Raw genomic sequence first — 53,612 nt, 5'->3', positions numbered from 1 at the left:
GGCGCCGCGGGGGGGGGGGGCGGGGGCGGGGGCGCCCCCCCCCCCCCGGGGGGGGGGGGGGGCGGGCCCCCCCCCCCCCCCCCACAACCGTCCCAGCACCCTGATCCGGCAGATACCGCTCTCGATCCGACGGGGGAGACCCGCATGCCCGCAGCGCCCGGTGCGCCCAGCGCACTCGACCGGCTGTCCGACGCCCGGCTCTATCTGTGCACGGACGCCCGGAAGCGGCAGGGGGATCTCCCCGAGTTCCTGGACGCCGTCCTCACCTCCGGTGTGGACATCGTGCAGCTGCGTGACAAGGGCATGGAGGCGGCCGAGGAGCTGGACCACCTCCAGGTCTTCGCCGACGCCTGCCGTCGCCACGGCAAGCTGCTCGCCGTTAACGACCGGGCCGACGTGGCGCACGCCATCGGCGCCGACGTGCTGCATCTGGGCCAGGGCGATCTGCCCGTCTCCGCCGCCCGCGCCATCCTCGGTACGGACCTGCTGATCGGCCGCTCCACCCACTCCGAGGCCGAGGCGATGGCGGCGGCCGGCGAGCCCGGCGTGGACTACTTCTGCACGGGACCCTGCTGGCCCACTCCCACCAAGCCGGGCCGGTCCGCGCCGGGCCTCGGCCTCGTGCGGTATGCCGCGTCGCTGGCCACCCGGCGCCCGTGGTTCGCGATCGGCGGCATCGACGCGGGCAATCTCGACGAGGTGCTGGACGCCGGGGCCCGCCGGGTCGTGGTCGTACGGGCCCTGACGGAGGCGGACGATCCGGCCATGGCGGCGGCCGGCCTCGCGAAGCGCGTACGCGACCGGATCGCCTGACCGCACGGCACCAAGGATGGGCAGGGATGGTGTGAAACAGACAAAGTTCCCTGCTCTGGTTGGGTGATCGCCGCACCCTCGATAACCTTTCGGTATGGCCCTCGGTGCAGCTTCGATCAGGACGGATCACGCCCGTACGGTGCGTGATCTGCTGGCGACCGGCAAGTTGTCGTATTCGTTCGAATTCTGGGCGCCCAAGACGGAGAAGGGCGAACGGAACCTCTGGAACGCGCTGCGCCGCATCGAGGCCGTCGCCCCGAACTTCGTCTCGGTGACCTACGGCGCGGGCGGCTCCACCCGCGCCGGCACGGTCAAGGCGACCCAGCGCATCGCCGCCGACACCACGCTCGTCCCGGTCGCCCACCTCACCGCCGTGGACCACTCGGTCGCCGAGCTGCGCAACATGATCGGTCAGTACGCGGACGCGGGGATCAGGAACATCCTCGCCGTGCGCGGGGATCCGCCCGGCGACCCGAGGGGCGAGTGGGTCAAGCACCCCGAGGGCGTGGAGTACGCGGCCGACCTCGTCCGGCTGATCAAGGAATCCGGCGACTTCTGCGTCGGCGTCGCGGCCTTCCCCGAGATGCATCCGCGCTCCACCGACTGGGAGAGCGACATCCGGCACTTCGTGGCCAAGTGCCGCGCGGGCGCCGACTACGCGATCACCCAGATGTTCTTCGATCCCGACGACTATCTGCGGCTGCGCGACAAGGTGTCGGCCGCCGGCTGTGACACGCCGATCATCCCGGAGATCATGCCGATCACGAACGTCCGGCAGCTTGAGCGCTTCTCGCAGCTCAGCAACGCCGTTCTGCCACCGGCGCTGAAAGAGCGGATCCTCTCCGTCAAGGACGATCCCGCCGCTGTACGCTCCATCGGTATCGAGTACGCGACGGAGTTCTGCGCGACGCTGCGCGCGGAGGGTGTCCCCGGACTCCACTTCATTACACTCAACAACTCCACGGCGACGCTCGAAATTTACGAGAATCTCGGACTGCACGAGCAGTCCTGACCGGTCGTACCCGCCCCGCCCCGGGGCGGTGACCGCAGGAGAGGGGCGGGCATGGGCTGGACGGTCCTCTACATCGCGTTCGGCGTCGTCGCGCTGTGGCTGCTGGGGGAAGTACTGCTCCAGTACAAGGCGCGACTCCGTTGGCGACTTCTCGCCTTCACGGGTTTCGTCGGCGTGGTGCTGGGTGTCCTGCTCGCCTCCGTCCCGGTCATCGCGGTCGGCGCGATCGCGTTCGCGGTCGGCCAGACGTATGTGACGCTGTCGTTCCGGCGCGGCTTCTCCACCGGCTGGGCGATCGGCGGCAGCCCGGGGGCGAGCCGGCGCCGCAGGGCGGGCGGCGGTGAGGCCGGGACACGCGAACCGAGCCTGGAAGTCTCGGACTTGGAGTACCAGCCGGTCTCCGCCGGTCCGGAAGGCCCCGAGGGTCCCGCCGGTTCAGCCGGACCCGTCCCCGACGAGCCCCCGTACGCCGCGTCCGTCTACGAGCCGGAGCCGATGCCCGACGAGACCGGGCAGTACGGCGTGTACAGCGACGCCGCCTACCAGGCGACCCAGTACGGCAACTACGACCCGTACGCCGGGTACGCCGCGACCTCCGGCCAGGACGGGTACGCGGCGACCGACGGCTACGGCGCCGGGGACCCCTACGCGAGCCAGAGTCAGGACGTGTACGGGGGCCAACAGGACGCGTACGCCGGGCAGAACGGCCAGAGCGGGTCGTACGACTACGGCACGGACCAGCAGCAGTACGCCGCGTACACCGACCCGTACAGCGGCGCGACCACCGGCGGCGAGTCCTACGGCTCGTACGACGACAGTTACGGCGGCCGGCAGAGCTACGCGGACCCGTACGGCGACCCCTACGGCGACCCGAACGCGCAGACCGGCGCCCCCGGCGGCCAGCAGGCGTACGGCGCGGACACGCCGCCCGGCGGGGTCTGGGTCCCGCAGCAGCGCGAGGGCGAGAACATCCCGCCGATGCCGCAGCAGGAGCCGGGTCAGTACGGCTACGACCCCAACCACGACGAGCAGCGCTACCGCTACTGACCGTTCCTGACGGCCACTTCTGAACGATCGTTCCCAACGGCTGTTCCCGACGGCCATTCCTGACGACCGCTCAACTCCCGCGACATCTTCGGGAGTTCAGCGGGAGCCGCGGAAGTCCGCCCCCTCGACGATCAGCCCGGCGACGAGCGCTCCGGACATCCCCGCGTGCGCCAGCCCACCGCCGGGATGCGCCTCGCCGCCGACGAGATACAGACCGGGCAGCCGGGTGGTGTTCGCCGGGCGCAGCAGCCGTCCTTCGGCGCCCGCCAGCGACGGCGCGGGCACCGAACCGCCCAGCGCCCCGGTCCTGGCCGCCGTGTCGGCCGGCGTACGGATCTCACGCCAGCGCAGCCGCTCCCGCAGATCGGGCACGGCCGCGCCGGCCACCTCCACCAGCACATCGGCGTACCGCTCCCGCAGCCCGGCGTCCGTCCAGTCCACCGGACCGTTCGGCGCGACGGTCGCCGTGACGGTGACCGCCTCGTGCCCGTCGTCCGGACGCGTCGTCGGATCGTCGGGCCGCAGCACCGTGACCGTGGGCCGCTCCGCCGTCCGCCCCGCGAACACGGCGGCGGCCTCGTCACCGCGGCCGGGGGAGTGGATCACCGTACGGTGCGCCGTACCGTCCGGCCTGCCGCCACGCAGGGCCAGCAGCACCGTGAACCTGCCGGGCACCGACGGCGCGCCGACCCCCGCGCCACCGCCCCTGGGCCGTACGTCGTCGTCCCGCCACAGCTCCTCGCCCACCAGGGCGGCCGGCGCGGTGCCCGCCACCACATGGTCCGCATCGACGACCGTGGAGGCGCCGACGGACGGTCCGGGCGACAGCTCGACACCGGCCGCGCGTCCGTCCTTCTCCACGATCCGGACCACGTCGGCGTGGAAGACGAACTCCACCCGGCGCTCCAGGCACCGCTCGTACACCGCGTGCGCCAGCGCCCGCATCCCGCCCCGTACGTACCAGCTGCCGAAGGTCTGCTCCATGTACGGCAGCAGCGCGGCGCCCGCCGGAGTGCGCCGGGGATCGAGCCCGTACGACAGGGCGTACCCCTCGAACAGCGCGGCGAGCCGGGCATCGCCCAGCTCCCACGCCCCCACCTCGGCGACGGTGCCCGCCAGCCGGGGCCCGCGCAGCAACCGCCGCTGCCGGACGGCGGGATACGGATCGCGTCCCAGCACCTGCCAGTCCGCGCGCAGCGGCTCCTCCAACAGAGGGCGCCTCGACCGGTCCCAGGCGTCCCGCGCCCGGCCGAGGAAGTCGCCCCACCGCTCGCCCGCGCCCGCGCCGAGTGCGGCGTCCAGGGCCGCGACGACACCGGCGCGCGACGCGTTCGGCAGGGACACGGCGGTGCCGTCCGGGAAGACATGCCTGCTCGCCGGGTCGACCTGGGTCATCCGCACGCACTCCTCGAGCGGTTTCCTGCCGGTCTTGACGAACAAATCCCGGTAGACGGCGGGCAGATGCAGCAGCGCGGGCCCGGTGTCGTACGCGAACCCGTCGCGCTCGAACCGGCCGACGGCGCCGCCGTATGTCGCCGAGCGCTCGTACACCGTCACCCGGTGCCCCGCCACCGCCAGCCGGGCAGCCGCCGCCATCGCGCCCATCCCGGCGCCGATCACCGCAATTCGTGCCATGGAAGTGGACCTTAGCGGCCGGTTTTCCCGCCGCGGCGCCCGGGGAGGCCCGGTCGCCCCGCCCCTGCTCCTGCCCCGCCCCCGCCCCCGCGCCCGCCCCGTCAGTCGGGCCAGGTCGCGGCGACCCGCCGCCGCGCCCGTCTCTCCGCCTTGCGCCGACGGAAGTTCCGGATCTTCGAGGCCAGGAAGAGGATGATCACGATGCCGAGCAGCAGGAGACCGCCCGCGACGATCGCGGCGGCGAGCGGGTGGAAGATCGCGAAGGTGATGATCCCGGCGACGCCCAGGTCCTCCGCGGTGCTCACGGCGATGTTGCTGAAGGGCTCCGGGGAGGTGTTGACCGCCATCCTCGTGCCGGCCTTCACCAGATGGCTCATCAGGGCGGTCGAGCCGCCGACCGCGCCCGCCGCGATCTCCGGGAGCGAACCGCTCTGCCCGGCGAGCAGCGCCGCGACCACCGCGCCCGACACCGGTCTGATCACCGTGTGCGCGGTGTCCCAGATCGAGTCGACGTACGGGATCTTGTCCGCCACCGCCTCGCACACGAAGAGCACACCGACGACGACCAGCACGTCGGTGCGCTGAAGCGACTCGGGGACCTCGTCGGTCAGCCCGGTCGCGCCGAAGACGCCGAACAGCAGGATCACCGCATAGGCGTTGATGCCGCTGGCCCAGCCGCTGGTGAAGACAAGGGGGAGTACGGACACGGATGAGAGCGTAGCCAGGGTGTGGGCCGGACGGGTGAGCTCCGGAACGGGGCTCTGAGTATCCGTACTCAGTACGTGAGATGAGTAGAGACGCGGATGGGCCCTCACCTGCGGAGACGGAAGAGTGAGGGGCACGGGAGGGGCGCGACGCCGAAACCGCCGGCACGGGGCGGCGGAGCGGCGTGGCACCCCGACCGCTGGGTCCTGTCCGGTGGATCTTCGTGGAGCAGCCCGGGGCGTGCGGAGTCCCGGGGCTCACGAAGATCCGCCGGACAGGGCTTACGGGGTGGGCCGTGCGCCGCTCCGGCCGGGCCTGGAGTGAGGAAGCCCGGTCGGAGCGGCGCATTTCCCTGTGCCGCCGCGGGGCGTGCTGTCAGCCGCCGCTGACCCGGCCGTGCAGCAGCAGCGACAGCGCCGAGTGCACGTCGTCGATCGACCGCTCCGGCTGGAACGCCTGCCAGTCCAGCGCCGCCACCAAGACCATCCCCACCAGCGCGGCGGCCGTCAGCGGAATGTCGATCTCGCGGCTCAGCTCACCCCCGTCGATCCCCTCCTGGAGCACCTTCTCCACGACGGCGACGGCCTGTTGACGCACCACCAGCAGCGTGGACTGCCACGCGCGGTTCGTGCGCCAGAGTTCGGCCACGTACAGCTGGGTGAAGGCCGGATAGCGGTCGATGAAGGCGAGCCCCGCCCGGATCATGGCGTCCAGCGCCTGCACGCTGGTCCCGTCGCGCTTCGCCGTGTCGTCGGCCGCGGCCTGGAGGGAGGCGGTCAGCAGGCCGACACCGTGCCGCAGAAGCTCCTCGAACAGCTCGGTCTTGCTCTTGAAGTTGTAGTAGACCGTGCCTTTCGCGACTCCGGCGCGCTCGGCGATCTCGTCCACGGTCGTCGCCGAGAAGCCCTGTTCGGCGATGAGCGTCACCGCGGCCTCGTAGAGCTTCTGTCGGGTGGCCTGCCGGCGGGTGCTGCTCCTGTCCATGGGCCCGATTCTCACAGGTGTTGGCGTACGCGTCCGACGCACAGGCGCAATCCGACTCACAGGCTCAACTCGGGATGGAGCCGGTCCACCGTCCACACCTGCTTACGGCGCGCGGAGAGGGCCGTAAGCGCCAGCGCGCCCGCCGTGAACGCCGTGAGCACGGCGCAGCCCTGCCGGACCGGCCCGAGCCCGCCGCCCGTGATGAGGACGCGCAGCGACTCCACCACGTAACTCATCGGCAGGAAGGGGTGGACGGCGTTGAAGAAGCCGGGGCTGGTCTGCACGGGGTAGGTGCCGCCCGCCGAGGTCAGCTGGAGCATCAGCACCGCGAGGACGAGGATGCGCCCCGCCGCCCCGAAGCGTGCGTTCAGCCACTGCACGATCGCCGCGAAGCAGCAGGTGACCAGGGCCAGGAAGCCGACCGTGCCGGCGGCACGGGTCATCTGGAGGCCGAGTCCCCAGTGCAGTACGGACATCAGCGCGCCGACCTGGATCAGGCCGATGCCCACCACGGGGAGCCAGCCCGCGACGGCGATCCGCCACGCGGCGGAACCGGCGGCGAGAGCGCGCCTGTTGAGCGGCTGGATCAGCATGTACGCCACCATCGCGCCCACCCACAGGGAGAGCGGGATGAAGTAAGGGGCGAAACCGGTGCCGTAGTTGGGCGCCTCGTGGGTGGCACGGGAGGCGAGCTGGACAGGGTCGGCCATCACCTCCGTACGGAGGTCGCGGTCGTTCTTCCCGTAGTCCGGGATCTTGCCGACGCCGTCGCCCAGACCGGCGGCGAGGTCGGCGGAGCCGTCGGCGAGCTTGAAGAGACCGCCGTCCAGGCTGGTCGCTCCCGCTCCGAGCTTCTTCACCCCGGCGTCCAGATCGGTGGAGCCCCGCTTGGCGGTGGTGAGTCCGGTGTGCAGCTCGCCGGCGCCCTTGGCGACCTTCTTCGCACCGGAGTTGAGCTGGTTGATCTTGGAGACGGCCGTTTTGAGGTCGTCCTTCAGGTGAGGGGCCCGCTTCGCGAGGGCGTCCGCCTGCTCCTGGAGCTTCGCGAGGCGCCCGTCGAGCTTCTTCAGATCGCCGCTGTTGTCCTTGACGAGGGCGTTGACGTCGTCGGCGACCTCGGCCGCGTCCGCCGCCGCCGTGGCGGCGCGCTCCAGCGGCGGGCAGGCGGCCGGGTCGGGTTCGTCGCTCTCCTCGCAGCGGGTCCGGTAGATGTCCGCCAGATCGGTGGACGCCTCGTGGGCGGCCGTCGCGGCGAGCGGCGCGCCCTTCACCAGGGTGTCGAGGTTGCCGCGCATCGCCCCGGAGGAGTCGGCGACCAGACGGGCCGTGTCGGCGATCGTCTCGCCGTTGTCCTTCAGATACGGGCTGACGCTCCCCGCCGCCCCGTTGACCTTGTCGGCGAGCGCCTGGGTGCCGGCCGAGACCTGCCGCGAGCCCTTCGCCAGCTCTCCCGCGCCCTTGTCGAGCTTCTTGACGCCGCCCGCCAGCTCGCCGCTGCCCGCCTTGGCGTCCTTCAGACCGGCCGCGAGGTCCTCGGAGCCCTCCTTGGCCGTGCTGACGCCGCCCTTGAGCTTGTCGGCGCCCTTGGCCGCCTTCTCCGTCGCGTCGTGGATGCCGGAGAAGGAGATGAAGATCCGGTCGAGGAACGAGCGCGAGGCCTTGGTCGACGCCGCCGTCCGCACCTCGCTGAAAACGGTCCGGGAGAGCTGGCCGACGATGTAGTTGTTGGCGTCGTTCGTCCGGACCTGGAGCGCGGACGTCTCGGGGGCGTCGCCGGAACTGGAGGCGATCCGCCGGCTGAAGTCGGCGGGCATGGTCAGCGACAGGTAGTACGTGCCGTCCGCCACGCCCGCACGGGCCTGTTCGCCGCTCACCTCGTGCCAGTCGAAGACCTCGCTCTCACGGAGGCCGCGGGTGATGTCGTCCCCGGCGGCGACTTTCTCGCCGGAGGCGGTGGCGCCCTTGTCGTCGTTGACCAGCGCGACGGGGATGCGGTCGAGCCTGCCGTACGGGTCCCAGAAGGACCACAGGTACAGCGCGCCGTAGAGCAGGGGCAGCAGGGTGATCGCGACGAGCGCGGCGCGCGGGAGCCGCCCCCTGCCGAACCGCTTCAATTCAAGCGCGGCCAGTCTCGGCGAACGCATCGGCCGTCCCCTCCTCATCGTCCTGGTCGGCGTCTGTGTCCTGTGCGGCGTCGTCCTTGTCGGCGGCGCCGGCCGGGCGGACGGTGGTGATGTCCGCGGGGGCCTGGCCGCAGACGGCGACGACGGTCGTGCCGCCGGCCGCGACGGACCTCAACAGGTCCCAGGCGACGGCCCGTTCGGTGTCGGAGAGCTTGAGGTCGAGATCGTCGACGGCGAGCAGCCGCGGCCGGCCGAGGAGCGCCAGGGCCACGGAGAGGCGCAGCGCCTCCAGCCGTTCCAGGTCCCGTACGGCGGTGCGACCGCCCTTGGGCAGGTCCGCCAGGTCGAGCCGTACGGCCGCCAGCGCGTCGTCCGTACGCCCTAGTGCCTCGGCGGCCCGCTCGGCTCGGGGCCGTAGCGCCGCACGGAGCGAGCCTCCCAAGGAGGTGCCGAACCTACGCCGGAGCAGGGCCCGTTCACGCAGGTGCTCGGCGACGGTGAGAGCCGGGTCCAGCTCGCTGACGCCGGCCACGGGGCCCAGCGCGCTGACGCGGCGCACGGCGGCCATCGAACGCGGTACCGGCAGGCCGCCGATCTCCGCGTGTCCGGCGGTGGGCCGCATCCGTCCGGTGAGCGTGAGCAGGAGGCAGGTGCGGCCCGTACCGGACGCGCCCTCCACGGCGAGGATCCCGCCGGGTGGCACGTCGAGGTGGACATCCCGGAAGACCCAGCCGCGCGGCCCCTTCAGCCCCAGCCCCTCGGTGACGACGGCCGCCCCGTCGATCGGCCCGGCTCTCATACGCCCTCCCCAGAGCTTCTGCACTGACCAGTCAGTGCAAAAGCTACTCCGAACCGACGTGCGAGGCAAAAGCGCAGGTCAGGGCAGATTGTCAGTGGTGTGCCCCACGATGGACACATACGGCCACAGAGCCGTCACAGAGACGACCAGGAGGTTCGTCATGGCCAGTTCCTACGCCGCAGCCGCACGCCGGCGAAGCACAGGCGGCCCTGCCCCCTCACTGACCGGCGCCGCGACCGATGTCCACCCCGTCCTGAGGCGCGCGACCGCGCCGCCCGCCGCCCTCGATCTGCTCGCCAAGGCCCGTTCCGGGCTGGACGAGGCCGCCACTCTCGAAACACCCAACGAGCGCTACGCCACGGCGCATCTGGCCGCCCTGCGCACCGCCGCGGCCGTGCTCGCCGCCCGGGGCCGGCCCGAGCCCGCGACGAGCCCGCGCCGCAAGCGGATAAGGAGCGCCTGGGAGGTGCTGCCCGAGATCGTGCCCGAGCTGTCGGAATGGAGCGCGCTGTTCGCGTCCGGAGCCACCCGCAGGGCACGGGCCGAGGCGGGCATACAGGGCGCGGCGAGCAGCCGCGACGCCGACGACCTGCTGCGCGACGTGGCCATGTTCCTGCGCCTCGTGGAGCGGCTGCTCGTGCTCGAACCGGTGCTGCCCCAGCCCAGGACCGAAGGGCCGGAGGAGGGCGGCGCCGCTGGGTGACGGGGACGGCCGACGGAGGCAATAGGCTGTGCGGTACCTGCACCGTCCACGCCCCGCGACCAGGGGCGGCACCGCGCCGAGGAGTCAACTGCCGTGTCGGACCCTTCCCCTGCCTTCGGTGGAGAGACGCCGTCGCGCCCCCGTAGCTCCCTGCGCACCGCGGTGGTGTGGGAGGTGCTCAAGCGCGCCCTCGACACCCGGGCAGCCGCCGTGGGTACGGCGGGGCTCGACGTGCTCGACACCGGCGGCGGCACGGGCAACTTCGCCGTGCCCGTCGCCCGCCTCGGCCATCGGGTGACCGTCGTCGACCCGAGCCCCAACGCGCTGTTCGCGCTGGAGCGCCGGGCCGCCGAGGCGGGCGTCGCCGACCGCGTCAACGGCGTCCAGGGCGACATCCACGGCCTGTTCGACGTGGTGGAGCGGGGCGGGTACGACGCGGTGCTCTGCCACGGTGTCCTGGAGTACGTCGACGACCCCGCTGAGGGAGTCCGCAACGCGGTCGAGGCGCTGCGCCCCTCCGGTGCGCTCAGCCTCCTCGCGGCCGGTCTCGGCGGCGCCGTCCTCGCCAGGGCGCTCGCGGGGCACTTCACCGAGGCCCGGCAGGCGCTCACGGACGTCGCCGGCCGCTGGGGCGAAGGCGACCCGGTGCCGAGGCGGTTCACCGTCGAACTGCTCACCGAGCTGGTCGACAAGGCCGGTGTCGACGTGGGCGCGGTCCACGGCGTACGGGTCTTCTCCGACCTGGTTCCAGGTGTTCTGGTGGACACTCAGCCGGGTGCGCTGGAGGCCCTTCTGAAGCTGGAGGCGGTCGCCGCGGAACTGCCGTCCTTCCACTCGGTCGCGAGCCAGCTGCACGTCCTGGGCGAGAAGCGGGCCTGACAGTGAACGGTCCCGGGCACTGATCGACGGGCTGATCAGCAACGCAGCTGTGCATGGAGTGCGCCACAGGCCCCCCGGCAACGCGTTCGGCGCCGTATGATCGGGGTACGCCTTCCGGCATGACGGGTCGACGGTTGGGGAATCAACGCCTCAACGGCCGAGTCGGCATGGCGGCCCGGATTGGCGAAATGGCGTAGAGGGCGGGTATCACGGGGGCGATTCCCTGCCTATCCTGAAGGGGCCGCATACCGGTCGCCCCCCGCGACCGACGACTAGGAGGACTCCGTGCCGCTCTCGGAGCACGAGCAGCGAATGCTCGAGCAAATGGAGCGAGCGCTGTACGCCGAAGATCCCAAGTTCGCGACAGCGCTTGAGGGAACTGGGCTGCGTACGTACACCCGGCGACGGGTCTACCAGGCGGTCGCTGGCTTTCTGGTGGGTATCGCGCTCCTCATGACCGGTATGGTCGCGAAGCAGATCTGGATCGGCGTGGTGGGTTTCCTCGTCATGCTGGGCTGCGCGGTTCTCGCGGTCACCGGCTGGCGCAAGGCCCCGAAACCGGGTGAGCAACAGGCATCCGGTGAGGCCACGGCCGACCGCCGACAACCTCGGCAGCGCCGCTCGTTCATGAACCGGATCGAGCAGCGGTGGCAGCGCCGCCGTGACGAGCAGGGTCAGTAGCGCGTAGTACTACGGCCCACAGGCTCCCAAGCTTGAAGTGGTGCGGCCGGCCAGGAACACGGCCGGTACAGATGAGGGGCGAACGCTTGAAGCGTTCGCCCCTCACCTGTGTCTCCGGCTCCGTCTCCGTGCCCGCCTGTGCCCGTACGTCCCGGACCCGCCCGGACCGCCCGGACATACGGCGGGGGCGGGGGTGGACGGGCCCGAAAGCCGCCCGTCCACCCCCGCCCCCGGACCGTTGCCGGCCCCGTGCGCTCAGCCCCGCTGCCGGGACGGCCTGCGGATCAGCGCAGCCCACCGGCGGCCCAGCTCCAGCCGGTGCACGCCCCAGCGGTCCATGACCGCGGCCCAGCGCTCGGACAGCGCCCACATCACCCGAATGGAGGAGCGCGGCAGGAGAAGCGCGCGCTGCCGGGTCCAGCGGGACACCGACTCGCCCAGGCCCACCCGTACCCGCCGGACATCGTCGGCGAGACCCGTGACGGGCCGTGGCTCCGGCGCGTACAGCACCTGCTCCACCGCGCGCGCCAGCCGGTGCACGCCGTCGGCGGCCTCGCCCTCCAGCCCCCCCAGCCGCACGATCCGGGCCGCCGTCCTGCGCGGGGTCTGCGAATCGTCGGGCCGGATGCCGTGGTCCCAGGCCGTGTCGATGATCTCCCGCCAGGCGCCCAGCACCCGGGCCGTGGCATCGGCGTCCGTACGGCCTCCGGAACCGAGCCGCCGCGCCCGGACCCGGGTCCGCCACAGCAGCGGCAGGAGCGGCACCAGCAGCACGGCCAGAACGCCCAGTGTGATGCCGGCGATCGTCCCCGCCGATGTCCCCGAGTCCGTCGGAGGCGCCGCCCCCGCCGGCGCGGTCGTCCCGCAGTCGCCGATCCTGGCCGCCTGGGGCGGGCAGGAGTCCGAGGCCGACGGCGACGCGTTCGGCTCGGAGGACGTGCTGGCCTCGGGCTGGGCCGGATCGCTCGCGTCGCCCGAGGGAGCCTCCGGGATGGTGTAGTCCGGTGCGCTGCCCCGGCTCGGCGTCGGCTCGAAACGGGTCCAGCCGACACCCTCGAAGTACAGCTCGGGCCACGCGTGCGCGTCCCGGAGCCCCACGGACATCGAGCCGTCCGACTGCGGTGTGCCCGGGGTGAAGCCCACCGCCACCCGCGCCGGGATACCCAGCGTGCGGGCCATCGCCGCCATCGAGAACGAGAAGTGGACGCAGAAGCCCTGCTTGTCCCTGAGGAACCGGGTGATGGCCGTGACACCCGTGCCGGAGGTGACGGTCGTGTCGTAGGTGAAGCCGCCGTCCACGGCGAACCAGTCCTGGAGCCGGACCGCCTTCTCGTAGTCGTTGGCCGCGCCCTCGGTCACCTCGCGGGCGGTGGTCTCCACCACGTCGGGCAGACCCTCCGGCACCTTCGTGTACTCCCGCACCAGTGAGGCCGCGGGCCGCGGCGCCGCCGCGAGCTGCTCACGCGTCGGCTCCACCAGCAGACTGCTGACCTGGTACCGCGCGCCCTGCGTCGTCTCGCCCCGGTCGCCGACCAGGGTCCGGCCGCTCGGTTCGAAACGCCAGCGCCCCTCGATGTCCACCTCGGACGCCGGATAGGGCATCGGAAGGTAGTTCTGCCGGTACCAACCGGCGGCCGAGATGCTCGTCCTGATCTCGGTGGTGCTGACATCGCCGCTCAGACCGGGCGGGCCGGGAAGCCTGTCCGGCACGTCCTCGACGCTGCGCTGGGAGAACCGCCACGACGTCCCGTCGAAGTCGTCCAGGGCCATGATGCGCAAGTACAGGTCCTGGGTGGTCTCCGCGTTCGTCTGATACCTCAACGCCTCCCGGTCCTCGGGCTGGTTGAGGTTGTCCTGGAGCGACACCAGCGGATTGACGGCGGAGATCGTGCCACCGCCGAGGCCGGAACCCGCCCCGGCCCCCGTACCGCCCAGCAGCCCGCCGTTCAGCGACGGCAGCGCGGCAGGCACGACGAGCGCTATTCCCAGCGCCATGACACCGATACGGTGCCCCGTACGGATCGGGGCCGAGGCCGCGCCCCCGGTCTCCATCCCGGCGGCCGTACGGCCCGGCGCGCGCGGAGCACCACCGAAGACCCGGCCCCACTGCGAGAGCCGGTCCCGGCCCTCGGCCAGCAGCAACAGCAGATAACCGCCGGCCGCGAGCAGGAACCACAGCCAGGAGGCGTCGCCGCCGGAGAGACCGGCGGCGACCGAGTACAGCGCGAGCAGCGGCAGTCCGGCCGGCGCCGCGCTGCGGAACGTCACGGCGAGCACGTCCACGGCGAGACCGATCACCAGCACACCGCCGACCAGCATCAGTCTGATGCCGTCGCTCGTCGGCGCCGGGATCGCGTACCGCCCGACGTCCTCGCCGCCCGCGTTCAGCAACTCGCCGAAGCGGACGAAGACCTCAGGACCGGGCAGCAGCCCGGCCACGGCGTACTCGGATGCGAACACCACCGTGAGCATCAGCAGCCCGACGACCGTCTGGATCGCCACGGTCAGCGTCCTGGCCAGCGGCACCCGCCGGCCGAGCGCGCCCACCCCGACCAGGACCGCCAGCATGAACGCCGCCTGGGCGAACCAGCCCTTGTCCTTGACCAGCGGCAGCAGCGCCCCCGCCGACATCAGCGTGGCGGCGAACGCGCACAGCGCCAGCCTCGCCCGACCGCTCATGACCAACCTCCGGTGAAGCCCGCCGAGCCCTGTGCCGCACCCGACTCGGTGCGCTGTCGTGCCGCCTGCTGCCACAGATCGGGGAGCGCGGCCCCGGCCGGCACCGCCAGGGCGGTCCAGCCGGACTCGCGCAGCTGCCGCAGCCGCTCCTGGAACCCGGCCGGCGGTACGCCGCCGTCCTGGAGCCAGCCGGAGCTGTCCAGGACGAAGGCCACCGCGGCGCCGCTGCGGTGCCGCATCCGGCCGGCGACGGCCGTCTGCTCCTCGTCGAGATCACCGAAGAAGGCGATCAGCAGCCCCTCGGTCCCGCCGCGCAGCACGTCGTACGCGCGCGACAGGCCCGCTCCGTCGGAGTGGTCCACGACGGCGAGCGTGTCCATCATCAGTCCGGCCGCGTCGGCGGACTCCTGTGTCGAACCGGCGAATCCGTCCGCGCCCTCACCGGGCACGGAAGTTCCGCTGTCCGTCAACAGCCTTACCGCGAAGCCCCGTTCCAACATGTGCACCAGCGCGGACGCCGCGCCCGACACCGCCCACTCGAAGGCCGAGTCGGGGCCGGCGCCCTGATAGGCGAGCCGCCGGGTGTCCAGCAGCACCGTGCATCTGGCCCGCTGCGGCTGCTCCTCGCGGCGCACCATCAGCTCGCCGTAGCGCGCCGTGGAGCGCCAGTGCACCCGGCGCAGATCGTCGCCGTGCCGGTAACCGCGCGGGATGACGTCGTCCTCACCGGCCAGCGACAGCGAGCGCTGCCGCCCGTCGCCGTACCCCGACGTCGCCCCCGCCAGCCGGACCGGTGGCAGCGGCTCGGTGCGCGGGATGACGGTCAGGGTGTCCTGGGCGCTGAAGGACCGCGTCAGCTCGCACATCCCGAACGGGTCGCTCAGCCGCAGCTGGAGCGGTCCGAGCGGATAGCGCCCGCGCAGGTCCGAGCGCACCCGGTAGGAGACCTCGCGGCGCCCGCCCGCCTCCACCCGGTCCAGGACGAACCGGGGACGCGGCCCCAGCACGTACGGCACATGGTCCTGGAGCATCAGCAGACCGGTGGGCAGCCGCGACACGTTGTCCATCCGCAGATGGACGCGGGCCTCGGTGCCCGCCGGCACCCGGGACGGCGAGAGCCGCCTGCTGCCCGCGACCCGGTAGCGCGTGCGGTAGAGCGCGCCCACACAGACCAGCGGCAGGACGGCCAGGAGCATGCCCACCCGGAGCAGATCCGACTGACCGAGGACATAGGCGCAGACCGCCGCCGCGACGCCCGCGGCGAAGAAGGACCGGCCGCGCGTGGTGAGGCCGCCCAGCGCCGCCCGCAGCCCGCCCTTGTCCTCGGTGCCCGAGGAGGCTGCGCCGGGCTCCATCACAGCCGCCGGACGCCCGGCTGCTGCCGGTCGTAGAGCGGTGCGGCGGCCACCGGAGCCTGCCGGCCGCCGTCGGCCGTCGGCACCGGGACACGCTGGAGGATCTCCTGCACCACCTGCTCGGCGGTCCGGCGGTTGAGCTGTGCCTGCGCGGTCGGCAGCAGCCGGTGCGCGAGCACCGGGACCGCCAGCGCCTGCACGTCGTCCGGCAGCGCGTACTCCCGGCCGCTCAGGGCGGCGGACGCCTTCGCCGCGCGCAGCAGATGCAGCGTCGCGCGCGGTGAGGCGCCCAGTCTGAGATCCGGGTGATTACGGGTGGACCCGACCAGCTCCACCGCGTAACGCCGTACGGAGTCGGCCACATGCACATTGCGCACCGCGTCGATCAGCTTCACGATGTCGTGCGCGTGGGCCACCGGCTGGAGGTCGTCCAGCGGCGAGATCCCGCCGTGCACGTCCAGCATCTCCAACTCGGCCTCCGCACTGGGATATCCGATGGACACCCTGGCCATGAAGCGGTCGCGCTGTGCCTCGGGCAGCGGATAGGTGCCCTCCATCTCGACCGGGTTCTGCGTCGCCACCACCATGAAGGGGCTGGGCAGTTCGTACGTCTGCCCGTCGATGGTGACCTGCCGCTCCTCCATCGATTCCAGCAGCGCCGACTGGGTCTTGGGGGACGCGCGGTTGATCTCGTCGCCGATCACGATCTGCGCGAAGATCGCTCCCGGCTTGAACTCGAAGTCACGCCGCTGCTGGTCGTAGATGGAGACCCCGGTGATGTCCGAGGGCAACAGGTCGGGCGTGAACTGGATACGCCGCACCGAGCAGTCGATGGAGCGTGCAAGCGTCTTCGCCAGCATCGTCTTGCCGACGCCGGGGACATCTTCGATGAGCAGATGTCCCTCGGCGAGCAGCACTGTCAGCGAAAGCCGTACGACCTCAGGCTTGCCCTCGATCACACCCTCCACCGATGCGCGCACACGCTCCGCTGTGGTGGTCAGATCTGTGAGGCTCGCTCGATCGTCATAGGTCGTCACCCGGCCCTCCTCGGCCCGTTCATACGGGCCGAGGCTCTTCTCAACGGCCCGGCCCACCCCGAAATACGGACGCCGCGTCCGGAAGGTTCCGGAACGCCGCGCTCACTCACGCATTCTTGTAGCCGTTACCGCTTCGTGTCACTCGCCTGTGGATAAGTGGGTGGGAATTGCCGGAGTTGCCGTGATTCTCGTGCCGCGACGGTCAGCCCGTCGGGTCGATTTCCCGCAGCAGGCCGGTCGACACGTCGAAGACGAAACCGCGTACGTCGTCGGTGTGCGGGAGGAACGGTGAGGTCCGCACCCGCTGCATCGACTGCCGCACGTCCTGGTCCACGTCGCTGAACGACTCGACGGCCCAGGACGGACGCTGCCCGACCTCCATTTCCAGTTCGTGCCTGAAGTCCTCGGTGAGGGATTCCAGGCCACAGCCGGTGTGATGGATGAGTACGACACTGCGGGTCTGGAGCGCCCGCTGGCTGATGGTGAGTGAGCGGATGACGTCGTCGGTGACGACACCGCCCGCGTTGCGGATCGTATGACAGTCACCGAGGTCCAGGCCCAGCGCGTCGTGCAGGTCGAGGCGGGCGTCCATGCAGGCGACCACGGCGACGCGCAGCACGGGGCGGGCGTCCATCCCCGGGTCGTTGAAGTCGTCGGCGTAGCGCCGGTTGGCGTCCACGAGTCGATCGGTGACCGTACCGTCGGAGCGGGCCGCACCGGCGGGGGCCTGGGCGGACTCGGCGGGAAGATGCGCGGAAGTCGACATACCTGTAGACGGTAATGGTCGCCCGCCCCGGGAGTGCGCTGTGCGACAGGACAAACATCGTCAACGAGGCCCCATGTGAGGTAAGCCACACGGGTGAAGCTCGCCGGGCGAAAGCCTGGTGGACGCCGTTCTCGCTTGCGCGTGATCGTGTGGTCGCCCCCGTCGAGATCTTCACAGGATCCGCGCCGGCGGTCCGCCCGCAGCCCGCCGGGCGACGCGCTGACCGGTTGATTGACCGAGGGGACCTGTGGACTAAAGTGACGCGAAGTTCACGGACATCCCGAATCACTTACCGGAACACTCCCCGAATTCCCCCGCGTGTGCGGCGTACGTGCGGCTCGGCATCCTCACGCTCGGCGGTACGTGACATCCACGCCGGACCTGAGAGGGCGCATGAGCGAGCGCAGCCAGCGAACCACCCGCGAGGCCCGGGTATGACCGCCACCCGGCACGTTCCGGTGATGCTCGACCGTTGCCTCCGTCTGCTCGCCCCCGCCCTCGCCGAACCGGGCGCCGTCGTCGTCGACTGCACCCTCGGTCTCGGCGGCCACAGCGAGGCGCTGCTGAGCACCTTCCCCGCCGCGCGGCTGGTCGCGCTCGACCGGGACAAGGAGGCGCTGCGGCTCTCCGGCGAACGGCTGGCCCCCTTCGGCGACCGCGCCACCCTCGTGCACGCCGTCTACGACGAACTCCCCGACGTGCTCGACCGGCTGAACATCCCACGCGTCCAGGGAGTCCTGTTCGACCTCGGCGTCTCGTCCATGCAACTCGACGAGGCGGAGCGGGGGTTCGCGTACGCCCAGGACGCCCCCCTCGACATGCGCATGGACCAGTCGGCCGGGACGAGCGCCGCCGAGGTCCTCAACACCTACCCGCCGGGCGAACTGGTGCGGATCCTGCGGGCGTACGGCGAGGAGAAGCAGGCCAAGCGCATCGTCTCGGCGATCGTCAGGGAACGCGCCGTCGAGCCCTTCACCAACAGCGCCCGGCTGGTCGAACTGATCCGTGACGCGCTGCCGCAGGCCGCCAAGCGCACCGGCGGCAACCCCGCCAAGCGCACCTTCCAGGCCCTGCGCATCGAGGTCAACGGCGAACTGGCCTCGGTGGAGGCGGCGATCCCGGCCGCCGTGGCGTCCCTCGCCGTCGGCGGCCGTATCGCCGTACTCGCCTACCACTCCCTCGAAGACCGCCTGGTCAAGCAGGTCTTCGCGGCCGGCGCCGCCAACACCGCGCCGCCCGGCCTGCCCGTCGTGCCCGAGCAGTACCAGCCGAGGCTCAAACTCCTGACGCGCGGCGCCGAACTGCCCACCGAGGACGAGGTCGCCGAGAACCGGCGGGCCGCCCCCGCCCGGCTGCGCGGCGCCGAGCGGATCCGGGAGGACGTGCGGTGAGCGGACCGGCCAGGCAGTTGAGGGGGCGCGCCGCGCGGCTCGCCCGGCTGATGCCGACGACCGGGCCGAGCACCGCGGCCCGTACGCCCTTCGTCCTGCTGGTCGTCATCCTCCTCGGCGGCGGGCTGATCACCCTGCTCCTGCTGAACTCCTCACTCAACACCGGCTCGTTCAAGCTCAGTGAGCTGAAGAAGCAGACCACCGACCTGACCGACGAGCAGCAGGCACTCCAGCAGGACGTGGACAACCTCTCCGCCCCCGACGCGCTCCAGCGACGGGCCCGCGAACTGGGCATGGTGCCCGGCGGCAGCCCCGCCTTCCTGAATCCGGACGGCAGGATCAGCGGAGTCCCGTCCGAGGCCGGCGCCCTTCCGAACGCCGCACCGTCCGCCCTGGAGGCGGTCCCGCCCGTCGCCCCGAGCCTGCCCGCCTCGCTCGCACCGTCCGTGACACCGTCGGCATCGCCCGCGGGCACCCCGGCGGCCCCGTCCCCCTCCTCAGGAGGACCGACGACGGCGCCGCCCGCCACCCCCTCCGCCACGGCGGCCTCACGCGGCACGCCCTCCACCGCGCCCCGGCCCGGACCGACATCCGGCACACCCACCCCGACGACCCCCGGCAGGTGACGCAGTGCCCCCCGAGCAACCACCGCGCCGCCGGGTCCCCGGCCCCGCGCGCTCCGGGAGCGGTGGCCGCTCCCGGCCCGAGCCGCGCGCCGGGGAGCGCTCCTCGCAGCGCCCCGCGCCACGGCCCTCCGGACGCCCGCGCCGCCCCGCCCAGGGCCGCCCGCGCTCCGGCGCCCGCGCCCCGCAGCGCATCCGGCTCGGCAACCACCGGCCCCGGCTCCGCCTGGTCAGCCTCGGACTGACCCTCGTCATGCTGGTCTTCGTCGTCCGGCTGCTCCAGGTCCAGGCGGTCGACGCGAGCGCGTACACCGCCAAGGCGGAGAAGAACCGCTTCACGAGCGTCACCCTGGCCGCCGAGCGCGGCGAGATCACCGACCGCGCCGGTGTCGCTCTCGCGACCAGCGTCGACGCACACGACATCACCGCCGACCCCAAGATGTTCACCCCCGAGGACAGCAACGTCGCCGACGCCCCCCAGCGGGCCGCCGCGCTCCTCGCCCCGATCCTCGACAAGAAGCCCGAGACGCTCGCCAAACAGCTCTCGGCCCCCAAGTCCCGCTTCACGGTCCTCGCGCACCGTCAGACCCCCCAGGTCTGGAACCAGATCAGCGACCTGAAGTCCGTCCTCGCCGAGAAGGCGGACAAGGCGCGCGCCGCGCACGTCGCCAAGGGCGGCAAGAGCGACGAGGCGCCGGCCAGCGTCCTCGCCGGAGTCTTCCAGGAGCCCAGCAGCAAGCGCGTGTACCCCAACGGCGACCTCGCCGCCGGGATACTGGGATACGTCAACGCCGCCGGTCACGGAGGCGGCGGCGTGGAGTCGATGCTCGACAAGAAACTGGCGGGCGAGGACGGCGAGATCACCTACGCCCACTCCGGCGGCCGTCGCGTCCCCACGGCGGGCTCCAAGGAGACCCCCGCCGTCCCCGGCACGGACATCGAGCTGACCATCGACCGGGACATCCAGTGGGCCGCCCAGCGGGCCATCTCCGACCAGGTCACCGAGTCCAAGGCCGACCGCGGCTACGTGATAGTGCAGAACACCCGGACGGGCGAAGTGCTCGCCATGGCCAACGCCCCCGGCTTCGACCCCAACGACCTGTCGCAGGCCGACGGCACCGGCATGGGCAACGCCGCCCTCCAGGACGCGTTCGAACCGGGCTCCACCAGCAAGGTCATGTCCATGGCCGCCGTCCTGGAGGAGGAGGCCGCCGTCCCCGGCACCCATGTCACCGTGCCCAACCGGCTGCACCGCGGCGACCGCCTCTTCAAGGACGACATCGACCACCCCACCTGGTATCTGACGCTCAACGGCGTCCTCGCCAAGTCCAGCAACATCGGCACCATCCTGGCCACCGGACAGCTCGGCAGGACACAGCCCCAGGCCAACCAGGTCCTCCACTCCTACCTGCGTAAATTCGGCATCGGCAGCCCCACGGGCCTCGACTATCCCGGCGAGACCCAGGGCATCCTGGCCGATCCGAAGGACTGGTCGACCTCGCAGCAGTTCACGATCCCCTTCGGCCAGGGACTGTCGGTCAACGCCATGCAGGCGGCGTCGGTCTACTCGACCATCGCCAACGGAGGCGTACGGATCGAGCCCACCCTGGTCCGCGGCACCGAGGGCCCCGACGGCCGCTTCACCCCGGCGCCCGCCCCCAAGAAGACGCGCGTCGTCAGCGAGAAGACCGCGAAAACGCTCTCGACCATGCTCGAATCGGTCGTCGGCGACGAGGCGGGCACCGGCACCAAGGCCCGGATCCCCGGCTACCGCGTCGCCGGCAAGACGGGAACGGCCAACCGCGTCGATCCCGAGACCGGCCGCTACAAGGGCTACACCGCGTCCTTCGCGGGCTTCGCGCCCGCCGACGACCCGCAGATCACCGTCTACTGCGCCATCCAGAACCCGACCAGGGGCAGTTACTTCGGCGGCCAGATCTGCGGCCCCATCTACAAGGAGGTCATGGAGTTCGCTCTCAAGAGCCTCCAGGTCCCACCGACCGGCAGGAAGTCCGATCCGCTGCCGGTCGAGTTCAAGCCCGGCGAGTGACCCAGGGAACACCCCAGTGACAACGATCACCCCCGACTCGGGGAACCAGGACGGCCCGTCCGTCACCCCATCGGACGGCCCCGGCAGCGGGCGTCCCTCACGTGGCCCACGGCCCGCTGAGCCCGGTACGCTCACCGCCGTGCCCCACGCAGATCAGTACGGAACCACCACAAAGGACGCGCCCGTGAATCACCCCGGAGCGCCCCGCCCGAACCATGTCCGGCCGGCCTCACTCGTGGACCTGGCCACCCGGCTGGGTGCCGAGCCCCCGGCCGACGGAGCGGCGACCGGCATCACGCACGACTCACGGGCGGTACGCCCCGGGGACGTGTACGCCGCCCTGCCCGGCGCCCGCTTCCACGGCGCCGACTTCGCCGCCCAGGCCGCCGACCTCGGCGCGGCGGCGATCCTGACCGACCCGGCGGGCGCCGAACGCGCCGCCGCGACCGGACTGCCGGTCCTGGTGACACCCGACCCACGGGGCAGCATGGGTGAACTGGCCGCCGAGATCTACGGCCACCCCGGCACCGACCTGCTCCAGATCGGCATCACCGGCACCTCGGGCAAGACCACCACGGCGTATCTCGTGGAGGGCGGCCTGCGCGGCGCCGGACACCACACCGGGCTCATCGGCACCGTCGAGATGCGCATCGGCGACGAACGCATCAAGTCCGAGCGCACCACCCCCGAGGCCACCGACCTCCAGGCGCTCCTCGCCGTCATGCGCGAGCGTGGCGTCGACTCCGTCGCGATGGAGGTTTCCAGCCACGCACTGGTGCTCGGCCGGGTCGACGGCTGTGTCTTCGACATCGCCGTCTTCAACAACCTCAGCCCGGAGCACATGGAGTTCCACTCCGGCATGGAGGACTACTTCCAGGCCAAGGCGCGGCTGTTCACCCCCGAGCGCAGCCGGCTCGGCGTGGTGAACTTCGACGACGAGTACGGCCGCCGGCTCGTCGACGAGGCGGGCGTGCCCATCACCACCTTCTCCGCCGAGGGCCACCCCGACGCCGACTGGCGGGCGGAGAACGTCGAGGTGGGCTCGCAGGGCAGCACGCTGACCGTCGTCAGCCCCAAGGGCGAGCGGATCCGCGCCGAGGCCCCGCTGCCGGGCCCCTTCAACGTCGCGAACACCCTGGCCGCCATCGTCACCCTCGCCGTGGCCGGAATCGACCCTCAGGTCGCCGCCGACGGCATCGCGGCCGTCCCCGGCGTCCCCGGCCGGCTGGAGCGCGTCGACGCCGGCCAGCCGTATCTCGCCGTCGTCGACTACGCCCACAAGACGGACGCCGTCGAATCGGTCCTGCGCTCCCTGCGCAAGGTCACCCGGGGCAAGGTGCATGTCGTCCTGGGCTGCGGCGGCGACCGCGACCGGTCCAAGCGCCCCTCGATGGGCGCCGCCGCCGCCCGGCTCGCCGACACCGCCGTACTGACCTCGGACAACCCGCGCTCCGAGGACCCGCTCGCCATCCTCGCCGCGATGCTCGCGGGCGCCGCCGAGGTGCCCATCCACGAGCGCGGCGACGTCCTGGTCGACGCCGACCGGGCGGCGGCCATCGCCTCCGTGGTCTCCCGCGCGGGCGCGGGCGACACCGTCCTGATCGCCGGCAAGGGCCACGAACAGGGTCAGGACATCGCCGGGGTGGTACGCGCCTTCGACGACCGCCAGGTGCTGCGCGAGGCCATCGAGCGCTCCTGTCGCCGGACGGCCGGGCACACGGACTCGACCGCGGCCACCGACGCGACCGCGGCCACCGACCCGGCCACGAACACCGCCCCGACCGGGCCCACCGGCCCGGCGGCGAACACCGGCGCGACCGAGAGCCCCGGTCAGGGATGAGGGAACCGTCCGGCAGGCGGACGACGGAGGCGGGGGCCGCGGGCCCCCGCCCGGCCGCCCCGTCGCCGGCCGTCCCGCCCCTCTCCCACCCACCCGTCGCCCCGCCGGCGCCCGGCACGGCGCCATCCCTCACCCGCCCTCCAATCGCAGGACGGTCCCAGTGATCACCCTCTCCCTCGCCGAGATCGCCACCATCGTCGGCGGGCAGTCGTACGACATACCGGATCCGGCCGTCCAGGTCACCGGCCCCGTCGTCATCGACTCCCGCCAGGTGGCGGACGGCAGCCTCTTCGCCGCGTTCGCCGGCGAGCACGTCGACGGCCACGACTACGCCCGCAAGGCCGTCGAGGCGGGCGCCGCGGCCGTACTGGCCGCCCGGCCCGTCGGCGTCCCCGCCATCGTCGTCGAGGACGTCGTCCAGGCCCTCGGCGCCCTCGCACGCGCCGTCGTGGAGCGCACCGGCGCCACGACCGTCGCCCTCACCGGATCCTCGGGCAAGACCAGCACCAAGGACCTCATCGCCCAACTCCTGCGGCGCGCGGGCCCGACCGTCTGGCCCGACGGCAATCTCAACAACGAGATCGGACTCCCGCTCACCGCCCTGCGCGTCACCGACGACACCCGTTTCCTCGTCCTGGAGATGGGCGCGCGCTACATCGGTGACATCCGCTACCTCACCGGCCTCGTCCCCCCGAGGATCGGCCTCGTACTGAACGTCGGCACCGCCCACATCGGCGAGTTCGGCGGACGCGACAAGATCGCCCAGGCCAAGGGCGAGATGGTCGAGTCCCTGCCGTCCGCCGAGGACGGCGGCGTCGCCGTCCTGAACGCCGACGACCCCCTCGTACGCGCCATGGCCACCCGTACCAAGGCGCGGCTGGTGCTGTTCGGCGAGTCCGACGAAGCAGACGTACGGGCAGAGAACGTCCACGTCGACCCCCTCGGCAGACCCTCGTTCCGCCTTCGAACACCCACCGGGTGCAGGGACCTGACGCTGCGGCTGTACGGTGAGCACCACGTGTCGAACGCGCTCGCCGCGACCGCCGTCGCCCATGAGTTGGGCATGTCCGTCGACGAGATCGCCCTGGCGCTCTCCGAGGCGGAAACCCTCTCCCGCTGGCGTATGGAGGTCACCGAGCGCGCGGACGGCGTGACGATCGTCAACGACGCCTACAACGCGAACCCCGACTCCATGCGAGCAGCGCTCCGCGCGCTGGTCGCCATGGGCGGTGCCGCCAGGGAAACCGGCGGACGCACGTGGGCGGTGCTCGGCCCGATGGCCGAACTCGGTGACGAGGCGCTCGCCGAGCACGACGCGGTCGGACGGCTCGCCGTCCGGCTCAACGTCAGCAAGCTCGTCGCAGTCGGGGGCATGGAAGCGTCCTGGCTGCGACTGGGCGCCTACAACGAGGGTTCGTGGGGTGAGGAGTCGGTGCACGTGTCCGACGCGCAGGCGGCGGTCGATCTGTTGCGCAGTGAACTGCGTTCGGGAGACGTCGTGCTGGTGAAGGCTTCGAGGTCGGCCGGACTGGAGCGGGTCGCCCAGGCACTGCTCCAGGACGCAGTCGAGGGCGAGGTCTCCGGCCGATGAGGCAGATCCTCTTCGCGGGAGCCATCGGGCTCTTCCTGACCCTGATCGGCACGCCGCTGCTGATCAAGCTGCTGGCCCGCAAGGGCTACGGCCAGTTCATCCGGGACGACGGCCCGCGCAGCCACGGCAGCAAGCAGGGCACGCCCACCATGGGTGGCATCGCCTTCATCCTCGCCACCCTGATCGCCTACGCCCTGGCGAAGGTGATCACCGGCGAGGACCCGAGGTTCTCGGGTGTGCTCGTTCTCTTCCTGATGACGGGCATGGGCCTCGTCGGGTTCCTCGACGACTACATCAAGATCGTCAAGCAGCGTTCGCTGGGCCTGCGGGCCAAGGCGAAGATGGCCGGACAGCTGATCGTCGGCATCACCTTCGCGGTGCTCTCGCTCCAATTCGCCGACCTGCGCGGCAACACCCCGGCCTCCACCAAGCTGTCCTTCGTCACGGACTTCGGCTGGTCCATCGGACCGGTGCTGTTCGTGGTCTGGGCGCTGTTCATGATTCTCGCCATGTCCAACGGCGTGAATCTGACGGACGGTCTGGACGGCCTGGCCACCGGCGCGTCGGTGATGGTCTTCGGCGCGTACACCTTCATCGGTCTCTGGCAGTTCCAGGAGTCCTGCGCCAACGCGCTGACCCTGACCAACCCCGAGGCCTGTTTCGAGGTACGAGATCCGCTCGACCTCGCCGTCGTCGCCTCCGCCCTCATGGGCTCCTGCTTCGGCTTCCTGTGGTGGAACACCTCACCCGCCAAGATCTTCATGGGCGACACCGGCTCACTCGCCCTCGGCGGCGCCCTCGCGGGCCTCGCCATCTGCTCCCGTACGGAACTCCTGATCGCCCTCCTCGGCGGCCTCTTCGCCCTCATCACCATGTCCGTGGTGATCCAGGTCGGTTCGTTCCGGCTGACCGGCAAGCGCGTCTTCAGAATGGCCCCGCTCCAGCATCACTTCGAACTAAAGGGGTGGTCCGAAGTCCTTGTCGTGGTCCGCTTCTGGATCATCCAGGGCATGTGCGTGATCGTCGGACTCGGACTCTTCTACGCGGGCTGGGCGGCCGACAAGTGAGCGGCCGTCAGCCGGCCGGACCCCCGGACGGTGTCCGGGAGCGGTGGCACGGCAAGCGGGTCACCGTCGCGGGTCTCGGGGTCTCCGGGATCCCGGCGGCCCGCGCCCTGCGGGACCTCGGCGCCGTCGTCACGGTCGTCAACGACGGCGACGACGAGCGCGCCCGGACGCAGGCCGCCGAACTGGCCGACGCCGGCGTCACCGTACGGCTCGGCGACGGCGCGACCCTCCCCGAGGGAACCGAACTCGTCGTCACCACGCCCGGCTGGCAGCCCGACAAGCCCCTCTTCCTGGCCGCCGCCGAAGCGGGCGTACCGATCTGGGGGGACGTCGAACTGGCCTGGCAGCTCAGGGGCCCGGACGCCGCTCCCTGGCTGGCCGTCACCGGCACCAACGGCAAGACCACGACCGTGCGGATGCTCGCCGCGATCCTCCGGGCGGCGGGCCTGCGCACCGAGGCCGTCGGCAACATCGGCGTCTCGCTGCTCGACGCCGTGCTGCCCGACGAGAACGGCCGGGAGAAGTACGACGTCCTGGCCGTCGAACTCTCCAGCTACCAGCTGCACTGGGCGCCGAGCCTGCGTGCCCACTCCGCCGCCGTGCTCAACATCGCGCCCGACCACCTCGACTGGCACGGCTCCATGCAGGCGTACACCGCCGACAAGGGCCGGATCTACGAGGGCAACACCGTCGCCTGCGTCTACAACGTCGCCGACAAGGTGACCGAGGACCTGGTGCGCGAGGCCGACGTCGAGGAGGGCTGCCGCGCGATCGGCTTCACCCTCGGCACCCCCGGCCCCTCCCAACTCGGCGTCGTGGAGGGCCTCCTGGTCGACCGCGCCTTCGTCGAGAACCGGAGCGCACAGGCCCAGGAACTCGCCGAGATCTCCGACGTCGACCCGCCCGCCCCGCACAACATCGCCAACGCCCTCGCGGCGGCGGCCCTCGCCCGCGCCTACGGCGTCGCGCCCGCCGCCGTACGCGACGGACTGCGCGCCTTCCGGCCCGACCCGCACCGCATCGAACACATCGCGGACATCGCGGGCGTCAGCTACGTCGACGACTCCAAGGCCACCAACACCCATGCCACGGAAGCCTCGCTGGCGGCCTACGACCCGATCGTCTGGATCGCCGGCGGCCTCGCCAAGGGCGCGTCCTTCGACGAGCTGGTGGAGCGGTCCGCGAAGCGGCTGCGCGGCGTGGTCCTCATCGGCCGGGACCGGGCCCTGATCGCCGAAGCCCTCGCGCGACACGCGCCCGAAGTACCGGTCGTGGACCTCGAACAGACGGACACTGGGGCGATGTCCGCCGCGGTCCGTGCGGCGGCGCGCCTCGCCGAGACCGGGGACACCGTCCTGCTGGCCCCGGCCTGTGCCTCGATGGACATGTTCGTCAACTACAACAAGCGGGGCGAGGCGTTCGCGGAGGCGGTCCGCGCACTCGCCGCCGAGCACGCCTGACCGACCGGCGAGAAGCCCAGCGCGCGCGAGCCGCGACAGCCCCACCGGCCGGCCCGGCCGCGCACGACTGGAGGGGACAGCGAAGATGCCGGCCGACGACACCGCGGGCACGGACCCGAGCCGTTCGGTACGCGGACGGTTTCCCGCCGCCGTACCGCCCTTCGCCGCACCATCCCTCGCCCTGCCGGGAGGGGCCACCGGCCCCGTCACCGGGCCCGCGGGGGTGCCCGGCCTCCTCGGCCCCGCCCTGCGCGGCCGGAACCCCGGAGCGGCCGTACGACGCGCTCCCGCCGTCCGTGGCGGGTCCGCCGGCTCCGGTGTCCGGTCGCCCCGCCCGCCGCGCGGCAACAGGGCGCGACGGATGTACGAGCGGGCCCGCCGTGCCTGGGACCGGCCGCTCACCGCGTACTACCTGATCTTCGGCGCCGGTCTGCTGCTCACCGTGCTCGGACTGGTGATGGTCTACAGCGCCTCGATGATCAAGGCGCTGGAGCTCTCGCTGCCCGGCTCGTATTTCTTCCGCAAACAGTTCCTGGCCGCCGTCATCGGCGCCGGACTGATGCTGATCGCCTCCCGGATGCCCGGCAAACTGCACCGCGCGCTCTCCTACCCGCTGCTCGTGGGCGCCGTCTTCCTGATGGTCCTCGTGCAGGTCCCGGGGATAGGGCATTCGGTCAACGGCAACCAGAACTGGATCTATCTCGGCGGCCCCTTCCAGCTCCAGCCCAGCGAGTTCGGCAAGCTGGCGCTGATCCTGTGGGGTGCCGATCTGCTCGCCCGCAAACAGGACAAGCGACTGCTGACGCAGTGGAAGCATCTGCTGGTGCCGCTCGTCCCGGTCGCCTTCATGCTGCTGGGGCTGATCATGCTCGGCGGCGACATGGGCACCGCCATCATCCTCACCGCGATCCTCTTCGGACTGCTGTGGCTGGCGGGGGCGCCCACCCGGCTCTTCGGCGGCGTACTCGCCGTCGCCCTCACCCTCGGTTTCATTCTCATCAAGACCAGCCCCAACCGGATGTCCAGGCTCGCCTGCATCGGCGCCACGGACCCCGGCCCCCAGGACCAGTGCTGGCAGGCCGTGCACGGCATCTACGCGCTGGCCTCCGGCGGATGGTTCGGTTCCGGACTCGGCGCCAGTGTGGAAAAATGGGGTCAACTCCCCGAACCTCACACCGACTTCATTTTCGCCATCACCGGGGAGGAACTGGGGCTGGCGGGGACGCTGTCGGTGCTCGCCCTGTTCGCGGCTCTAGGCTATGCGGGTATCCGCGTGGCCGGACGCACGGAGGACCCCTTCGTGAGGTACGCCGCGGGAGGCGTGACCACGTGGATCACGGCGCAGGCCGTGGTCAACGTCGGCGCGGTGCTCGGCCTGCTGCCGATCGCCGGAGTCCCGCTCCCGCTGTTCTCCTACGGAGGCTCAGCCCTGCTGCCGACCATGTTCGCCGTCGGGCTGCTGATCGCGTTCGCGCGAGAGGATCCCGCCGCGAGAGCGGCACTGGCCATGCGAAGGCCCGGCGTGAGATGGAAGACGATGAGACGGCGCGTCAAAAAGCGTCCGTCCGGAGAGCGGTGAATTTCGGTGCATGTCGTACTCGCCGGTGGGGGGACCGCCGGCCACATCGAGCCCGCGCTCGCCCTCGCGGACGCCCTGCGGAGGCAGGACCCCACCGTGGGGATCACGGCCCTCGGCACGGAGCGCGGACTCGAGACCAGGCTGGTACCCGAGCGGGGGTACGAACTGGCCCTCATCCCCGCCGTCCCGCTGCCGCGCAAACCCACCCCTGAACTGATCACCGTCCCCGGCCGGCTGCGCGGCACCATCAAGGCCGCCGAGCAGATCCTGGAGCGTACGAAGGCGGACTGCGTCGTCGGCTTCGGCGGCTACGTCGCGCTGCCCGGCTATCTCGCCGCCAAGCGGCTCGGGGTGCCCATCGTCGTGCACGAGGCCAACGCCCGCCCCGGCCTCGCCAACAAGATCGGCTCGCGCTACGCGGCGGCCGTCGCCGTCTCCACCCCCGACAGCAAGCTGCGCGGCGCCCGCTACATCGGCATCCCGCTGCGCCGTACGATCGCCACCCTCGACCGGGCCCGAGTACGCCCCGAGGCGCGCGCCGCCTTCGGGCTGGACCCCAACCTGCCGACGCTGCTGGTCTCCGGCGGCTCACAGGGCGCCCGCAGGCTCAACGAGGTGGTCCAGCGGGCCGCGCCGCTGCTCCAGCGCTCCGGGATCCAGATCCTGCACGCGGTCGGACCGAAGAACGAAATGCCGCGCGTGGACAACATGCCGGGAATGCCGCCGTACATCCCGGTACCGTATGTCGACCGGATGGATCTCGCCTACGCGGCGGCGGACATGATGCTCTGCCGCGCCGGCGCGATGACCGTCGCCGAACTCTCCGCCGTCGGGCTCCCCGCCGCCTATGTCCCGCTGCCCGTCGGCAACGGTGAACAGCGGCTCAACGCCCAGCCGGTGGTGAAGGCGGGCGGCGGACTGCTGGTCGACGACGCCGAACTGACGCCCGAATGGGTCCAGGGCAATGTGCTGCCGGTGCTCTCCGATCCGCACCGGCTGTACGAGATGTCCCGCGCGGCAGCCGAGTTCGGCCGCAGGGACGCGGACGAGCTGCTCGTCGGCATGGTGTACGAGGCGGTCGCAGCGCGCCGCCAGGGATAGGGAGGCAGGGTCAGTGGCCGGACCGACAACCGCCGAGCGCGGCGGCGTACGAGTTGAGTCGGAATCCGGCCGCGCCCGTTCGGGCCGGCCCCCGGCCCGCCGATTCCGGGTTCCCGGACGTCGTATTCTGCTTCTGCTTACTTGTGTGATCGCGCTCTGCGCGGGGGGAATCTGGCTGCTTTACGGTTCCGCGTGGCTGCGGGTCGAGCAGGTGAGGACTTCGGGACTCGATGTGCTGAAGCCCGCCGAGGTGGAAGCCGTCGCGGCAGTTCCGATGGCCACCCCACTGATTTCCGTCGACACACAAGCGATTGAGCGCCGACTTCGTCAGAAGCTGCCGCGTATCGACTCGGTGGATGTGACACGGTCATGGCCGAACGGCATCGGTCTGAAAGTGACGGAGCGAAAGCCCGCTCTGCTTCTCGAAAAGGGAGCAAAGTTCATCGAAGTGGACGCGAAGGGCGTGCGATTCGCGACCGTCGAGAAGGCCCCGAAGGGCGTACCACTGCTGGAATTGACGGTGGATCAGTCCTCGGGTGTGCAACGCTTCAGCACCACTCGTCTGATGTCCGAAGCGGTACGTGTCAGAGACGAACTCCCCGGCAAAGTCGCCGAGGACACCCGGGTGGTGAAGGTCCGTTCGTACGACTCCATCTCACTGGAGTTGACCGGGGGGCGCACGGTGATGTGGGGGAGCGGCGAGGACGGCGGCGCGAAGGCGCGGGCGCTCACCGCTCTCATGAAAGCAGTTCCGAAGGGGGCGCACTTCGATGTGAGTGCGCCCACCGCCCCTTCCGTATCAGGGAGTTGACGCGTATATGTGCTGACCAGCACCCTGGTTGGTCAGCCCGGTGCGTGATCACATAGGGTGAAAAGAAAAACGGGAGGTTCGGCGTGTTCGTTGAACGTGCGCCACGTGTCGACTTAGTGTCCTGTTCGGAAGAGTCCAAGAAGCAGACACACTGGTAACCCTAAACTTCAAGGTTAGGGTTCGGGTCGGCGTCCGGACCGTCCCATCGGCATCAGTCGTCGCCCCGCCACAACAGCGAAGCGACGACACGTAACTCGAGGCGAGAGGCCTTCGACGTGGCAGCACCGCAGAACTACCTCGCAGTCATCAAGGTCATCGGTGTCGGCGGCGGTGGTGTCAATGCCATCAACCGAATGATCGAGGTCGGCCTCAAGGGCGTCGAGTTCATCGCGATCAACACCGACGCACAAGCCCTGTTGATGAGCGACGCCGACGTCAAGCTCGACGTCGGCCGCGAACTCACCCGTGGTCTCGGCGCCGGCGCGAACCCGGCAGTCGGCCGCAAGGCGGCAGAGGACCACCGCGAGGAGATCGAGGAGGTCCTCAAGGGGGCCGACATGGTCTTCGTCACCGCCGGCGAAGGCGGTGGAACCGGCACCGGCGGCGCTCCCGTCGTCGCCAACATCGCCCGCTCGCTCGGCGCCCTCACCATCGGCGTCGTCACCCGCCCCTTCACCTTCGAAGGCCGACGGCGCGCGAACCAGGCCGAGGACGGCATCGCCGAACTCCGCGAAGAGGTCGACACCCTCATCGTCATCCCCAACGACCGCCTGCTGTCCATCTCGGACCGTCAGGTCAGCGTCCTGGACGCGTTCAAGTCCGCGGACCAGGTACTGCTCTCGGGTGTCCAGGGCATCACCGACCTCATCACCACGCCGGGCCTGATCAACCTCGACTTCGCCGACGTCAAGTCCGTGATGTCCGAGGCCGGATCGGCCCTCATGGGCATCGGCTCGGCGCGCGGCGACGACCGCGCGGTGGCCGCGGCGGAGATGGCGATCTCCTCGCCGCTCCTGGAGGCGTCCATCGACGGCGCGCGTGGTGTGCTGCTCTCCATCTCCGGCGGTTCCGATCTCGGTCTCTTCGAGATCAACGAGGCCGCGCAGCTGGTGAGTGAGGCCGCGCACCCCGAGGCCAACATCATCTTCGGCGCCGTCATCGACGACGCGCTCGGCGACGAGGTACGGGTCACGGTGATCGCGGCCGGCTTCGACGGCGGACAGCCGCCGACCCGGCGCGAGACCGGACTCACCTCGGCCAAGCGGGACGACCAGCCGTCCTACCGCCCCTCCGCCCCCGAGTCCGACTCGGGCCGCCCCTCCGGCGGACTCGGCACGGTCCCCTCGCGCGACGAGGCGCCCGCCCCCGAACCGGCCCCGGCCGTCAACGAGAAGCCCCTGCCGCCGGTCGCGCCGCCGCATGTCCCGCCGGCCCGTCCGTACCAGGACACCCAGGCCGAAGAGCTGGATGTCCCGGACTTCTTGAAGTGATAGGACAGCACGACACGTCCGTCTCGACGAGCGGCGCCCATTTCGCCTTCACCGACAGGTGGGGCGGGGTGAGCGCCGCTCCGTACGAGCGGCTCAACCTCGGCGGCGCGGTCGGCGACGACCCCGCCGCCGTACGTGCCAACCGGGCCGCCGCCGCCGAGTCCCTCGGGCTCGACGCGGCGCGGGTCGTCTGGATGAACCAGGTGCACGGCCGCGACGTCGCCGTCGTCGACGGACCCTGGGAGCCGGACGAGTCAGGTGAAATCCCTACGGTCGACGCCGTGGTCACCACCCGCCGGGGGCTCGCACTCGCCGTACTCACCGCCGACTGTGTCCCGGTCCTGCTGGCCGATCCGGTGGCGGGAGTCGCCGCCGCCGCGCACGCCGGACGCCCCGGACTGGTCGCGGGAGTCGTCCCGGCCGCCGTCGGGGCGATGGTCGAACGGGGCGCGGAACCCTCCCGGATCACCGCCCGGACCGGGCCCGCCGTCTGCGGACGGTGTTACGAGGTCCCCGAAGCCATGCGGGCCCAAGTCGCCGAAGCCGTACCGGAATCCTGGTCCGAGACCAGTTGGGGCACCCCCGCCGTCGACGTCGCCGCCGGGGTGCACGCGCAGCTCGCGGCGCTCGGCGTCGAGGACCGGCACCGCTCCGGGATCTGCACGATCGAATCGGCCGACCACTTCTCGTACCGCCGCGAGGGCACCACCGGACGGCTTGCCGGATATGTCTGGCTGGGGGCGTCATGACCGACCGCGCGAAGGAACTCGCCGAAAATCTTCACACGGTGGAGACGCGTATCGCGTCCGCCTGCGCGGCGGCCGGTCGCGAACGGGACGAAGTGACCCTGATCGTGGTCACCAAGACCTACCCCGCGAGCGACGTCCGGCTGCTGCACGAACTCGGTGTCCGGCACGTCGCCGAGAACCGCGACCAGGACGCGGCGCCCAAAGCCGCGGCGTGCGCGGATCTGTCGCTGACGTGGCACTTCGTGGGTCAGTTGCAGACCAACAAAGTCCGTTCCGTGGCCGGTTATGCCGATGTCGTGCAATCTGTCGACCGGCTCAAGCTCGTCTCGGCACTGTCCGCCGCCGCGGTGCGCGCGGACCGTGAACTCGGCGCGCTCATCCAGGTCGCGCTCGACGCGGACTCGGGTGCGCGCGGTGAGCGGGGCGGCGTCGCGCCGGACGGCATCGCGGAGTTGGCGGCGGCCGTCGCCGAGGCGCCGGGACTGCGGCTGGACGGTCTCATGACCGTCGCGCCACTCGCCGGGCCGTACGCCGATCGCCAACAGGCGGCGTTCGAGCGGCTGCTGGAATTGTCATCCCTGCTGCGCTCGGACCATCCTGCTGCGAACATGGTGTCAGCAGGGATGAGTGCGGACCTCGAAGCAGCCGTGACGGCCGGAGCGACACATGTGCGCGTCGGTACGGCGGTACTCGGAGTCCGCCCCCGGCTCGGGTAACGTCGCGAAGCAAGTCGGACCACAGCAGAAAATATGGTCATTTCCGCCGAAAGGCGGAAGGACCGCGTGGATCGAGGGCACTTGGTGACGAGGCCGATCCACCACAGAGCGGAGGACTCAGAGCATGGCCGGCGCGATGCGCAAGATGGCGGTCTACCTCGGCCTCGTGGAGGACGATGGGTACGACGGCCGGGGTTTCGACCCCGACGACGACTTCGAACCCGAGCCCGAACCCGAGCGTGAACACCGGCGCCACCAGCCGGTACACCAGGTCGAACGGGACGAACCAGTACGAGTGGTGCAGCCTCCTCCGCAGCGTGAACGGGAGCGTCAGCCGGTGCCGGTAGCGGCAGAAAGCGGACGTCCTGCCCGAATCGCCCCCGTGGCATCCATCACACCTGAACGCCCCAGCCTGGAGAAGAACGCACCAGTGATCATGCCCAAGGTCGTCTCCGAACGAGAGCCCTACCGCATCACCACACTGCACCCGCGGACCTACAACGAGGCCCGTACCATCGGGGAACACTTCCGCGAGGGCACCCCGGTGATCATGAACCTGACCGAGATGGACGACACCGATGCGAAGCGACTTGTCGACTTTGCCGCGGGACTTGTCTTCGGTCTCCATGGCAGCATTGAGCGAGTGACGCAGAAGGTGTTCCTGTTGTCGCCTGCTAACGTCGATGTCACGGCGGAGGACAAGGCCCGAATCGCAGAGGGCGGGTTCTTCAACCAGAGCTGAGATTCGACACCGGGAACAACCCGGCCGCGAGGCCGGACCAGAGAAGCCAGGGGAGAGGGAAGCGCGGGATGAGCGTTGCGCTACAGGTGGTCTACATCGCGCTGGTGTGCTTCCTCATCGTGCTGATCTTCCGGCTGGTCATGGATTACGTCTTCCAATTCGCCCGCTCATGGCAGCCCGGCAAGGCGATGGTGGTCGTTCTGGAGGCCACCTACACTGTCACCGATCCACCGCTCAAGCTTCTGCGGCGGTTCATTCCGCCGCTGCGTCTCGGGGGCGTGGCACTCGACCTGTCCTTCTTCGTTCTGATGATCATCGTGTACATCCTCATCATGGTCGTAAGCGGCTTTGCGAGGGGAATGTGAACGATACGGTCTTGCCGACTGCCGACGACTACGTAGAGGTGAAGAAGAGATGCCGTTGACCCCCGAGGACGTGCGGAACAAGCAGTTCACGACCGTCCGCCTCCGAGAAGGCTACGACGAGGACGAGGTCGATGCCTTCCTAGACGAGGTCGAGGCCGAACTGACGCGCCTGCTCCGCGAGAACGAGGATCTGCGCGCCAAGCTGGCCGCCGCGACGCGTGCCGCCGCGCAGAACCAGCAGCAGCAACAGCAGCAGGGAATGCGCAAGCCGCCGGAGCAGCAGGAGCGGCCCGGCGCGCCCGTCCCCGCCGCCATATCCGGACCGCCGGTCCAGCAGCAGCCCCCGCAGATGGGCCAGCCCCAACTGCCCGGTGGGCCCCCGCAGCTTCCCGCCGGCCCAGGCGGACACGGCCCCGGCCCGGGTCAACACCCCGGCCACGGCCCCGGCCCGCAGGGTCAGCACGGTCCCGGTCCCATGCAGGGCGGCCCCATGCAGGGCCAGATGCAGGGCGGTCCGATGCAGGGCCAGATGCAGGGCGGCCCCATGCAGGGCGGTCCCATGGGTGGCCCGATGGGCGGCCCCATGGGTCACGGCCCGCAGCCCGGTCAGGGCGGCCCCGGTGGCGACAGCGCCGCGCGGGTCCTCTCGCTGGCGCAGCAGACCGCCGACCAGGCGATCGCGGAGGCCCGTTCCGAGGCCAACAAGATCGTCGGAGAAGCGCGTTCGCGTGCCGAGGGTCTGGAGCGGGACGCCCGTGCGAAGGCGGACGCCCTGGAGCGGGACGCGCAGGAGAAGCACCGCGTGGCGATGGGCTCCCTGGAGTCCGCACGCGCGACGCTGGAGCGCAAGGTCGAAGACCTGCGCGGCTTCGAGCGCGAGTACCGGACACGGCTCAAGTCCTACCTGGAGAGCCAGCTGCGTCAGCTGGAGACCCAGGCCGACGACTCGCTCGCCCCGCCGCGTACGCCGGCCGCGGCCTCGCTGCCGCCGTCGCCGTCCATGGCACCGGCCGGTGCGGGCGCGATGGGTCACACCATGGGTGGCAACCCGTCCATGGGCGGCGGGCACGGCCCCTCGTCGGGCGGACCGTCGTACGGGAACCAGCAGCAGATGTCCCCGGCGATGACCCAGCCGATGGCACCGGTACGGCCGCAGGCGCCGCAGCCCATGCAGCCGATGCAGCAGGCGCCGTCGCCGATGCGAGGGTTTCTGATCGACGAGGACGACAACTGACGGGCGTGAGGCGCGGGAGTCGCGCACAGCCGTCGGCAGGCTGAAGGGCCGGGCCCGGGGTAACACACCCCGGGCCCGGCCCTTTTCCGCTCGCGCGGTGCCTGCTCCCCTCCCCGCCCCTTCCCGAAACCGGGGGCGGGCCCCCGGACCCCCGGAGGCCCCCGGCCCTGGCGGGCCGGGGCGTGGTGGTCGCTGTCGGACCTGCGGCCCGAGCTGCTTGCCGCTGCGCGGCGCAGCCGCCTATGGCGCGGTGGTGCTGTCGGGCTTGCAGCCCCTGCGGCCCGAGTTGCTCGGCGCTGTGCGGCGCTGTGCGGCGCAGTCGGCCCGGTGGGCCGGGGTGTGGTTTCTGTTGTGCCTGTGGCCCTGGGGTTCGAACTGCTTGCCGCCGTGCGGCGCAGCCGCCTCCGGCGCGGTGATGCCGTCGGGCCTGCGGCCCTGGGGGGTGAGTCGCTGACCGCTGTGCAGCGCAGGCTGGGGTGTGGTTGGTGTTGGGCTTGCGGCCCGAGCTGCTTGGCGCTGTGCGGCGCAGCCGCCTCTGGTGCGGTGGTGCTGTCGGGCTTGCGGCCCTTGCGGGCCGAGTTGCCTGGCGCTGTGCGGCGCAATCAGCCCGGTGGGCTGGGGTGCGGTTGCTGTTGGACCTGCGGCCCGAGCTGCTTGGCGCCGTGCGATGCAGTCGCCTCCCGCCGGGCCTGCGGCCTGGGATCCGGCCCGCGGCGCGGCGGGTGGTGGTGGGCACCAGCGCGCCCTGTTGTCGTTGCACGCCGGCGAGTGGGCGGGGACGGTTCGTGCTCAGCCCACCGGTAGGTGGTGGTGGGGGTCCGGGGGCGTGACCCCGGTTTCGGGAAGGGGCGGGGAGGGGAGCAGCTCGCGCAGCCGGCCGCCCCCCGCCCCCCGTCGTCAGACCTTGCGCAGGTGGAACGTCAGCGACAGGCCCTCGTCCGTGAACGCCGGGCCGAACGTCGCGTCCGGGGCCGCCGGGGTGAAGTCCACCGCCAGGACCTCGTCCGAGATCAGGGACGCGTGGGTCGACAGCGCCGAGTGGGTCTCGGGTGTTGTCGACGACCAGCGGACGGCGATGCGGTCCGCGACGTCCAGGCCGCTGTTCTTGCGGGCCTCCTGGATCAGGCGGATCGCGTCGCGGGCCAGGCCCGCCAGGCGGAGTTCCGGTGTGATCTCCAGGTCCAGGGCCACCGTCGCGCCCGAGTCGGACGCGACCGACCAGCCCTCGCGGGGCGTCTCCGTGATGATCACCTCGTCCGGGGCGAGCGAGACCGGTTCGCCGTCGACCGTGACCGACGCAGTGCCGGTGTCACGCAGCGACGCGGACAGCGCCGCCGCGTCCGTGTCGGCGACCGCCTTCGCCACCGCCTGGACCCCCTTGCCGAACCGCTTGCCCAGCGCCCGGAAGTTGGCCTTCGCCGTGGTGTCGACCAGCGAGCCGCCGACCTCCGAGAGCGACGCCAGGGATGTGACGTTCAGCTCCTCCAGGATCTGCGCGCGCAGTTCGGGCGACAGCGTCTCGAAGCCCGCCGCCGCGACCAGCGCCCGGGACAGCGGCTGGCGCGTCTTGACGCCCGACTCGGCACGCGTCGCGCGGCCCAGCTCCACCAGGCGTCGTACCAGGGTCATCTGGCGGGACAGCGCCGGGTCGATCGCCGACAGGTCCGGCTCGGGCCAGGACGAGAGGTGAACCGATTCCGGGGCGTCGGGGGTGACCGGGACGACCATGTCCTGCCAGACCCGCTCGGTGATGAACGGGGTGAGCGGCGCCATCAGGCGGGTGACCGTCTCGACGACCTCGTGCAGCGTGCGCAGCGCCGCCTTGTCGCCCTGCCAGAAGCGGCGGCGGGAGCGGCGTACGTACCAGTTGGACAGGTCGTCCACGAACGCCGACAGCAGCTTGCCGATCCGCTGGGTGTCGTACGCGTCCATCGCCTTCGTGCTCTGGTCGACCAGCGCGTGCAGCTCGCTCAGCAACCAGCGGTCCAGCACGGGCCGTTCGGCCGGCGCCGGGTCGGCCTCGGACGGGGCCCAGCCGGACGTGCGCGCGTACAGGGCCTGGAAGGCGACCGTGTTCCAGTACGTCAGCAGTGTCTTGCGGACGACCTCCTGGATCGTCGTGTCGCCGACCCGCCGCGCCGCCCAGGGTGAGCCGCCCGCCGCCATGAACCACCGCACGGCGTCCGCGCCGTGCTGGTCCATCAGCGGGATCGGCTGGAGGATGTTGCCCAGGTGCTTGGACATCTTCCGGCCGTCCTCGGCGAGGATGTGGCCGAGGCAGACGACGTTCTCGTAACTCGACTTGTCGAAGACGAGGGTGCCCACGGCCATCAGCGTGTAGAACCAGCCACGCGTCTGGTCGATGGCCTCCGAGATGAACTGCGCGGGGTAGCGCTTCTCGAAGAGGTCCTTGTTCTTGTACGGATAGCCCCACTGCGCGAACGGCATCGAGCCGGAGTCGTACCAGGCGTCGATGACCTCGGGGACGCGCGTCGCCGTCTCTCCGCAGGTCGGGCAGGGGAAGGTAACCGCGTCGATGAACGGGCGGTGCGGGTCGAGCGACGACTGGTCCGCGCCGCTCAGTTCGGTCAGTTCCGCGCGTGAACCCACGCAGGTGAGGTGCCCGTCCTCGCAGGTCCAGATGGGCAGCGGGGTGCCCCAGTAGCGGTTTCGGGACAGGGACCAGTCGACGTTGTTGTTCAGCCAGTCGCCGTACCGGCCGTGCTTGACCGAGTCCGGGAACCAGTTGGTCTTCTCGTTCTCCTCAAGGAGGCGGTCCTTGACGGCGGTTGTACGGATGTACCAGGACGGCTGCGCGTAGTAGAGGAGCGCCGTGTGGCAGCGCCAGCAGTGCGGATAGCTGTGCTCGTACGGCACATGGCGGAACAGCACCCCGCGCGCGTCCAGGTCGGCGGTGAGCGCTTCGTCGGCCTTCTTGAAGAAGACGCCGCCGACGAGCGGTACGTCCGCCTCGAACGTGCCGTCGGGGCGGACCGGGTTCACGACCGGCAGGCCGTACGCCCGGCAGACGATCAGGTCGTCCGCGCCGAACGCGGGGGACTGGTGGACCAGACCCGTACCGTCCTCCGTCGTCACGTACTCCGCGTTGACGACGTAGTGCGCCTCGGAGCCCTCGGGGAAGTCGATGAGCGAGAACGGGCGCTCGTACGTCCAGCGCTCCATCTCACGGCCCGTGAACCGCTCGCCGGTCAGCTCCCAGCCGTCCTCGCCGAGCGCCTTCTCCACGAGCGGCTCGGCGACGACGAGCTTCTCGGTGCCGTTCGTCGCGACGACGTAGCTGACGTCGGGGTGCGCGGCGACCGCCGTGTTGGACACCAGGGTCCAGGGCGTGGTCGTCCAGACCAGGAGGGCCGCGTCGCCCGCCAGCGGTCCGGAGGTCAGCGGGAAACGGACGAAGACGGACGGGTCGACGATTGTCTCGTAGCCCTGCGCCAGCTCGTGGTCGGACAGGCTCGTCTGGTCGCGCGGGCACCAGGGGGCGACCCGGTGGTCCTGGACGAGCAGACCCTTGTTGAAGATCTCCTTCAGCGACCACCAGACGGACTCGATGTACTCCGGGTCCATCGTCTGGTACGCGTCGTCCAGATCGACCCAGTACCCCATGCGGGTCGTCAGCTCGGCGAAGGCGTCCGTGTGCCGGGTCACCGACTCGCGGCACTTCTCGTTGAACTCCGCGATGCCGTACTTCTCGATGTCCTGCTTGCCGGTGAAGCCCAGCTCCTTCTCGACGGCGATCTCCACGGGCAGGCCGTGACAGTCCCAGCCGGCCTTGCGCGCCACGTGGTAGCCGCGCATCGTGCGGAAGCGCGGGAAGACGTCCTTGAAGACGCGGGCCTCGATGTGGTGCGCGCCGGGCATGCCGTTGGCGGTCGGCGGTCCTTCGTAGAAGACCCACTCGGGGCGGCCCTCGGTCTGCGCCAGGCTCTTGTCGAACACCTTGTTCTCACGCCAGAACGTGAGCACGGCGTGCTCCAGGGCGGGCAGGTCGACCTGGGCGGGCACCTGGCTGTACTGCGGTGGCGTCATCGGTGAAACTCCTCCAACGGAACTCCGGCATCTCCGTCGGAGGGACGAGAGCCTTCGGCTCCCGCGGTACCACCCTCCTTGGCCCCGGACGTCGCCGCCCTCGGCCCCCTCATTGGGGTCGCGCTGCCGGGTCTACTCACCCCGCGTACGGCCAGGGCTTTCTTCCGGCGGCTCCGGGGTGATGCTTCGCTCCGCGCTCTGCCCCCGGGCTCGCACCGTCCCCGGGTCGCTCATGGCCGCTCTCGGAGCTACTCGTCCCCATCCACGCCTCTCGCTGAGGCCAGTGTAAGGGGCCGGGGCAGGGGCGGCCGACCGATTTCCGGGGCGGTGCGGGGCCCGCGCGGGCCGCCGTGGCGTACGGCCCCGCCGCTGACCCGAATGGTCCGGTGGGCCCCGCGGACTTCCCCGAGCGGCGCCCGCGGCGGATTACCCGGCGGGGAGCTGGGCACAACCGATGGAGGCTCGCCTTGTCACCGGCGGAGGCGGGTCCCACCGGCGGCGTGCCCCGTTGCCGCGTGGCTGGTGTCGATTTATCGTCCCAGCACGACTCGCGTGCAAGATCACAAAATGTGAAGGGGCCGCGGCATGGTGGCGAAGAAGACCGCCGCGAAGAAGACAGCGGCCAAGAAAGCGGCTGTGAAGAAGTCAGCGAAATCAGCGAAGCCAGCGAAGTCAGCGGACAAGAAGGCCGCTGCCAAGAGGACGACGACGCACGCACCCGCCGCGGAGGAGACCGCCGCGACCGGGCCGGAGCACCAGGCACCTGCGAAGAAGACCGCGGCCAGGAAGACGGCGCCTCCTCAGAAGGCCGCCGCCGAGAAGGCCGCGAAAAAGGCCGCGTCCGCGGCCGAGGGGGCGGCCGAGGCCGCGGAACAGACGGGAGCCCAGACGGTGGCAGCGAAGAAGACAGCGGGGAAGAGGCCGGCGGCGGCCACGGCCGGCACGGCGACCGCGGTGCCTCCGGCGCGCGGCGCCACACAGGCCGGGGAGCTGGCCGTACGGCCCGGGGAGGATCCGTGGACCGAGGAGGAGGTCGCCGAGGCGCGCGCCGGTCTGGAGAGCGAGGCGGCCCGGCTGAACGCCGAGATCTCCTCGTCCGAGCAGGCCCTCGCCGGGCTGATGCGGGACTCCGGTGACGGCGCGGGTGACGACGACGCCGACACCGGCACCAAGAACATCACCCGCGAACACGAGATGTCACTCGCCGCGAACGCCCGCGAGATGGTGGAGCAGACCGAGCGGGCGCTGCTGCGCCTGGACGCCGGGACGTACGGGCTCTGCGAGGTCTGCGGCAAGCCGATCGGCAAGGCCAGGATGCAGGCGTTCCCCCGGGCCACGCTGTGTGTCGAGGACAAGCAGAAGCAGGAAAGGCGCGGCTGAGAGCACACGTGTGTGCCGTACCCTCGTCCCTAGTCGGGATCTAACTTGAGGGACTCACGTGGCAGAGGCGGAGCGCGTCATCGGTACGCCAGATGTTGACGACGAGGGCGCGGCTCCCGCCGAGCCGGTCCGGAGGAAGCGCAAGATCGTCGCGCTCTTCTCCGTGGCGCTGGTCGCCTATCTGCTCGACCTCGGCAGCAAGATGCTCGTGGTGGCGAAGCTGGAGCATCACGAGCCCATCGAGGTCATCGGCGATCTGCTGAAGTTCGAGGCGGTGCGCAACGCGGGTGCCGCCTTCGGCATCGGTGAGGCATACACCGTCTTCTTCACGTTCGTCGCGGCGACCGTGATCGTGGTGATCGCACGGCTGGCCCGCAAGCTCTACAGCGGGCCGTGGGCCTTCGCGCTCGGTCTGCTGCTCGGCGGGGCGCTCGGCAATCTCACCGACCGGATCTTCCGTGAGCCGGGGGTGTTCAAGGGCGCCGTCGTGGACTTCATCGCGCCGGCGAACTTCGCGGTGTTCAATCTCGCCGATTCCGCGATCGTCTGCGGCGGTTTCCTGATCGTGATCCTGTCCTTCCGGGGGCTCGACCCCGACGGGACCGTCCACCGCGACTGACCCGCGACGTCCCCGCGACCGGCCCGCTGCCGGGGGCGCTGTCCGCCGTCCGTGGGCGGCCGGGCGGCGGGGGCAAGGCATACTCGACGGGTGAGCACCGTTCCCGATATCCGCACCCTGCCCGTTCCCGATGGCCTGGAGGGCGAGCGCGTCGACGCCGCCATCGCCCGGATGTTCGGGTTCTCCCGTACGAAGGCGGCCGAGCTGGCCGCCGCCGGGAAGGTGCAGGTCGACGGCGCCGTGGTCGCCAAGTCCGAACGGGTACGGGGCGGCGCCTGGCTCGAGGTCGAGATGCCCGAGCCCGCGAGCCCGGTGCGTGTCGTGGCGGAGCCGGTCGAGGGCATGGAGATCGTGTACGACGACGACGACATCGTCGTGGTCGTCAAGCCGGTCGGCGTGGCCGCGCACCCGAGCCCCGGCTGGACGGGCACGACCGTCATCGGCGGGCTCGCCGCGGCCGGCTACCGCGTCTCGACGTCCGGCGCCGCCGAGCGGCAGGGTGTCGTGCACCGCCTGGACGTGGGTACGTCCGGGCTGATGGCCGTGGCCAAGTCGGAGCGCGCGTACACCTCGCTCAAGGCGCAGTTCAAGGAGCGGATCGTCGACAAGCGCTACCACGCGCTGGTGCAGGGACATCCGGACCCGATGAGCGGCACGATCGACGCCCCGATCGGGCGGCATCCGAACCACGACTACAAATTCGCCGTGACCGCCGAGGGCAAGCCGTCGGTCACGCACTACGACCTGATCGAGGCGTTCCGGTCCGCCTCGCTGCTGGACATCAAGCTGGAGACGGGCCGTACGCACCAGATCCGGGTGCACATGGCGGCGCACCGCCACCCGTGCGTGGGCGACCTGACGTACGGCGCCGATCCGACACTGGCGAAGCGGCTGGGGCTGACGCGGCAGTGGCTGCACGCGATGAAGCTGGGGTTCGAGCACCCGTCGGACGGCCGGTGGGTGGAGTTCGAGAGCACGTACCCGGACGATCTCCAGCAGGCGCTCGACAAGGTGCGTGCCGAGAGCAACGCGTGAGCGTGTACGAGATCCGGCCCGCCACCGGCGCGGCCGACCGTGAGGCGTGCCTCGCGGTGCGCGCGCGGGTCTTCGTCGTGGAGCAACAGGTGCCCCGTGACCTGGAGTTCGACGCCCACGACGCCCTGGAGGCCGCCGCCGCGCATGTGCTGGCGGTGCGCGACGACGGGCTGCCGCTCGGTACGTCGAGGCTGCTGCACGGGCCGCAGGCGGCGGAGCGGACCGACGGCGATCCGACGGTGGGGGCGCTCGGCCGGCTCGCGGTGGTCAAGGAGGCGCGCGGCCTCGGGGTCGGTGTGGCGCTGGTGCGGGCCGTGGAGGAGCAGGCGCGGGAGCGCGGGCTGCTCGTGGTGGATCTGCACGCGCAGACGCGTGCGCTGGGGTTCTACGAGCGGCTGGGTTACGCGGCGTACGGCGCGGAGTTCGACTCCGCCGGGATCCCGCACCAGGCGATGCGGCGCGCGCTGTAGCGGGTCGCGGCGGGGGTGGTCGGGGGAGCGGGGTGGCCGTGGGCGGCGACCGCGAGGCAATCGTTAGGAAACTTTCCCAACACTCTTGACGGTGATTGGAAACAACCTTAACTTTCACTCACTTGCTGTCATGCCTCTGACAGTTCACCTCCCGTACCGGACCCCACCCGAAGGGAGCACCATCCAGCATGTCCCAGCACCCCGCACCCCCCGCCCGAGGACGTCGCGGCCGTAAGGCACTCCTCGCGCTCTCCGCGCTCGGCGTCGTCACCGCCCTGCTGTCCCCCGTCAGAGCGGGCGCGGCCACCGCGCCCACCGCCGCCGCGCCCACCGCCGCCGCCGGACCCGCCGGCGCGGCCTCCCCGATCAGCGACAACGGCCAGCTCAAGGTCTGTGGCACCAAGCTCTGCAACAGCCAGGGCCAGGCCGTCCAGTTGCGCGGCATGAGCACCCACGGCACCCAGTGGTACTCCCAGTGCGTCACCGACGGCTCGCTCGACGTCCTCGCGAACGAGTGGCAGGCCGACGTGCTGCGCGTCTCCACGTATGTGCAGGAGGGCGGTTACGAGACCGACCCGGCGCGCTTTACCTCGCTCGCCCAGAAGTTCGTGGACGGCGCGAACAGGCGCGGCATGTACGCGGTCATCGACTGGCACATGCTCAGCCCCGGTGACCCCAACTTCAACCTGGAGCGGGCGAAGACCTTCTTCACCGCGATGGCGAAGAAGTACAAGGACAGCCCCGGTGTCCTCTACGAGATCGCCAACGAGCCGTCCGACGTGAGCTGGTCGACCGTCAAGTCGTACGCCGAGAAGATCATTCCGGTCATCCGGGCCCAGGACCCCGACGCGGTCGTCCTCGTCGGCACCCGCGCCTGGTCCTCGTTCGGCGTCTCCGACGGGGCCGACGAGAAGGAGGTCGTGAACAACCCCGTGAACGCCTCCAACATCATGTACACCTTCCACTTCTACGCCGCGTCGCACCGGGACGAGTACCTGGCGGCGCTCGACCGGGCGTCGGACAGACTGCCCGTCTTCGTCACCGAGTTCGGCACCCAGAACTACGCGGGCGAGGGCGCCAACGACTTCGCCCAGTCGCAGCGCTTCCTCGACCTGATGAAGCGCAAGAACATCTCCTGGACCAACTGGAACTACTCCGACGACAACCGCTCCGGAGCCGTCTTCAAGGAAGGCTCCTGCAACGCGGGCAGGTTCTCGGGCACCGGCGTACTCAAGGAGGCCGGCGTCTGGATCCGGGACCGGGTCCGCTAACGGCCGCGCCGCCCGCCCTCGCGTCGGCGGGCACCGGCGAAACGTCTCCTCGCGGTCCGGAAGCGGGCCGCGAGGAGCAGCGCCTCGGTGGGATTCGCCCATGACCGTGGCAGGGTTGAGGGGCCTTGATCGTCAGGGCTCACGACTCCGGAGGGCGCACCGTGGCCCAGTTGGCGCTGCTGCTCGTGCTGTTGCTGGGCGCCGTGGTCACGGTGCCGCTCGGGGAACGGCTCAACCTGCCGTCGCCCGTGCTGATGACCATCCTCGGGATCGTCCTGGCGCTGCTGCCCTTCGTACCGAACGTCGACGTGGCGCCCGACCTGATCCTGCCGCTGCTCCTGCCGCCCCTGCTGTACGCGGCCGTACAGCGCACCTCCTGGCGGCAGTTCACCGCCAATCTGCGGCCGATCTTCCTGCTCGCCGTGGCGCTGGTCTTCGTCACCATGGCGGCGGTCGCGACCGTGGCCAACTCCGTCGTCCCCGGACTGCCGCTCGCCGCCGCGTTCGTCCTCGGCGCGCTCGTCGCACCGCCCGACCCGGTCGCGGCGACCGCCGTCGCCGGATCCCTGGGACTGCCCCGGCGGCTCATCTCCATCCTGGAGGGCGAGGGGCTGTTCAACGACGTCACGGCCATCGTGCTCTACCACGTGGCCATCGCCGCCGTGGTCAGCGGCACCTTCTCCTGGCCCGCCGCCGCCGGGACACTGGTGCTCTCCGCCGTGGTCGCCGTCGTCGTGGGCGTGGCGCTCGCCTGGATCTCCAACAAGGTCATGGCGCTGCTCGGCGACGCGCCCCTCCAGGTCGGCCTCAGCCTGCTGGTGCCGTTCGTCAGTTACGTACTCGCCGAGGAACTGCACGGCTCCGGCGTCCTCGCCGTCCTGACCACCGCGCTCGTCCTCGCCGAGCACACCGCCGATGCCGACGACGTGATGGGGCGGCTCGCCGGGAACACCTTCTGGGAGATCATCGACATCCTCATCACGGGTATCGCCTTCGGCCTCATCGGACTCGAACTCCACAACGCCTTCGGCCGGGCGGACGGCCACCTGGCGGAGACGCTCGGCTGGTCGGCCGCCGTCGTCGGAGTCGTCATCGGCGTACGGCTGCTGTGGCTGCTCCCCGCGGTCTGGGTCACCAAACGGCTCCACAAACTCCGGGACTACGACGAGGAGATCCCGGGCAGCTGGCGCGAGACCGTCGTCATGTGGTGGGCGGGGATGCGCGGTGTGGCCTCCGTCGCGCTGGCGCTCGCCATCCCGCTCGAAACCGACGACGGGACGCCCTTCCCCGGCCGTGACGTGATCATCTTCATCGCCTTCGCCGTCATCATGACCACGCTCGTCTTCCAGGGACTCACCCTGCCGTGGCTGGTGAAGCGCCTCGGCGTACGCGCCGACACCGAGGCCGAGCGCGGCTTCGAGCACGAGCTGGCGGTGCGCGCCGCCAGGGCCGCCAAGCGCCGCCTCAAGGAGATCGAGGAGGTCGAGGAGCTGCCCGAGGAGCTGAGCGAGCGGCTCGCGCGCGGGGCGTTCGACATCGGGGCGCGGATCAGCCCGGACGTGGTGGACGACGAGCGGCGCGACTGGTTCGCCAAACGCAGCCAGCGGGTCAAGACCATGCAGCGGATCCAGCGGGAGATGCTGTCGGCGGCCCGCCACGAGGTGCTGGCGGCGCGCAGCGAACCCAACGCGAACCCGGAAGTGGTCGACCGGGTGCTCAGATATCTGGACGTACGCAGCATGCGGTGACGGCGACCGCCACCGCCACCGCGACGGCGACGGCGACAGCGACCGCGACGGTGACAGTGACCGTGACGGCGGCGCTCACCCCCGGCCCGTGCGCGGGTCGCCGTCGGCGTTCGAAGTCAGCGCCGGGTCGGGCTCGTGGTCCTGTCCGGCGCGTTCCCGACCGGCATGGTTCTGTCCGGAGCGGTCCTGTCCGGCAAGGCTCTTGCCGGCGCCGCCGACCGCGCCGTTCTGCCGCGGGGCCGGGAGCACCGCCGCCTCGGTGGTCGCGATCCGCGGCAGCGCGTACGGGTGCTCCCGCGCCAGCCACGCGATCAGCTGCTCCCGCACCGCGCAGCGCGCCGTCCAGATGTCGTCCGCGTCCTTCGCCGTGACGACGGCCCGCACCTCGATGGTGCTCGCGGTGGTGTCGGTGACGGCCAGACTCCAGTCCCGCCCGTCCCAGGCCGCGCAGTCCCGCAGGATCTCGTGCAGCTTCTCGCGCATCAGGTTCACCGGCGCCGAGTGGTCGAGCTGGAGGAAGACGGTGCCGGTCATCTGGATCCCGCCGCGCGACCAGTTCTCGAACGGCCTGCTCGTGAAGTACGACACCGGCATCGTGATCCGGCGCTCGTCCCAGGTGCGTACGGCGAGGAAGGTGAGCGTGACCTCCTCCACCACACCCCATTCGCCGTCCACCACGACCGTGTCGCCGATCCGCACCATGTCGCCGAAGGCGATCTGGAAGCCCGCGAAGAGATTGCCGAGCGTGGACTGCGCGGCGACACCGGCGACGATGCCGATGATGCCCGCGGAGGCGAGCATCGACGTACCGATCGTCCGCATGCTCGGGAAGGTCAGCAGGATCGCGGCGACCGCGACCACGATGACCACCGCCGTCACGATCCGCATGATCAGCGTCACCTGCGTACGGACCCGGCGGACCTTCGCCCGGTCGCGGGCCGATGTCGCGTAGCGGGCGTACGTGGACTCCACGGTGGCCGACACGATGCGGACGACCAGCCAGGCCCCGGCACCGATCAGGGTCAGCGTCAGCGCGCGCCCGATGCCGGACTGGTGGTTCTCGACGACCCACCACCCGGTCTCCCGGTACGAGGCGCGCAGCAGGGCGGTCAGGACGACGACCTGGAGCGGCAGCCGGCAGCGCCGCAGCAGGCCCCACAGCGGGGTCTCCGGGTGCCGGGCGTCCGCGCGGCGCAGCAGCAGGTCGACGACCCAGCCGAGCAGCAGCGTCAGGACGACCGAGCCACCCAGCACGGTCAGCGGTCGCAGTACGTTCTCCATGGCTCCGGATTCGGACGAGGGGGCCCACCTGGCAGGATGGCGGGATGGACGTCGTTCTCTTTCATTCCGTCTACGGACTGCGCCCGGCGGTGCACGCGGGGGCCGAACGGCTGCGCGCTGCCGGACACCACGTGCACGTGCCCGACCTCTACGAGGGCCAAACCGCCGAGACGGCGGAGGAGGGCAGGGACCTCAAGGACAAGATCGGCTCGGACGAGCTGCTGAGGCGCGCCGTCCTCGCCGTCGCGCCCTACTCCGAGCGCGGACTGGTGTACGCGGGCTTCTCCTTGGGAGGATCCGTCGCGCAGACGCTGGCGCTGGGGGACTCGAAGGCCCGTGGACTGCTGCTGATGCACGGCACGTCGGACATCGCGGCGACCGCCTCGGTGGACGACCTGCCCGTACAGCTGCATGTCGCCGACCCCGACGTGTCCGAGCCGCACGACTGGCTGAACGCCTGGTATCTGCGGATGCGGGAGGTCGGGGCGGACGTGGAGATCTACCGGTACCGGGGCGTCGGGCATCTGTACACCGACCCGGACCTGCCGGACTACGACGAGCCGGCCGCCGAGCAGACCTGGCGCACGGGGCTGGCCTTCATCGAGTCGCTGGGCGACGAGACCTAGGCGGCCTGGGCGACGAGGCCTAGGCTCTGTCGTTCGGGTCCGGCCGGAGCGGCGGCTCTCAGTCGCGCTCGCAGCGGCCCGTGGTGCCGCCGTCGGGCGCCGGGCGGCAGAGGTACGTCCGGTCGGCCGCCTCGTCGCTGATGTAGCGGCCCACACAGGTGTTGTCGGAGTCGAGGCCGCGGGTGCGGCACCAGGCGACGGCGTGCGAGCCGCTGTTGAAGCCGGAGACGTAGAACATCCAGTAGCCCGGCTGGAGCGAGGCGTGCTCGTCGCTGTCCAGATAACGGGCGTTGGTGATGCCCTTGCCGCGCAGGGCCGTCGCCTCGTCGCGGCGGGCGTCGTCGCCGGCGGACTTCTCGGTGGAGGCCAGCTGCGCGACCCAGTTGCCCGTCAGGTCGTCGCCGGAGGGTTGGTCGTCGGCGCTGCCGCCGTCGTTCGCGGTGTCGTTCGCCGTGTCGGGGCCGTCCGTGCCCGGCGGCTGCGGCGAAGCCTCCGGAGAAGGACGGTTCGTCGTACCGCCCTTGTCGGCGGACGACCTGTCCGAACCGTCCTGGAGGGCGCGGACCAGGGCGGGCGCCGACACGAGCGCGACGGCCACCGCGACGGCGGCCACGGCCATCGGCATACGCCGGCTCCGCCGGGTGGGAGCCCCGTCGTTCGCCTCAGCCGCCTCCGGGCGTGCGCCGGCGGGAGGGGGCAGGACGGCCGTGCCGGTCGGCGGCGCCCAGTGCGGCGCCCGGCCCGACTCGGCCTCGGCCAGCATCAGATCCAGCGCGGCGGCGTCGGGCCGCGCGGCCGGGTCGCGTACCAGCAGCGCGTTCAGTACGGATGTGAGCGGCCCGGACCGTACGGGCGGCGGAACGGGCTCGTCCAGTACGGCGGCGAGCGTGGCCAGGCTCGTGGCGCGGCGCAGCGGACTGACGCCCTCCACACTGACGTACAGCGTCACCCCCAGCGACCACAGGTCGGACGCCGGGTCGTCGTCGTGGCCCCGGATGCGCTCCGGCGCGAAGTACTCGGGTGAGCCGACGAGTTCACCGGTCGCCGTGAGCGACGTCGCACCCTGGAGGGCCGCGATGCCGAAGTCCGTGAGCACCGCGGAGCCGTCCTCCCGGAGCATCACGTTGGCCGGTTTCACGTCGCGGTGGCGGATACCGACCGCGTGGGCCGCCCGCAGCCCGGACAGCACCTGACGGCCGATCCTGGCCGCGTGCACCGGGCTCAGCGTGCCGCGCGCGATCCGGTCCTGGAGCGTGTCGCCGGGCAGCAGCTCCATGACGATCCACGGACGCGGTCCCGCGTCCACGATGTGATGGATCGTCACCACATGCGGATGGCTGATCCGCGCCAGGGCCCGTGCCTCGCGCAGTACCCGCTCACGTGGCACATGCGCGGTGTGCGGCGTGGCGGCGGCCCACGCGGGGTCGGGGGACAGCACTTCCTTCAGGGCCACCTCGCGGTGCAGAACGGCGTCGCGTGCGCGCCACACCGTGCCCATACCGCCGCTGCCGAGCCGCTCCAGCAGCTCGAACCGCCCGTCGATGATCCTCTTCGCGTCGCCCCCGGTCATGCGGGTCAGCGTACGGGCCACGCGGCGGCGGCCCGGACGCTGTTACGCCTTGGTTGCACGAGGCGACCGTGCCGTCAGCCGGCGAGCGCCTTGGTGATGGCCGCCGTGTACTCCGGGGCGGTGAGCGGGGCGTTGTCGCTGCCCTCCGGGGTGACGGTCTTGCCGTCCATCCGGAGCGTCGGGGTGCCCTCCACGCCGCTGTTGTCGAACGCCGCCGACATCTTCATCGCCCACGCGTCGAACGTGCCGCTCTCGACGTTCTTCTTGAACGCCGCGTTGTCCTTCAGCTCGTTCACCGAGTCGGCGATCTTGAGCAGGGCGCTGTCGTCGGCGAACCTGTCCTCGCTCTCCGAGGGGTGGTTCGCCGCCGAGTAGAGCGCGGTCTTGTACGCCGAGAACGCCTCGGGGCTCACGTCGAGCGCGGCGCCCAGCGCGGACAGCGCGTTCTTCGAGCCCTCGCCGTTGTCCGAGTTGTCGATGAACGTGGCGCCGACGTACTTGATCTTGTACTTGCCCGCGTCGACGTCCTTCTGGATCGTGGCGCCGACCTTCTGCTCGAACGTCGCGCAGATCGGGCAGCGGGAGTCCTCGTACAGCTCCAGCGTCTTCTTCGCCTCGGGCTTGCCGATGACCACGGTCGTGCCGTTCGCACCGGAGGTGTTCTTCGGGGCGGTGACGCTCTTCGCGTCCTTGGCCGCCTCCCAATGTGAGGGCTTGTTCGCCTGGACGACGCCGAAGCCGACACCGCCGGCGATCGCCAGGATCGCGACGGTCGATCCGGCGACGACGAGCTGGCGGCGGGTCCGGTCGCGCTTTGCCTGCCGCTCGCGCTCCTCGCGCAGCCGCTCGCGGGCGGCTGCCTTGTTGGCGTTGCTGTTACGTGCGCTCATGGTGGGTCACTCCGTGTGGGGTCGTACGGGACGCGTAGGCGCGGGAAGGCCGCGCGGATACGCGGGGGACCGACGGCGGCCTCAAGCGGCTGCCCTCGTCGTGCTCAGGCCGGGAGAAGGGCCGAGCGAGGTGGTCCCCGTCGTCCGACGGAGTGCGCGAACAGGCGCGTACGGGAGGCGCGCGGGTGGGCGGCGGGGCGCGGGAAGCGCCGTACCGTGCGGCGGACCGTGCCCGCCACGGCGACCGCGATCAGCAGCGGCCGGAAGGCGAACCCGCCGATGGCCCGCACCAGGCCCGCGAGGGCCGCCTCGCCCCGGCGCAGCCAGAGCGCGGCGAGCAGTCCGATCGCGACATGCGTGGCGAGCAGCAGCCAGGGGAGCGCGGGATCGGGGGAGCCGAGCAGGGTGGCCGCCGCGCTCTCCGGCGAGGCGACCGAGGAGACGCCGGGCAGCGGGGAGCCGACGCTGCCGCCGCACAGGACGTCGAAGCCGACCGAGCGCAGCGATCCGGCGACGGGCCCGCCCGCGGGGCCGTAACAGATGTGCTGACCGGTGGTGAAGAGGGTGTCCGCGGCCAGTTCCAGCGGGACGAGCAGGGCCGCGATGCGCCAGAAGCCCCGCTCGCGGCCCGCGAGGGCGTACGAGACCGGGAACACCACGGCGCACACGACGGCGACGACGGACAGCGGGAGCGGGGCCCGGGAGAGCAGCACGTGCGAACCGGCGGACAGCGTCACGGCCAGTGCCGTGAACAATGCCGCCCGCAGCGCCCTGAGCCGTGCCGCCGATATGTCCATCGTCGCCGAGTGTGCCACGAGTGCGTGTAAGGGGTCCCTAAGGTCTCCCGTCGTCCCGGCCGGATCCGGCCGGGACGACGGGCCGGGGCGGCCGGGAGGCGGGCCGGGGCCGGGCAGGATTCCGGCCGGGGTTCAGCCGCCGGTGATCTGTCCGTTGCGGAAGAGGTCCACGAAGATCTGGTGGTCCGCGCGGGCCCGCGCCCCGTAGCTGTGGGCGAACTCCACCAGCAGCTCGGAGAAGCCCTCCTCGTCGGCCGCGATGGCCGCGTCGATGGCCCGCTCCGTGCTGAACGGCACCAGCGAGTGGCCGCTCTCGTCGTCCGCCGCCCCGTGCATCGTGGCCGTCGCACGGCCCAGGTCGGCGACGACGGCGGCGATCTCGGCCGGGTCGTCCAGGTCCGACCAGTCCAGGTCGACCGCGTACGGGGAGACCTCGGCGACCAGCTGGCCCGCGCCGTCCAGCTCGGTCCAGCCGAGCCACGGGTCGGCGTGCGCCTGGAGCGCACGCTGCGAGATCACCGTGCGGTGGCCCTCGTGCTGGAAGTAGCCGCGCACCTGCTCGTCGGTGATGTGCCGGGACACGGCGGGCGTCTGCGCCTGCTTGAGATAGATCACGACGTCGTTCTCCAGGGCGTCGCTGTTGCCCTCCAGAAGGATGTTGTACGAGGGCAGGCCCGCCGAGCCGATACCGATGCCGCGCCGCCCCACCACGTCCTTGACCCGGTACGAGTCGGGGCGGGTCAGGCTGGACTCCGGCAGGGTCTCCAGATAGCCGTCGAAGGCCGCCAGGACCTTGTAGCGGGTCGCGGCGTCCAGCTCGATGGAGCCGCCGCCCGGCGCGAAGCGGCGCTCGAAGTCACGGATCTCGGTCATCGAGTCCAGCAGCGCGAAGCGCGTCAGGGAGCGCGCGTCCCGCAGCGCGTCCAGCAGCGGGCCGGTCGCCGTGTCCAGCGTGAACGGCGGCACCTCGTCGTTCTTCGCGCCCGTCGCCAGCGCGTGGATCCGCTCGCGGTAGGCGGCGGCGTATATCCGGACCAGCTCGCTGATCTGGTCGTCGCTGAGGGCCTTCGTGTAGCCGATCAGCGCCAGGGAGGCGGCCAGCCGCTTGAGGTCCCAGGTGAACGGTCCTACATAGGCCTCGTCGAAGTCGTTGACGTTGAAGATCAGCCGGCCGTTCGCGTCCATGTACGTGCCGAAGTTCTCCGCGTGCAGATCGCCGTGGATCCAGACACGGCCGGTGCGCTCGTCCACGTACGGACCGCTGTCCGTCTCCCGCGCCAGGTCGTTGTAGAACAGGCACGCCGTGCCCCGGTAGAAGGCGAAGGCGGAGGCGGCCATCTTGCGGAACTTGACCTGGAAGGCCGCCGGATCCGCGGCGAGCAGGGCACCGAAGGCGGTGCCGAACACATCGAGGATCTCCTCCCCTCGCTGCTGGTCAACGGCTTCGACCGGGCGCGGGACCGACATCGGTGGTGCCTCCTGGAAACATGACGAACTGGGCGGATGAACTGACACGCCACCCGCCTCGGGCGACGGCGCCGTCAGTGACTTGCAACGCACGAACGTACCGGTGCGTGCCCGTCCGGCGCCGGTGGACCCGGAGGTTCACGCGACCGGCCGGGCATCGCCCGGAGGCCGCTCGGATTGTCAGTGGGCGGTCGTAGACTTCGACGCTGTCCCCCCCAGGGCACCCCTCGCTCGTCCGCTCGTTTCGCTGGAGGCCTCAGCCGTGACCAAGCCGCCGTTCACGCACCTGCATGTCCACACTCAGTACTCGCTGCTGGACGGTGCGGCGCGGTTGGGGGACATGTTCAAGGCGTGCAATGAGATGGGGATGTCTCATATCGCGAT

44 protein-coding genes and 1 pseudogene are annotated in these 53,612 nt (G+C 71.2%); 30 read left to right on the top strand and 15 right to left on the bottom strand.

Annotated features, from left to right (window positions below):
- Positions 1–144 precede the first annotated feature (144 nt).
- From thiE to ACFYNU_RS37350, 3 genes are all read left to right on the top strand, one after another.
- On the top strand, positions 145–813 hold the full coding sequence (thiE, locus tag ACFYNU_RS37360) for a thiamine phosphate synthase (protein WP_356593019.1): 669 nt from the start codon (positions 145–147) through the stop codon (positions 811–813).
- Between the two features lie 94 nt (positions 814–907).
- Entirely contained in the window at positions 908–1,825 is a 918-nt protein-coding gene (gene metF, locus ACFYNU_RS37355; RefSeq protein WP_356593017.1) for a methylenetetrahydrofolate reductase [NAD(P)H], read from the top strand.
- Between the two features lie 51 nt (positions 1,826–1,876).
- Complete coding sequence (locus ACFYNU_RS37350) at positions 1,877–2,872, top strand: hypothetical protein (RefSeq protein ID WP_356593015.1); 996 nt, start codon at positions 1,877–1,879, stop codon at positions 2,870–2,872.
- 96 nt (positions 2,873–2,968) lie between these two features.
- Here ACFYNU_RS37350 and ACFYNU_RS37345 read toward each other — a convergent pair whose 3' ends face one another.
- From ACFYNU_RS37345 to ACFYNU_RS37325, 5 genes are all read right to left on the bottom strand, one after another.
- Positions 2,969–4,507 (bottom strand): NAD(P)/FAD-dependent oxidoreductase, encoded by a 1,539-nt coding sequence (locus ACFYNU_RS37345; protein ID WP_356593013.1) that lies wholly within the window; start codon positions 4,505–4,507, stop codon positions 2,969–2,971.
- Positions 4,508–4,608: 101 nt separating this feature from the next.
- On the bottom strand, positions 4,609–5,214 hold the full coding sequence (locus ACFYNU_RS37340) for a DUF4126 domain-containing protein (protein WP_356593011.1): 606 nt from the start codon (positions 5,212–5,214) through the stop codon (positions 4,609–4,611).
- A gap of 373 nt (positions 5,215–5,587) precedes the next feature.
- Entirely contained in the window at positions 5,588–6,196 is a 609-nt protein-coding gene (locus ACFYNU_RS37335) for a TetR/AcrR family transcriptional regulator (RefSeq protein WP_356593009.1), read from the bottom strand.
- 56 nt (positions 6,197–6,252) lie between these two features.
- Positions 6,253–8,340 (bottom strand): YhgE/Pip domain-containing protein, encoded by a 2,088-nt coding sequence (locus tag ACFYNU_RS37330; RefSeq protein WP_356593007.1) that lies wholly within the window; start codon positions 8,338–8,340, stop codon positions 6,253–6,255.
- Positions 8,312–9,118, bottom strand: a complete 807-nt coding sequence (locus ACFYNU_RS37325; RefSeq protein ID WP_356593005.1) for an ATP-binding cassette domain-containing protein — start codon at positions 9,116–9,118, stop codon at positions 8,312–8,314. The genes ACFYNU_RS37330 and ACFYNU_RS37325 overlap by 29 nt, the downstream gene beginning before the upstream one ends.
- A gap of 160 nt (positions 9,119–9,278) precedes the next feature.
- On the opposite strand from ACFYNU_RS37325, the gene ACFYNU_RS37320 reads away from it, so the two are divergent.
- The 3 genes from ACFYNU_RS37320 (at position 9,279) to ACFYNU_RS37310 (ending at position 11,381) form a co-directional block, all read left to right on the top strand.
- Positions 9,279–9,821, top strand: coding sequence for an SAV_6107 family HEPN domain-containing protein (locus ACFYNU_RS37320; protein WP_356593003.1), 543 nt, complete (start codon positions 9,279–9,281; stop codon positions 9,819–9,821).
- Between the two features lie 93 nt (positions 9,822–9,914).
- Positions 9,915–10,700: a methyltransferase gene (locus ACFYNU_RS37315; RefSeq protein WP_356593001.1), complete on the top strand. Its 786-nt coding sequence runs from the start codon at positions 9,915–9,917 to the stop codon at positions 10,698–10,700.
- Positions 10,701–10,985: 285 nt separating this feature from the next.
- The gene (locus ACFYNU_RS37310; protein ID WP_356593000.1) at positions 10,986–11,381 is read left to right on the top strand and encodes a DUF3040 domain-containing protein; all 396 of its coding nucleotides are present in this window, start codon (positions 10,986–10,988) and stop codon (positions 11,379–11,381) included.
- Between the two features lie 255 nt (positions 11,382–11,636).
- On the opposite strand, the gene ACFYNU_RS37305 is transcribed toward ACFYNU_RS37310, so the two are convergent.
- From ACFYNU_RS37305 to ACFYNU_RS37290, 4 genes are all read right to left on the bottom strand, one after another.
- Entirely contained in the window at positions 11,637–14,060 is a 2,424-nt protein-coding gene (locus ACFYNU_RS37305; RefSeq protein ID WP_356592998.1) for a transglutaminaseTgpA domain-containing protein, read from the bottom strand.
- The gene (locus ACFYNU_RS37300; RefSeq protein ID WP_356592996.1) at positions 14,057–15,415 is read right to left on the bottom strand and encodes a DUF58 domain-containing protein; all 1,359 of its coding nucleotides are present in this window, start codon (positions 15,413–15,415) and stop codon (positions 14,057–14,059) included. Before ACFYNU_RS37300 ends, ACFYNU_RS37305 begins: the two co-directional genes overlap by 4 nt.
- Positions 15,415–16,452 carry a MoxR family ATPase gene (locus ACFYNU_RS37295; RefSeq protein WP_356592994.1) on the bottom strand — a complete coding sequence of 346 codons (1,038 nt, stop codon included), beginning with the start codon at positions 16,450–16,452 and terminating at the stop codon, positions 15,415–15,417. The genes ACFYNU_RS37300 and ACFYNU_RS37295 overlap by 1 nt, the downstream gene beginning before the upstream one ends.
- A gap of 202 nt (positions 16,453–16,654) precedes the next feature.
- Complete coding sequence (locus ACFYNU_RS37290) at positions 16,655–17,218, bottom strand: carbonic anhydrase (RefSeq protein ID WP_356592992.1); 564 nt, start codon at positions 17,216–17,218, stop codon at positions 16,655–16,657.
- A 434-nt stretch (positions 17,219–17,652) separates the two neighbouring features.
- Between ACFYNU_RS37290 and rsmH the strand changes: the two genes are divergently transcribed.
- The 16 genes from rsmH (at position 17,653) to ACFYNU_RS37210 (ending at position 36,027) form a co-directional block, all read left to right on the top strand.
- Positions 17,653–18,609 carry a 16S rRNA (cytosine(1402)-N(4))-methyltransferase RsmH gene (gene rsmH, locus ACFYNU_RS37285; protein ID WP_356592988.1) on the top strand — a complete coding sequence of 319 codons (957 nt, stop codon included), beginning with the start codon at positions 17,653–17,655 and terminating at the stop codon, positions 18,607–18,609.
- Complete coding sequence (locus ACFYNU_RS37280; protein WP_356592986.1) at positions 18,606–19,235, top strand: septum formation initiator family protein; 630 nt, start codon at positions 18,606–18,608, stop codon at positions 19,233–19,235. Before rsmH ends, ACFYNU_RS37280 begins: the two co-directional genes overlap by 4 nt.
- A 4-nt stretch (positions 19,236–19,239) precedes the next feature.
- Positions 19,240–21,282 carry a penicillin-binding protein 2 gene (locus ACFYNU_RS37275; RefSeq protein WP_356592984.1) on the top strand — a complete coding sequence of 681 codons (2,043 nt, stop codon included), beginning with the start codon at positions 19,240–19,242 and terminating at the stop codon, positions 21,280–21,282.
- 184 nt (positions 21,283–21,466) lie between these two features.
- Positions 21,467–23,122 carry a UDP-N-acetylmuramoyl-L-alanyl-D-glutamate--2,6-diaminopimelate ligase gene (locus ACFYNU_RS37270; protein ID WP_356592982.1) on the top strand — a complete coding sequence of 552 codons (1,656 nt, stop codon included), beginning with the start codon at positions 21,467–21,469 and terminating at the stop codon, positions 23,120–23,122.
- Positions 23,123–23,282: 160 nt separating this feature from the next.
- The gene (gene murF / locus ACFYNU_RS37265) at positions 23,283–24,713 is read left to right on the top strand and encodes a UDP-N-acetylmuramoyl-tripeptide--D-alanyl-D-alanine ligase (protein WP_356592980.1); all 1,431 of its coding nucleotides are present in this window, start codon (positions 23,283–23,285) and stop codon (positions 24,711–24,713) included.
- Positions 24,710–25,780 carry a phospho-N-acetylmuramoyl-pentapeptide-transferase gene (gene mraY / locus ACFYNU_RS37260; protein WP_356592978.1) on the top strand — a complete coding sequence of 357 codons (1,071 nt, stop codon included), beginning with the start codon at positions 24,710–24,712 and terminating at the stop codon, positions 25,778–25,780. Before murF ends, mraY begins: the two co-directional genes overlap by 4 nt.
- Positions 25,777–27,240, top strand: a complete 1,464-nt coding sequence (gene murD, locus ACFYNU_RS37255) for a UDP-N-acetylmuramoyl-L-alanine--D-glutamate ligase (RefSeq protein ID WP_356592976.1) — start codon at positions 25,777–25,779, stop codon at positions 27,238–27,240. Before mraY ends, murD begins: the two co-directional genes overlap by 4 nt.
- An 85-nt stretch (positions 27,241–27,325) precedes the next feature.
- On the top strand, positions 27,326–28,819 hold the full coding sequence (gene ftsW, locus ACFYNU_RS37250) for a putative lipid II flippase FtsW (protein WP_356592974.1): 1,494 nt from the start codon (positions 27,326–27,328) through the stop codon (positions 28,817–28,819).
- Between the two features lie 6 nt (positions 28,820–28,825).
- Positions 28,826–29,920, top strand: coding sequence for an undecaprenyldiphospho-muramoylpentapeptide beta-N-acetylglucosaminyltransferase (gene murG, locus ACFYNU_RS37245; protein ID WP_356592972.1), 1,095 nt, complete (start codon positions 28,826–28,828; stop codon positions 29,918–29,920).
- 13 nt (positions 29,921–29,933) lie between these two features.
- Positions 29,934–30,731, top strand: a complete 798-nt coding sequence (locus tag ACFYNU_RS37240; RefSeq protein WP_356592970.1) for an FtsQ-type POTRA domain-containing protein — start codon at positions 29,934–29,936, stop codon at positions 30,729–30,731.
- Positions 30,732–31,006: 275 nt separating this feature from the next.
- Positions 31,007–32,221 carry a cell division protein FtsZ gene (ftsZ, locus tag ACFYNU_RS37235; protein WP_356592968.1) on the top strand — a complete coding sequence of 405 codons (1,215 nt, stop codon included), beginning with the start codon at positions 31,007–31,009 and terminating at the stop codon, positions 32,219–32,221.
- Complete coding sequence (pgeF, locus tag ACFYNU_RS37230) at positions 32,218–32,970, top strand: peptidoglycan editing factor PgeF (protein WP_356592966.1); 753 nt, start codon at positions 32,218–32,220, stop codon at positions 32,968–32,970. The genes ftsZ and pgeF overlap by 4 nt, the downstream gene beginning before the upstream one ends.
- On the top strand, positions 32,967–33,686 hold the full coding sequence (locus tag ACFYNU_RS37225) for a YggS family pyridoxal phosphate-dependent enzyme (RefSeq protein ID WP_356592964.1): 720 nt from the start codon (positions 32,967–32,969) through the stop codon (positions 33,684–33,686). The genes pgeF and ACFYNU_RS37225 overlap by 4 nt, the downstream gene beginning before the upstream one ends.
- 124 nt (positions 33,687–33,810) lie before the next feature.
- Positions 33,811–34,428, top strand: coding sequence for a cell division protein SepF (locus ACFYNU_RS37220; protein WP_031231917.1), 618 nt, complete (start codon positions 33,811–33,813; stop codon positions 34,426–34,428).
- A 68-nt stretch (positions 34,429–34,496) separates the two neighbouring features.
- Complete coding sequence (locus ACFYNU_RS37215) at positions 34,497–34,793, top strand: YggT family protein (protein WP_356592962.1); 297 nt, start codon at positions 34,497–34,499, stop codon at positions 34,791–34,793.
- A 49-nt stretch (positions 34,794–34,842) separates the two neighbouring features.
- Positions 34,843–36,027 carry a DivIVA domain-containing protein gene (locus ACFYNU_RS37210; protein WP_356592960.1) on the top strand — a complete coding sequence of 395 codons (1,185 nt, stop codon included), beginning with the start codon at positions 34,843–34,845 and terminating at the stop codon, positions 36,025–36,027.
- An 897-nt stretch (positions 36,028–36,924) separates the two neighbouring features.
- Here ACFYNU_RS37210 and ileS read toward each other — a convergent pair.
- Positions 36,925–40,074 (bottom strand): isoleucine--tRNA ligase, encoded by a 3,150-nt coding sequence (ileS, locus tag ACFYNU_RS37205; protein ID WP_356592958.1) that lies wholly within the window; start codon positions 40,072–40,074, stop codon positions 36,925–36,927.
- Positions 40,075–40,659: 585 nt separating this feature from the next.
- Here ileS and ACFYNU_RS37200 point away from each other — a divergent pair.
- The 6 genes from ACFYNU_RS37200 to ACFYNU_RS37175 all read left to right on the top strand — a co-directional run bounded on the left by ACFYNU_RS37200 (position 40,660) and on the right by ACFYNU_RS37175 (position 46,597).
- Positions 40,660–41,454: a TraR/DksA C4-type zinc finger protein gene (locus ACFYNU_RS37200; protein ID WP_356592956.1), complete on the top strand. Its 795-nt coding sequence runs from the start codon at positions 40,660–40,662 to the stop codon at positions 41,452–41,454.
- A 58-nt stretch (positions 41,455–41,512) separates the two neighbouring features.
- The gene (lspA, locus tag ACFYNU_RS37195; protein WP_356592954.1) at positions 41,513–42,073 is read left to right on the top strand and encodes a signal peptidase II; all 561 of its coding nucleotides are present in this window, start codon (positions 41,513–41,515) and stop codon (positions 42,071–42,073) included.
- Positions 42,074–42,163: 90 nt separating this feature from the next.
- Positions 42,164–43,108 (top strand): RluA family pseudouridine synthase, encoded by a 945-nt coding sequence (locus ACFYNU_RS37190; protein WP_356592952.1) that lies wholly within the window; start codon positions 42,164–42,166, stop codon positions 43,106–43,108.
- On the top strand, positions 43,105–43,578 hold the full coding sequence (locus tag ACFYNU_RS37185; RefSeq protein WP_356592950.1) for a GNAT family N-acetyltransferase: 474 nt from the start codon (positions 43,105–43,107) through the stop codon (positions 43,576–43,578). The genes ACFYNU_RS37190 and ACFYNU_RS37185 overlap by 4 nt, the downstream gene beginning before the upstream one ends.
- Before the next feature lie 188 nt (positions 43,579–43,766).
- A complete protein-coding gene (locus ACFYNU_RS37180) occupies positions 43,767–44,849 on the top strand; it encodes a glycoside hydrolase family 5 protein (RefSeq protein ID WP_356592948.1) in 1,083 nt (360 codons plus the stop codon).
- 161 nt (positions 44,850–45,010) lie between these two features.
- A complete protein-coding gene (locus ACFYNU_RS37175) occupies positions 45,011–46,597 on the top strand; it encodes a Na+/H+ antiporter (RefSeq protein ID WP_356592946.1) in 1,587 nt (528 codons plus the stop codon).
- A gap of 75 nt (positions 46,598–46,672) precedes the next feature.
- On the opposite strand, the gene ACFYNU_RS37170 is transcribed toward ACFYNU_RS37175, so the two are convergent.
- The gene (locus tag ACFYNU_RS37170; protein ID WP_356592944.1) at positions 46,673–47,878 is read right to left on the bottom strand and encodes a mechanosensitive ion channel domain-containing protein; all 1,206 of its coding nucleotides are present in this window, start codon (positions 47,876–47,878) and stop codon (positions 46,673–46,675) included.
- On the opposite strand from ACFYNU_RS37170, the pseudogene ACFYNU_RS37165 reads away from it, so the two are divergent.
- Positions 47,839–48,504 (top strand): annotated as a pseudogene (locus ACFYNU_RS37165) (dienelactone hydrolase family protein); the annotation flags it as partial. The gene ACFYNU_RS37170 and the pseudogene ACFYNU_RS37165 overlap by 40 nt on opposite strands.
- 58 nt (positions 48,505–48,562) lie before the next feature.
- Here ACFYNU_RS37165 and ACFYNU_RS37160 read toward each other — a convergent pair.
- The 4 genes from ACFYNU_RS37160 to ACFYNU_RS37145 all read right to left on the bottom strand — a co-directional run bounded on the left by ACFYNU_RS37160 (position 48,563) and on the right by ACFYNU_RS37145 (position 53,228).
- Complete coding sequence (locus tag ACFYNU_RS37160) at positions 48,563–50,074, bottom strand: serine/threonine-protein kinase (RefSeq protein WP_356592942.1); 1,512 nt, start codon at positions 50,072–50,074, stop codon at positions 48,563–48,565.
- A gap of 74 nt (positions 50,075–50,148) precedes the next feature.
- A complete protein-coding gene (locus ACFYNU_RS37155; RefSeq protein ID WP_356592940.1) occupies positions 50,149–50,964 on the bottom strand; it encodes a DsbA family protein in 816 nt (271 codons plus the stop codon).
- A gap of 104 nt (positions 50,965–51,068) precedes the next feature.
- Entirely contained in the window at positions 51,069–51,761 is a 693-nt protein-coding gene (locus tag ACFYNU_RS37150; protein ID WP_356592938.1) for a hypothetical protein, read from the bottom strand.
- 132 nt (positions 51,762–51,893) lie between these two features.
- Positions 51,894–53,228 (bottom strand): DUF2252 domain-containing protein, encoded by a 1,335-nt coding sequence (locus ACFYNU_RS37145; RefSeq protein WP_356597343.1) that lies wholly within the window; start codon positions 53,226–53,228, stop codon positions 51,894–51,896.
- A gap of 262 nt (positions 53,229–53,490) precedes the next feature.
- Here ACFYNU_RS37145 and ACFYNU_RS37140 point away from each other — a divergent pair.
- On the top strand, positions 53,491–53,612 hold a 122-nt coding region (locus tag ACFYNU_RS37140; RefSeq protein WP_356597345.1), incomplete at its 3' end, for a PHP domain-containing protein.

Origin of the sequence: Streptomyces sp. NPDC006643 (assembly GCF_042870175.1) — a bacterium.
GTDB lineage: Bacteria > Actinomycetota > Actinomycetes > Streptomycetales > Streptomycetaceae > Streptomyces.
This window is presented reverse-complemented; position numbering and strand designations above follow the sequence as displayed.

Bases quoted from the DNA above. Each gene is read 5' to 3' on its own strand.
- ACFYNU_RS37215 (WP_356592962.1), top strand. From the start codon at position 34,497: ATGAGCGTTGCGCTACAGGTGGTCTACATCGCGCTGGTGTGCTTCCTC.
- ACFYNU_RS37335 (WP_356593009.1), bottom strand. From the start codon at position 6,196: ATGGACAGGAGCAGCACCCGCCGGCAGGCCACCCGACAGAAGCTCTAC.
- rsmH (WP_356592988.1), top strand. From the start codon at position 17,653: ATGACCGCCACCCGGCACGTTCCGGTGATGCTCGACCGTTGCCTCCGT.
- ACFYNU_RS37160 (WP_356592942.1), bottom strand. From the start codon at position 50,074: ATGACCGGGGGCGACGCGAAGAGGATCATCGACGGGCGGTTCGAGCTG.
- ftsW (WP_356592974.1), top strand. From the start codon at position 27,326: ATGCCGGCCGACGACACCGCGGGCACGGACCCGAGCCGTTCGGTACGC.
- ACFYNU_RS37170 (WP_356592944.1), bottom strand. From the start codon at position 47,878: ATGGAGAACGTACTGCGACCGCTGACCGTGCTGGGTGGCTCGGTCGTC.
- ACFYNU_RS37200 (WP_356592956.1), top strand. From the start codon at position 40,660: ATGGTGGCGAAGAAGACCGCCGCGAAGAAGACAGCGGCCAAGAAAGCG.
- ACFYNU_RS37210 (WP_356592960.1), top strand. From the start codon at position 34,843: ATGCCGTTGACCCCCGAGGACGTGCGGAACAAGCAGTTCACGACCGTC.
- ACFYNU_RS37155 (WP_356592940.1), bottom strand. From the start codon at position 50,964: ATGAGCGCACGTAACAGCAACGCCAACAAGGCAGCCGCCCGCGAGCGG.
- ACFYNU_RS37180 (WP_356592948.1), top strand. From the start codon at position 43,767: ATGTCCCAGCACCCCGCACCCCCCGCCCGAGGACGTCGCGGCCGTAAG.
- ACFYNU_RS37350 (WP_356593015.1), top strand. From the start codon at position 1,877: ATGGGCTGGACGGTCCTCTACATCGCGTTCGGCGTCGTCGCGCTGTGG.
- ACFYNU_RS37150 (WP_356592938.1), bottom strand. From the start codon at position 51,761: ATGGACATATCGGCGGCACGGCTCAGGGCGCTGCGGGCGGCATTGTTC.
- ACFYNU_RS37320 (WP_356593003.1), top strand. From the start codon at position 9,279: ATGGCCAGTTCCTACGCCGCAGCCGCACGCCGGCGAAGCACAGGCGGC.
- ACFYNU_RS37305 (WP_356592998.1), bottom strand. From the start codon at position 14,060: ATGAGCGGTCGGGCGAGGCTGGCGCTGTGCGCGTTCGCCGCCACGCTG.
- ACFYNU_RS37290 (WP_356592992.1), bottom strand. From the start codon at position 17,218: ATGTCGACTTCCGCGCATCTTCCCGCCGAGTCCGCCCAGGCCCCCGCC.
- ileS (WP_356592958.1), bottom strand. From the start codon at position 40,074: ATGACGCCACCGCAGTACAGCCAGGTGCCCGCCCAGGTCGACCTGCCC.
- ACFYNU_RS37325 (WP_356593005.1), bottom strand. From the start codon at position 9,118: ATGAGAGCCGGGCCGATCGACGGGGCGGCCGTCGTCACCGAGGGGCTG.
- ACFYNU_RS37300 (WP_356592996.1), bottom strand. From the start codon at position 15,415: ATGGAGCCCGGCGCAGCCTCCTCGGGCACCGAGGACAAGGGCGGGCTG.
- thiE (WP_356593019.1), top strand. From the start codon at position 145: ATGCCCGCAGCGCCCGGTGCGCCCAGCGCACTCGACCGGCTGTCCGAC.
- ACFYNU_RS37225 (WP_356592964.1), top strand. From the start codon at position 32,967: ATGACCGACCGCGCGAAGGAACTCGCCGAAAATCTTCACACGGTGGAG.
- ACFYNU_RS37330 (WP_356593007.1), bottom strand. From the start codon at position 8,340: ATGCGTTCGCCGAGACTGGCCGCGCTTGAATTGAAGCGGTTCGGCAGG.
- ACFYNU_RS37220 (WP_031231917.1), top strand. From the start codon at position 33,811: ATGGCCGGCGCGATGCGCAAGATGGCGGTCTACCTCGGCCTCGTGGAG.
- ACFYNU_RS37145 (WP_356597343.1), bottom strand. From the start codon at position 53,228: ATGTCGGTCCCGCGCCCGGTCGAAGCCGTTGACCAGCAGCGAGGGGAG.
- mraY (WP_356592978.1), top strand. From the start codon at position 24,710: ATGAGGCAGATCCTCTTCGCGGGAGCCATCGGGCTCTTCCTGACCCTG.
- ACFYNU_RS37345 (WP_356593013.1), bottom strand. From the start codon at position 4,507: ATGGCACGAATTGCGGTGATCGGCGCCGGGATGGGCGCGATGGCGGCG.
- metF (WP_356593017.1), top strand. From the start codon at position 908: ATGGCCCTCGGTGCAGCTTCGATCAGGACGGATCACGCCCGTACGGTG.